The following is a 49,064-nucleotide window of genomic DNA, read 5'->3' as shown; positions in this document are numbered from 1 at the left end:
TCTCCGCCCAGTCCTCCACGTTCAGCACCCTCCTACCTCAGAGGGGGTCAACTTTCGGAAGACTCCTGGGGGTCAGTTTTCACGAAGCGACGACAACTGCCTAGAACTGCGTTACACGACCTGGATCGCCCGGCGACCGCCAGCACGCTCTTCGGCATGAGAGTGCGAGGCGTCGATGGAATACTCCGGTGGTGAACGATTTTCCGGCGGACGTGGAGGCGCACTGCCGCCGTCTGGCGGGGCAACGTCACTGGCCGCCGGAGACGGAGGCGGCGTTCCGGGCGACCGTCGCGTGGTACCGGGCTTTGGACGAGGGCGCCGAACCTCGTCAGTACTTCGAGTATGTCGATCACGAAGGCCGGGTCGACAAGGGAGCTCGCTGGCTGTGGGAGGCCGTGGTCGTCAACGGCGAGACAGTGGCCATCAGACAGATCGAGATGGGTTCGTCCGGGGCCGCTCACTGCTACTGGTGGCGGCACCTGGAGGATGATGTCGGCGGACTCACCGATCAGGCGCTTGACCTCACCGAACCCGGCCTCACCGCAGTGCCCCGCTCTGCGTTCCGTGCGCTGTGGAAGAGCGTGCTGAGCGCATCTCGCTGAGCATGCTCGGCGGCAGAAAGAGTGAGCCCTGCGCGAACACGCATGCAGTATCACCTGGGCCACGTGTTGTCTTGACGGTGTGTCGATTTGGCCGCTCCGGCGCGCCGGAAGGGACAGGCATGGAAGATGACGACGCGGTGACAGAGTTGATGACGGCTCGGCGCTTGTCTTTCGGCGGCCAGGGCTTTGCGGGAAACCTCGATTCGAGCACGGTCGCTTACCTGCACGTGCAACAACTCGGCGTGCACGTGTTGCCACTGCTGGAACGAGTGATCGAGGAAGGGACACCGGCAGGACGCGCCTACGCGGCGACTTTGGTCGGACAGCTGGATGAACAGATGGGCCGTACGGTGTGGGGGCGGCTGATCGACGAACCCGGCCGGATCCGGTACTCCGTGGGCTGTGTGAGTTACGAGTTGTCGCTCGGCGAGTATGCCCGCAGCAGTCTCGAAGGCCACCCGGGAAGGGTGAGCGGCAGGCCGACGGCGCCGGACCTGAGCACCTGGACGATCGACCGGCTCGAACACTATATGGCCACACTGACAGACGGTAGGGAACTCGACCGCGCCCGGTGGGTGGCCCACGAGCACGCCTGTAGGCCGGGCGAGTACGGGGGCGACGTTCGCCGGCGATGGGCCAAGCTGGCCTCAGCCGCCGATGTGGGGCTGCCCGGCGACAATCTCTGGGATTTGGATCGGCGGGCACAGTTGGGCTTCTCTCTGCGTATGTGGATCATCGAACAGTTTGGCCCGGATGGCGATCGGTTCTGGGATACCGATGCTCTGGCGGCCGACACACTCGCGGCGCTCACCCTTGACGCCGACCAAGCCACCGCGATGGCCGCGAATTGGCGAGATCTTCAAAGGGAGCAGATCCGCGACCTTTACCGGCACCGGGATCTGACCTGCCATGTCGACCAGCTCGTTGGCCACCTGCAGGCTGGACTGGTCAGGGAACGCCTGATTGGTTGGGTCGGATTCGGCCGGCACCTCCGGTGAAGCCAGCTGCCGAGCAGCGGGCGAACACGAGCGCGCGTTGCGGCAGCGCGGTCAGCGGCACGAGAGTGCGTTGACGCACAGTGACACGGCTTGCCTGTCTGACCAGTCTCAAACGGCCGACGCCCAGTAGATGTCGGTCCCGCGGGACTCCCAGACGTCGTAGAGCGCTGCGGGGTCGTCATCGTGTTCGCGCACGAAGTCGAACTCGCTGAGGGTGCAGGGGAGCAGGGTGGCGAAACGTAGCGCGGGTTCGCTTCGATCGTCGTGGTAGAGGTCGTACGCCTCGCCGGCGATGGCCGGGAGCCGTGCCTCGGTGTCTTCGGAGATCGCGATCCCGAGCGGGGGACGCGCCAGGAGCTGCTCGAGCAGCGGCACCACTTCCAGGTCCTCTGCCAGCTTGGCGACCACGAAGAGATCGTGGATCTTGCGGCCCAGGAACTCGTCGTACCGTTTCAGATCGGTCTTGTCGACGGCCAGGCGCGCAGCCATCCGGAAGAACCGTTCGAACCGCGCCGACGAACCGAACGGCTCGAATGGATTTTGCGGACGATGTCGCGGTGGCGATCCTCGGTCGCTCGAAGTCGATCACACGGTGGGAGCCGGCTAGCAGGACAAGCCGTCACCGGCCGGCGCCCAGCGGTGCCACGACGAACCTCGTGGGACCGGTGGGGGAGGTCCCGAGATCGTCTGATCGCCTTCAAGCCAGCTTCGACGCCAGCACATCGAGCTGCGCGACGTCGGGCGGCTTCGCGAACAGTTCGTCGGCCCTCTCGCCGAGGGCTTGGCCGACCTTGCCCTGCAGATGGGCTGTGCGGCCGGCGTCGTCGGGAAAGAAGTCCACGATCGCATACGTCGTCGGTCCGAGCTTGACGGCGAACCACGGGTAAGTGGCCGGCTCGTCCTCGACCAGCGAGCGACCGGCGTTGAGGAACTCCTCGACGTCGGCCTCCTTGCCCGGCCGCGCCTCCAGTGTCACCAGCAGTCCCACCGTGACGGACATGTCTACCTCCTGCAGTTCGTTCGATCTCTGCGGAGGTCAGCATCGGGCAGTGTGAGCGGGCGGCGCATCAGCCCGCCAGGCCCGATATCGATCGTGGTTGTTGACCTGTTGGGCCAGGCCTCAGCCGAAGCTGAGGGCTCCCGCCCCGTCGACGCCGGGCACGAGGACAGGGACCGCGAAACGGTAACGGAGGGTTACACCAAGTTCGCCGGGGGCAGGTAGTACGGGTTCTCCGGCAGCACTCCGCACGTCAGCACCTGCGTGTGTCACCAACGTGCCTCAGCCCCGAGGCTCAGCGAGACGACTCCGGCCCAGGTGCGCCTGTGCTACCGGGTTCGGTGTGACGGTGTTGTTCTTGGTTTCCTTGTCAGAGGCCGGGGAGAGACACTCGTCGTCCTTCGGCGGCGGACTGGGCGATCGCGTCCAGGAGCCGGTGGCGTTTGACGGCGTGGGTGAAGTCCGGGGCGGTCGCGGTGCCGTGGGTGAGATCGTTGCGGATCGCCGCGTAGGCGTGCGCCAGGGTGTGCATCGGTGTTCCGGCCAGCTGAGGGTAGTCGTCGTAGCCGTCGGGCAAGGTCAGGTCCGACAGCCCGGCACGACCGCGCGAGCCGCGGACCGTGACGGGGCCGAGGTGCGGGTACCCGGTGGCGGCGGTGACCTCGAGGGTTCCCTCGGTGCCGTCGACGAGAAGGGAGAAGCCAGGTCCCGACAGCGTCCCGCCGCGGTGGTGGGCGGAGAGAACGGCTCCGCCCGGCAACGTGCCCGAGACGGCGATCTGGTCCTCGGCCGTCATCGGGACCGTCCGGCCGGTGCCGCTCAACGGGACGAGCGGTCGCCGGACCGCTGTCGAAGCGACTACGTCCTGCGACTCGCCGACGATCATGGACACCAGGTCGATGGCGTGCCCGAAGGCGATGGTGAGCATCGTGGCCCCGAGTGCGCGCTCGAGCGTGTACCGCATGCGCTCGGAGACGGGGGTGCCCCACTCGACCGATGCCGCCAGCACCGTCGCGGACAGCACCTTTCCCACGTATCCGCCGGCGACGAGGTCGGCCAGCCAGCGGGCGGTGGGTGAGGAACGCCCTTGGAGCCCGATGAAGGTACGCGTCCCGCGGGCGGCTCGGTGCAGTTCTTCGGCCTCGGCCAGATCGACGGCGAACGGCCACTCGCTGAGCACCGGCTCTCCCGCCGCCAGCACGGGCAAGATCAGCTCGCGATGCCTGGGCACCTGGACCGCGACGACCACCAGGTCGACGTTCTCGTCCTCGGCGAGCTGCTGGACCGATGCGTAGCCGGGCACCCCGAACGCGGCGCCGGCCGCGACCGCCGAGGCTTCGGAGCTCGTCGCCAGAGCGGTCAGTTCCAGGCCGTCGACGGCCGAAAGCGCGGGCAGGTGTGCTCCGGACGCCCATCCTCCCGACGCGCTCAGGCCCACGATCCCGACACCGGTCGGCCGTTTTCCGGGCTCTCCCATCGCCTTCCTTCGCTTCAGCTTCGCCGGCTATGACGTGCGGGGGTGCTCACCCGGCCAGGCGAGCAGTGCGGTGGCGGCGATCTCATCGAGTTCGGCGGTCCCCAGGCCGTTCGCGGCCTGGACCGCGATGCCGAAGCCCATCGTCATGACGAACCGGGCGAGACGCCTCGGATCGGCGTCCGGCCCGAGGTCGCCCTCGTCGACCGCCCGCCGGAAGCGCTCCTCGAGCCGCACGCCCGCGTCGTTGCGCCAGTCGACGAGCACATCGTGCGCCGGGCGGCCCTGCTCGCTCAGCGCCAGTGCGCCCTGAACGGACAGGCACCCGGCGGGGGCGCCGGGCGACGTCGTGGTCCGGACGGCTCCGCGAAGGAACGCCTCGGCCACCCCTCGTGCCGTGGGCTCGTGCAGGGCGCGCGTCGCGTAGGAGGCGGGGCCCTCGGCGTAGCGCTTCACTGCCTTGCGGAAGAGCTGCTCCTTGTTGCCGAACGCGGCGTACATGCTCGACTTGGTGATCCCCATGGCACCGGTCAGATCCGTCAGGCTCGTACCGTCGTAGCCCCGAGCCCAGAACACCTGCATGGCGCGCTCCAGCGCCTCGTCGATGTCGAACTCCCTGGGGCGACCGAACGCTGTGCTCCGCGAACCATTCATAGGGGCATCCTCCTCGCAGCAGACTTTAGTACCGAACGGTCCTGATGTGCTAGCGTTCTGTACCGATCGGAACTTAAAGCGGCCGACCTCACGTCAGAAAAGGACATCAGGATGAAAACCACCTCGCTCGGAGGGCTGGAGATCTCCCGCATCGGTCTCGGCGCGATGGGGATGTCGGACTTCTACACCGGAGCCGGCCGGCTGGACGATCAGTCGATCCGCACGATCCGGCACGCCCTGGACCTCGGCGTCACCCACCTCGACACCGCCGAGGTTTACGGCCCCTTCGTCAACGAAGAGCTGGTCGGCCGAGCCATCAAGGGGCGCCGGGACGAAGTCGTGCTGGCCACCAAGTTCGGCCTCGTCTCGCACACCGGGCGCCCCGGCCCGGACAGCAGCCCGGCCGGCATCCGGGTCGCCGTCGAGGGATCGCTGCGGCGCCTGGGCACCGACCACATCGACCTCTACTACCAGCACCGCGTCGATCAGGACACCCCCATCGAGGACACCGTCGGAGCCCTGGCCGAGCTGGTTGCCGAGGGCAAGGTCCGCCACATCGGCCTGTCCGAGGCGGGCACCACGACGATCCGGCGCGCGCACGCCGTGCACCCGCTCGCCGCGGTGCAGTCCGAGTACTCGCTGTGGACCCGCGACCCCGAAGCGGAGGTTCTGCCGGTCCTGCGAGAGCTCGGCGTGGGCCTGGTCCCGTACTCGCCGCTCGGCCACGGGTTCCTCACCGGCAACATCCGCTCCCTGGACGGCCTCGACGCCGACGATTGGCGCCGCACCAACCCGCGATTCACCGGCGGCAACCTCGAATTCAACCTGCGCATCGTCGACGAGGTCACCGCCGTCGCCGCCGAAGCCGGGGCCACCCCCGCACAGGTCGCCCTCGCCTGGCTGCTCGCCCAGGGCGACGACATCGCCCCCATCCCCGGCACCACACGCATCGACCGGCTGGAGGAAAACACCGCCGCCGACGGCATCGAACTCACCGAGGCCCAGGTCGCCCGGCTGAACGACCTGGAGTCGGCCGCCGGTGACCGCTACGACGAAGCCAACATGGCCGCCGTCAACCGCTGACCGACGATCACACTTTCAGGGGAACACATGAGAAAGAAAATGACGGTCCTGACCAGAACAGTCGTCGCCGCCATCACTGTGGCCACCGCTGTCGTGGGGACCGGCCTGGTCTCGGCCGATGCCGCCGTGACCGCAAGGCCGGAGTCGGCTGCCGTGTCGAGCGCCGCCACCCGGACCACCGAACCGTCGCACCGGCCGCCGATCGGTTACCAGTCGAACTACGCGTGGGTGAACGGTTTCCGGATGCACTACCTCCGTGGAGGCAGCGGCTCACCTGTCGTTCTCCTGCACGGTTTTCCGCAGACGTCCGCCGAGTGGGAGCCGCAACTTCAGGCCCTCGCCAAGAACCACACCGTGATCGCTGTCGACCTTCGTGGAACCGGTGACTCCTCGGTTCCGGAGACCGGCTACGACACGACACAATTGGCTGACGACGTCCACACGCTGCTCGCCCACCTCGACCTCGACAAGGGCATCCAGATCGTGGCCCACGACATCGGCGCGTGGATTGCCTACCCGTACGCCGCGATGTGGCCCACCGAGGTCAGCAGGATGGTGGTGATGGAGGGGCCCATCCCCGACCGGTCCCTCTACACGTTTCCCGCGTTCCCTGCCGAGGGTGAGCTTTCGACGTGGCACCTGGGATTCTTCCAGAAGGACTTCGCCCAGGATCTGGTCCGTGGGCACGAGCTCGACCTGGTCAAGGGGTTCATCGAGCAGTACCTGGCCGTGGACGGTGCGTTTGGCGCCGGCGACTACGAGTTCTACGCCCGATACCTTCGCGAGCCCGGCCGGTTCAAGGCGTGGATGGACATGTACCAAGCGCTGCACACCGACATCGCCCAGAACGAGAAGTTCCGTGGGGCGGGGCTGCTGAAGATGCCGGTCCTGGCCGTCGGTGGCGAAAAGGCGTTGAGCGGTGCCGTCGGTACGCAGTGGAAGGGCTACGCCTCGAACGTCGAGACCCGGGTAATGGCCGACACCGGCCACTGGCTCACCGAAGAACGACCGCGGGAGCTCACTGCGCTGCTGCTCGAGTTCCTGCGCTGACGGCTGGAAACGCTGATACCAACCGTCTTCGCTTCGATGAACCGCTGACACCAGCGGCCGAGTGAGTCCCGGTGACCCGACACCGGGACTCACTCACCTCGGCATGACCCCGCGCGTCCGCCCGTGACAGAGTTGCTGCCGTGCCATCCGGGCTGACGCAAGGACACGAGGTTGTGCTCGAGACAAGCCGCCTGCTGCTCCGGCCGTGGCGGTGGCCGAGGCTGTCATCCAGCGCGAGCTTTGGGCCGAACGCGATCCACGGGTGCCGCCGCACCGCCGGATCGACGCCGACGGACACCCCACGGTCGAGGAACTCGAGAAATGGATCCGCACCGACCAGCCATCGTCCCTCGGTTTGCTGGCGGTCGAGCGGAAGGCCGTTGGTGACGTCATCGGCCACTGCGGCCTGGTCAACGGCGGACGAGTGCCTGATGGAGAGCCAGAACTGGCGTTCGAGCTGCTACGCCGGGTCTGGCGTCAGGGATACGCGACGGAAGCCTCATCGGCAGTCCTGGACTGGGCGAGATCGTCCGGCCACCGGCGGCTGTGGGCCACGGTCTGGGACTGGAACACCGCTTCTCGCCGTGTGCTGGCCAAGCTCGGGTTCACCGAGACCGAGCGGACGGAAGTGGATCCGGTCCGCGGGACCACCCTGTTCACCGCGAGATGGCTCTGACACGGGCCCTCGCCATTTGTCGCCGACCCGGTGAGCGAGCCCGGCCGGGAGGGGCCGCGCGCTGCTGGTCACTGCGGCTCGCCGAACCAGTGGCCGAGCGCCGGTTCGAGGTCGTCCGGGTTGCCTGCCCAGCACACGTAGCCGTCCGGCCGGATGAGCATCGGTTCGGCGTCAGCGCCCTGACCCGCGCGGTTCACGCGGTCCGGCCAGAGGGCGGCGACCTTGGCGAACCGGTCGGCCGGGTCGATCAGGACGCCGCGTCCGCGCCGCAGCAGCTCGTGCGACCGGATGGGGCCGAGCGCCAGGTCCGGCGCGGGCAGGCCGACCAGCGGCTCGCCCTCGGTGCCCGGCATGGGGTAGCGGATGCCCATCCCGGACAACGTGTCGTCGAGGTGGTACTGCACCGCACGCAGTCGCGTCAGGTCCGCGAACAGCTCCTTGGCCGCGGCCAGGTCCGGGTTGCCGGTGCTTTCCTGGTCCATCAGCAGGCTCTGCGCCTGAACGTTGCGCAGCACGGCGGCCGCGACGGGGTGGCGTTCGGTGTGGTAGGTGTCGAGCAGGTGTTCCGGGGCCCAGCCGTGCACGGCGGCACCGAGTTTCCACCCGAGGTTGAGCGCGTCCTGGATCCCGGTGTTCATGCCCTGCGCGCCGATCGGGAGGTGGACGTGCGCGGCGTCGCCGGCCAGGAACACCCGCCCGTGCCGGTACCGGGCGGCCTGCCGGGCCGCGTTGGTGATGCGGCGGGCGTAACGCAGTTCGAGCAGTTCCACCCGGGAGCCGAAGACCGCACGCAGCCCCTCGCGGATCTCGTCTTCGGTGACGGGGACCTCGCGGGGCAGCGACCGGCCGGGTCCGCCCAGCGAGAGCCGGCGCAGCGGCCTGCCCTGCGGATCGGTGCCGAGCGGGAACACCGCCGCCCAGTGCCCGGCTTCGCTGCGGGCGTGCGTCATCGCCTGGACGTCGCCGCCCAGCCGCACGTCGGCGGCGACGGTGGTCACCGTGCCCGGCCTGCCGGGGAACTCGGCCCCCAGCAACGACCGCACCGTGCTGCGGCCGCCGTCGGCGGCGACCAGGTACCGGGAGCGGAGAACACCGCCGCCGGCGAACGTCGCGGTGACGCCGTTCTCGTCCTGGGTGAGGCCGGTCAGCTCGTGGTCGCGCCGGACGCGGATGCCTTGGGCCGCAAGGTGCTCCTCGAGGAATCCCTCGATCACCACCTGCGGGATGGACCGCCAGGGGTGGCGGTGCCGGCCGCGGGTGAGCGGGAGCGTGATGCCGGCGAAGTGGGCGATGCCGTCCGGGTGGTTCCCGGTGGCCAGCAACGGTTCCAGCAGCCCGCGCTGGTCGAATGCCTCCTGCGTGCGGGATTGCACGCCACCTGCCTTCGACAACGTGCTGCGCTGCGGCAGCTTGTCGACGAGCACGGCCGGCACCCCCGCCAGCCGCAGCTCGTTGGCCAGCGTCAGGCCGGTCGGTCCGGCGCCGACGACGAGCACATCGGTGTCCATGGTTTCTCCCCTGGTCGTGTCGATCGGGACGAGAGCAACGCTCCGCCCACCGACGCTGCCGCGCCAGAAAAGGGATCGAGTCCGTCGATATCCGACGCCAACTAGACTAGGACGGTGGAATCCGACTACGACGAGCTGGATCGCCGGCTCGCGCACGCTCTGCAGGTCAACGGCCGGGCCCCGTTCAGTACGATCGCCGAGGTGCTCGGCGTGTCGGATCGCACCATCGCCCGCCGGTACGCCCGGTTGCGGTCGGCGGGGGCGGTGCGGGTGCTCGGTGGGGTCGACCCGACGGCGCTGGGGGCGGTGCTGTGGTTCCTGCGGGTGCGGTGCGCGCCCGCCGCGTCGGTCCCGGTCGCCGAGGCGCTGGCCCGCCGCCCCGACACGTCCTGGGTGAGCATCACCTCCGGAGGCACGGAGATCACCTGCACGGTCCGCACCGAGAGCGAAGCCGACAGCGAGGCGCTGCTGCTGACCAAGCTTCCCCGCACCCCACGCGTGGAGGGGGTGACCGCCCACTCCGTGCTGCACGCGTACTACGGCGGCCCGGACAGCCTGATCGCCAAGCTCGGCGCGCTGGGCGAAGAGGCGATCGAGCGGCTGCGCCCGCCCCCGGTGCCACACCGACCGGGGCCGGTGCGGCTCGATGACGGCGACCGCAAGCTTCTCGCCGCGCTGGCCACCGACGGCCGGGCCGAGCTGGAGCAGCTCGCCGCGCTGACCGGCTGGTCACCGACGACGGTCCGGCGCCGGATGACCGAGCTGCGCGAACGCGGCGTGCTGTACCTGGACATCGACGTGGACGGAAACCTGTTCGGTGTCGGCCCGCGAACCATGCTCTGGCTCTCGGTCGCCCCCGCACACCTGGAGGAGGCCGGCACGGCACTGGCCGGGCACCCGGAGATCGCGTTCGCCGCCGCCACAACCGGGCCGACGAACCTGTACGCGAGTGTGGTGTGCGCGAACCAGCAGGAGCTGTACCGCTACCTGACCACCCGGGTGGCCGCGCTGCCCGCCATCACCCACATCGAGACCGCACCGGTGATCAAGACCGTCAAGCGGGCCGCCACCCGGACCTGAGGACTCGTCTTCGTCGAGGTCGCGAGGACGTCACCGCCGGCGAGTCAGCCGCCCCAAGCACACATCGAGCGGCGGCCGCCACTTCCGCATCGTCCAACTCACCCGCCCGGCTCGGCATCTTCGATCACCCTCGCTGGACAAGGTCACCTCGCCGACAGCGAGCGGGCACCAGGCCCTGGCCGACGGTGGCGCGAACAGCCGCTCATCGGCATGAGCGTGCGCGGTTACGCGGTCAGGTTGCTGACGGTGAGGGCGGCGATCTTCTTCGCGGCGCCGCAAGGGTCGTGCTGCCAAGGGCCGGCTTCGGACTCGTCAGCGGTGGCGGCGTTGATGTAGACAAGGGTGGTGTCGTCAGCGGCGAGTGCGAGAGTGCAACCGAGCGGGCCCTCGGCCTGCTTACTGGGGACGTTCTCCTCGATGGCGACGATAACCGCGGGGTAGATGGTCTCGACAGTGATCGGCTCCCAGTGATTACCGGTGTCGTGGCCCAATGCATGCTCCTGAAACAGGATGCGCAGGCTGTCACCTCGGTTCGAGGTGCTGACTCTGGCGACGGCACCGAACGTCGTGACGCATCGGTTCCCGTCGCGGCGGCGTTCACCGCCGGCGAAGCCGATGGCGGTGAGCTGCTCGACGGTGACCGCTGCGCACGGATCGGCGCGGAACCGCCCAGCCCCGCTCATCCCGACCCCGGGGATCGGCGGGACTGACACCGACGGCTCTGCCGGAGCCGGGGACCGACCGGGCGAGCAGCCGGCACCCAGGCCTAGACCCAGCACGGCGACGACAATGCAGAGAGTCCGGCGACCTTTCATGAGTGAGTAGCTCCAGGCTTGACCCGCCAGCGACCCGGGTCGTCGATCACCTCGTTGCTGTCCCCAACGTCGGGCAGCCTGGCGAAGGTGGCTTCGATCGTGGTCAACTGGAGGCGGTTACCAATCAGGTTGCCGATGTCGGTCATCAGCCCGCCGAGCAAGGCCAGGCAGTCGTTCCAGAATGTCGCGAACGCCGAGTTGATCGCGTCGGCCACGTCTCTGAACCCGATGATGGCCAGCGGCGGCAGAGCTGCCGATTCCACGACGGCGATACCGATCTTCCCGCCGAGCTGGGCCAGGTTGATCGCGCACTTGCCGATGGTCATGAGCAGCTGCTTGTAGGTGTCGATGATCGTCCCGGCAATCGAGGACATGGTGCTGGTCAGGGTGATCATCGAGCTCTGGTTCTTGTCCAGGGCAGTCACGGCCTTGCCGGCGTAGGCGTTGAACTGGTCGGCGGCGTCGCCGTGCCAGGCCTTCGCCAGGGTCAGCTGGGCGGCGTTGAGCTGTTCAGCCGCTTTGGTCAGGGACGTTTCAGTGGCGAACGTGTCGGCGAGGTGGAGGACCTTGCCGATGTCGCCGGCGATGAAGACACGTAGCTTGTCCAGCAAGGTGATGATGCCGTGTGCACCGATGAATTCGGCCCAGTAGCGGATCTTCGCGTCGGCTTCGGTGGGGTAAGGCATTTCAGCCTGCGGCGGCGTGACCGGTGTCGGAGGGCCGGCCGACCATGACGGGGGAAAGGCGCTCACGGGAGGCCTCCTTCGAGCTTCTTGAGCCGCTCGTACTCGGCGGCGTCCTGCTGTTCGTAGTAGGAGGCAGCGGTCTGCAGAGCGTGAGCCAGTTGGTGCAGTGTCTCTGCGTTCTCGCTCGAGATCCCGCGGATGGTCTCGATGGCCCGGTTGTACTGCTCGACCGTGCCCGCGCCGTTTTTGTTGGGCATGATCATGGTCAGTGTCCCGGGCAGCCCCAGGTCGAACTCGCCGAGCAGTGTCCCGGCCAGGTCCTGCTGGGCGAACGTGGTGACGAGCTCGGCGGCGGTGGTGACGTCGTCGGCGGCTTTGCGCAGCGATTCGGGGTAGACGCGGTAGCCGCGGCCGCTGATGTCTTTGGGGTCGAAGGTCATGCCAGCCCCGTCTCGGCCACCGCGGCGGCGATGGTGTCGGTGCGGCGGCGTTCGGCTTGTGCTTCGGCGTCCTGGATGGCGCGGAGCAGGGTGCGGGACAGGGCGTCGGCGGAGTATTGGTGCAGCTCGGTGCCCTCGAGGGTGACGGCGGTGAGCTCGCCGGCGCCGGAGACGGTGATCGATCCCAGGTCACCGGGTAGCGGTACCTGCAGCGGCTGGTGCTCGGCCTGCAGGGCGGTCTGGGCGACCGCCGCCGCGGCGGCGTCGATCTCGCGCGCCAGGTTGTACAGCTCGTCGTGGTAGTTCACCAGCGCCCCCGCTCTTCGTTCTCGCTGTCGTCGTCGGTCAAGAAATCCAGCTCGGCGAAGTCTTCCTCGGCGACGTCCTCCCGCGGCCGCGGTGCGGCGGCCGAGGGCGTCGCAGCCGGCGGTGGCGAGAAGCCGGAGACCGGCTGGGGCAGGTTCGGCTGCGCCGAGGCGGGTTCGGGCTGCCAGACCTGGTCGTCGTCCAGGACGGCGCGCATCTTCGCGACGGCCGGACCGGAGGCGGCGCGGCGGGCGGCCGTCACGGCCTCCACCACGTCGGGTCCGAGAGCCTCTGGATGCGCTCCGCGCATCACCGCCGCGCTGATCGTCAGATCGATCAGCCGTCCGTGACCGCTGACGACCGCGCTGACCGCACGGTCGCGAGATTGGCCGGTGAACCGGGCCTGCTGGAGCTCGGCGTCCAGCTCACTGGCCTGGCGCCGCATCATCTCGGCGTTGAACACCACGTCGGCATCGCCTCCCCACGCTTCCGACACACACCGCGAGTGTCACTACCTGCAGCGATCACTGACTGTCGCAGTGTGTAGTCAGCCTCGAAGGGAGCGTAGCCGATCGGCTGCTGCGCCGAGTCCCACTTGGTGGTGAGGTGATCAGTGGCACGCTCGGGTCCCGTCCGCGCACGTCGAGGCGGCATTCGATTTGCCGCACCTGGCGGACATGGCATGGCACGACTGTTACGGCCCGCACGAACCGGAAATACCTTCCCAGTCTTTCGCGGATGTGTTGCAACTGGCCGAGGGCGATCTCCGGACTCCCACGTTGCTATGCGTGGTTCGTCTCCAGCGCCAGTACCGTCATGTCCAGAAGTCGTTGGTAGTACTCGCGACCATGGGCATCGAGCCCGGGGATGACCCGATTGAGTCGCTGTTCGCATTCGGTGAGGACGGCCAATCCGCGGTCGTCCACGAGACCTTGTTGTTCCAGCCAGGCGGAGAGACAACCGGCTGCGGTTGCATCAAGCATCACCATGTCGATGCCTTCCACGTCGGCACCCCGCCACCGGCTCGGGAACGGCGCTTTGCGGTGGGCCTCGAAGAGCGTTGTGACTGCTGTCCGCCTATCCGTGAGATCCACCGGCTTCCCTCTCTGCTTTACGCGAAGCAATGGTACGGGCGCACGCTCTTCGGCGTGAGCGGACATCGCAGCGAGCGCGTCATGTGCCGCCTTCCCTGGCGTAGCGGGGTAGGCGCCTGAAATGTGACAAGCTTGCACCGCAGGCCCTTGCCACCCGCGGGCAATCGGCGCCGGGACCCGGGTTGCGATCGATCGACAGTGAGGCAGGCGATGGGCGAAGGCGAATCGGCCAGGCGGAACGGAAAGTACTTCGTCGGCACTTTCGTTCTGTTCCTCATCATCTCGTTCACAGGTGTCACCTTGATCCACCAGCAGGCACTCCGGACGTGGTGGCCTCTCGTGGCCGGTGCGCTGGCCGCCATCGTCGGGCTGGCGTGCCGGCGGCTTCTCGGTGGTCGGAGTGGCGACTGAGCCTGCCGATCAATGCTCTTGGTGGCCGAGCCGTTCGGTGAGGAAGTCCAGGATCTCGTCTCTGGCGCGCAGCGTGGGGTGTCCGTGCTGGTCGACGAGGTGGGCTGTGACGACGCTGTGAGCGCAGCCGACGACGTCACGGAAGAACGGGGGCGGCGCGGGGTTGGCTGTCTCGCCCGGGATGACGCGTCCGTCGAACGCGTCGCCCAGGAGCGCCCGGTAGGCGGCGAATCTCTGGCCGGTGCACCACCTGTCGTTGTCGAAACGGTAGGCGAGGACCTTCAGTCCGTCACGCTCGATGCGCTCGCGCACCATCGCAGCGTCCTCGTCGCTGATCTCCAGCCCGGCGGGGTCGTCCAGTGGCAGCGAGGGATGGTTGACCACGGGCGCGATGACAGCCGGTTCGAGTGTCATCGTGAGCGCGAAGTTGCCGGTGAAGCACAGGCCGATCGCGCCCACACCGGGCCCGCCGCACTCGGCCATCGCGGTCCTGGCCAATCCTCGAAGCCAGACCGTGATCGGGCTGGTGCCGCCACCGGCGAACGCGCGGAACTCGGCCCTGACGCAGGCACGGCGGACGACCTTCTCCCCGTCGGCGACGGTGGGGAACGCGCCGTCGACGCCGAACAGCGACGGCAGGTAGACCGTGAACCCCGCGTCTCGAATCCAGCGCGCCAATCGGACGACGTCCGGGCTGATGCCGGGCATCTCCGGCATCAGCACGACGGCCGGCCCGGACCCGCTGACGTAGACGGTTTTGCTGACGCCCTCGATGTCGACCAGCCGCTTCGAGAAGTCCGTGAGAGCGTCGTCCGGTCGCGGTTCAGTGATCGCCATAGCGGCATCGTCGGGCCCGGGTGGCCGGTCCGGCCAGTGGCGAGATCGCCACATGTCCGGGTAATCTCGCCACCATGGCGGCTCCGCTTCGTGTCGGCGTGCTCGCGTATCCAGGCTGCTTCGCGTCGGAAGTCTTCGGAGTTCCCGACCTCCTCACGATGGCCTCGCACATCGCCGCGGCCAGCGCGACCGGGAATCCGCTGTACGACGTGTCGATCCTGTCGCCGCGGCGGCGCGTGGTTGCGGCCGGCGGCGCGGCGATCACGGTCGTGCCGGTGCGGCAGGTCGATGTCCTTGTCGTGCCTGGGTTCGAGCTGCACCCCGGGCTCGACCTGGACGCGACCCTCACGTCGCTCAGGCCGGAGATCGAAACCATTCGATCCAGTTCGCAAGCGGGAGTCGCGCTGGTTTCGATCTGTGTCGGCGCGTTCCTGCTGGCGGAGGCCGGCCTGCTCGACGGGCGGGAGTCGACGACCTCGTGGCTGTTCGCCGACCGGCTGGCGGACCGGTGCCCCGGTACCGCCGTCAGGCCGGAGAAACTCGTGGTCACCGACCGTGGGGTGACGACGACCGGCGCGTTCAGCGCGATGTACGACTTCGCCCTCGGCCTCATCCGCGAGCACAACGGCAGCCGCGTCGCCCGCGCCACCGCGCGTGTCGCGCTGGTCGACGATGCGCGGTCCAGCCAGGCTCCGTACGTCGACAGGGAACTGTTGCCGGCCACCGGAAGCCAGTTCTCGCAAGGCGTCAAACGCTGGCTGGACCAGAACATGCGCGAGCGCTACGACCTCGGGCTGCTCTCCGCGACGTTCCACGTCAGCACGCGAACGCTCCTGCGGCGGTTCCGCGCCGAGACCGGCCAGACCCCGCTCGGCTACCTGCAGGCGGAGCGGGTGCGCAAGGCGAAACACCTGCTCGAGACCACCGAGCGGACAGTCGCCGGCATCGCCGCCGATGTCGGCTATCGCGATCCTGGGGCGTTCAGCACCATCTTCACTCGCCTGGCGGGGCAACGGCCACAGGACTACCGCGCGACGTTCAAGGCGCACGCCGAACCCTGGTGACCTGACGTTCACGGAAGCGGCCCGGCGCAAGTAGATCGTCGTGGCTACATGTCATCCGGGTCATCCAGTGAGTTCGCCAAGGGGCCGGGATGGGCGACCCCGTCCCCCGTCAACCGTGGCGTTCGCCCGGCCTTCATCGTTGTCTACTCCGTGAACATGGTCAGTGACCGAACTCGGTCGAAGCGCCGGGCGGCCAGGTCTTCGTGGCGGATCAGGAAGCGGCCGACGTGGACCTGGTCCGCCAACTGGAACTGGGCCAGCGGTATCCACTCACTCATCAGCCGGGTCGTCTCCTCCTCCACGAGCCGGTCGCGGTCCGGCACGTCGTGCGCGATCGAGTCCTCCGCCATGCCGTACTCGGCGTTTTCGCCGATGCCCAGCTCCATCGAATAGCCGCCGAGGTAGAGGTCGGCGCCCGTGGTCACCTGCGGCCAGAGCTCGTTGAACAAGGTGCGGAGGTCTTCGAGGTGGGCGGTGTCGCCAACCTGCAGCTGGACGACGTCCGACTCGAACTCGAGGTTCGCGGGTTCGTCGAACCAGCCCGGCATCTCCGGCTGGACCAGAGCGACGAGGTCGGACCGCGGCCGGAGGAAACCCGATTCGAACCAGTCGTCGTCGTGGGGCGGTGGCTGTTCGATCTGTTCGGTGGCGGTGCCGGCCGGAATGTGGACGACCCGGGCGAACTCGTGCTCGTCGTGCGCGTGCAGAGCGTGCTCGTGCGCCAAGAAGAACAGGAGCGACCCGTCCGCCGGGAGCTCGAGGCCGTCGGCCCGTGGCAGCTTCGCGCAGTCGAGCGAGGCGATGAACGGAAGCGGCAACCGGCCCAGGCCGCGGATGTCCGCGTGCGGCCATTCCGTGCCGGCCGGCAGGCGGGGGAGCCCGCCGTTCTGTCCGACCACGCCACCGTGCCGCTCGGCCGAGCCGATGCCGTACCGGTTGGCGTTGCACACCCAGATCGCCACACGGAGAAAGCGGCCGATCCGGTCGGCCGCTTCGGACGGGATGCCGCGCTCGATCGCCGTACTCCGAAGCTGTTCAAGATGGTTCATGGCCGAGCACTCTCGCACATCCGCCGGTGACCATCCGGACCCCGGTTCTGGAAGACTTAGCCGCGTGTGGAGTTCCTGAGAGCGATGTTGCATCGACGCGAAAGCATGTGCGATGAGTTCTTCCCCGGCTGTGACTACCAGCAGCAGATCCGTGAGCTGGCGGACGTGTGCGACAACCTCGTGTCCGGGTTGCGGCCGAATGGTCCACGCCGTCCGCGGGACGTGTTGCAGTTCACCTGGGACAGCCGAAGTCGGCACCAACAGGACTGGATCCGGCATTGCCTCGCCGCACGCGGGGTCCGCGTCGAAGACTTGATCTCGACAGCACCTGGTCGGCGTCGGGTGATGCCCGACTGAGCAGCCCGTGCCGCGTCGGCGTCCGCTCTTCGGCATGCGCGCGCATCCCCGTGAGTCACTGGCCGCCAGCAGGAAAGCGTGCGACAAAAGGTGTCTCTTTGCGACAATGCACCTGTGCGTGCCCTGGCAGCATTCACCGATCCGCCGGTGGTGGCCTGCGCCGACGACGAGAGGCGGTGCCGGCCGTGATCATCGTGCTGAACGGCACCTCCAGCGCCGGCAAGACCACGCTGGGCAAAGCTTTGCAGGACATCTTGCCCACGCCGTACCTGCTGATCGGCATCGACACTGTGGTGTTCGCACTGCCGCGCCGGTATGTCAACGAACTGTGGACGCGGGAGCTGTGCAGGTACGAGTACGACGGCGACCGAATCGTGAAGATCGTGCCGCTGCCCCGGTACCACGCGATGGTGCGTGGTCTGCACGCATCGGTCGCCTCGCTGGCCGGCGCCGGGCTCGATGTGATCATGGATCACTGCCTGGCCGAACCGGCCTGGGCTGAGGACCTCCTGACCACCTTCGCCGGACTGGACGTGCTGCGGGTCGGTGTGACCTGCCCGCTGGCCGTGGTGGAGGAGCGGGAACGGTCCCGGGGCGACCGAACCCTCGGCTGGGCTTCCGCCCACTACGACGTGATCCACCGGTACCTGCCCTACGACCTGACCGTGGACACGTCGCTGGCCGATCCGTCCGGGTGTGCCGAGGCGGTCGCCGCCGAGCTGGCAAGGAGATCCCGTTCGTCGGCCGGACCCACCATCGAATAAGCCGGCTACCGATCTCCCCGTCCTGCCGCGGCGCCGGCCGCGATGGAGACATGAGGAACCAGCCGCGCTGCCGAAGCCAACCACCAGCAGCAGCCCACGCTGGCAGCGAATCGAAACGCACGCTCATCGGCACGAGCGTGCATTGTGGTCGGTGGTGCGGTTGGTTCGGGCGAACTCACTCGGTTGCCGGACTGCCGGTCTCCTCAAGGCTCTTCAGCGCGTGGGCGTGGGCTATGAGGTCGCGCAGGGAGGCCGAGGCGACTCGGCGTGCCCGATCGGATTGCTCGGCCGGCTCGCCGGTCGGCGGACCAGGACGACCACGGCAGTGCGGCGAGCGTGTATTCGACAGTTTCGACAGCCGGTCCAATTCGGCGAATTCGATCACCGGGAGCCTGTCTCGTCGTGCATTGGCAAACTCGGCTTTACGCTGAGTGAGTGGTTGCGGCGAGTGGAGCAGTCTGTCTAGGCCATAGGCTAAAAGAGTGACGCGGATCACTCGCATGGGTGTTGATCGACCCCATTGTGAGCTGACTGTCATTTTCTCTACAGTGTGCCGCGTGACTCTGGGAAATGAGTCACTCACTCCCACCGGGTTCGGTTCACGAACCGCTACTTTCTCTTCAAGGAGCAGGCCTTGCTTGGAACCGCCGTGAGCAGTGGCCGGGGTCGTACTCGCCGCGCCGTGCTCGGGCTCGCCCTCACCGTCGCAGCCGCCACAGCCCTGACCGGCTGCAGCGCGCTCGGCACGGACAACTCGAGCGCCTCGTCGAACGGGGGTGGCCTGGAAAAGACGAAGATCAAGGTCGCCGTCTTGCCCACCGTCGACACCGCCCCTTTGTGGCTCGCTCAGGACAGCGGCTACTTCAAGGATGAGGGCCTCGAGGTCGAAGCCGTCGTGGCCGCGAGTGGTCAGGCGGCGATGACGAAGGCGATTTCCGGCGAGACCGACATCGCGATCTCGAGCTACATGCCTTTCTTCGTCGCGAAGAACACGGGCTCGGCCGACCTGCAGCTCGTCGCGGACGCGACTTCGATCAGCCCGAAGTCCATCGCGATCGTCACGGTGCCGAACTCGCCCGTGAAGACGGTCAACGACCTGGCCAACAAGCGGATCGCGATGACCGCCCGGAACACGGCGAGCGACCTGCTGGTCAAGTCCATCATGAAGGACCACGGCCTCGACATCACCAAGGTGAACTGGGTCCAGATCCCGTTCCCGAACGTCTCCGCCGCGCTGCAGCAGGGCCAGGTCGACGCGGCCTTGCTGCCCGAGCCGTTCATCTCGCAGGCCGCCAAGACCGCCGGCGCGATCCCGCTGATCGACGTCAACACCGGCGCCACGCAGGACTTCCCGCTTTCGGGCTACGGCGCGAACAAGAAGTGGGTGCAGGCGAACCCGAAGACCCTCGCCGCCTTCCAGCGCGCGCTGCAGCGGGCCACCAGTGAGACCAACAAGGACCGCTCCAAGATCGAGCCGCTGCTGGTCAAGTACGCCAAGATCGACGAGGACACCGCCAAGCTGCTCAGCCTGCCCAGCTTCGGCGTCAAGCTGGACGCCCGGCGTCTCCAGCGGGTCCCCGACCTGATGCTCCAGATGGGCGCGATCACGTCGTCCGTCGACGCCGCGGGGATGATCGCCCCGCAGGCGACCAGCTGACGCGGCGAAACGCTCCTCGACCGGGCCGGTCCGGTCGGCTTCCCCTCACTCCGAGAGGTTGCCGACCAGACCGGCCCGGTCGGTTTTCCCTTCTAGTACAACGACTTCTCCGACGACTTGACGCGGATGTGCACCAGCGTCGGGCGGTTGTCGGCCAAGGCCGCGGTCAACGCCGGGACCAGGCCGGCCGGCTCGCTGATCGTCACGCCCTGGCAGCCCATGCTCGACGCCAGCGCCGCGAAGTCGATGCCGCCCAGCTCGGTACCGGGGAGCTTGCCGCCGCCGATCGAGTCGCCGAAGATGCGGACCGCCGCGTACTCCGTGTTGTCGAGGATCAGGATGGTGACCGGGAGCTCCTGGCGCGCGGCCGTCCACAAAGCCTGGATGCCGTACATGCTGGACCCGTCGCCGACGACGCCGACGACCTTGCGGTCCGGGCGGGCGAGCGCCGCGCCGACCGCGCCCGGGACGCCGTAGCCCAGTGTGCCGCTGGCGACCGTCAGGAAACCCGTGTCAGTCGCCTTGATCGGCAGGAGGTCGTGCAGGACGCCGCGGTGGCTGGGTGCCTCTTCGACGACGATCGCGTTGTCCGGCAACAGGTCCGCGAGCGTCGCGTAGACGAACCCGCCGGTGAGCGTCTCCCCGCTCGGCTTCGCGGGCCGCTTCAGCGGCGCCGGCGCGGGCCGCTCACTCTCACCGACCGTGTTCAGCAGGGCGCGGACGCCGAGCTTCGGCGTGGCGCGGATGCCGGTGCCTTCGAAGGCCCGGGCGAGGAGCTGCTCGTCGTCGCTGACGATGAACAGCGGCGGCAGCGGCGCCTCCCCGCGTCCGCGGTCGACGTGGTAGGTGAAGGCGGGTGCCCCGAGCACGAGGACGAGGTCGTGCCCGGCGAGCTTGTCCGAGACGGCGCCGCGTTCAGGCTCGAGAAAGCCTTGGAACAGCGCGTGGTTCTCCGGGAAGGAGCAGCGCGACGACATCGGCGCGACGTACACGCCGGCCTTGAGGCGTTCGGCGAGCGCGACGGTTTCCGCGACCGCGGCGTCCTGGTCGACCGCGCTCCCGACGACGATCGCCGGACTCTCACTCGTTTCGAGGGCGGCGACGAGTTCGTCGATCGCCTCGGGATCCGGGGCGAACCCGCGGATGCGCGGACGGCTGATGATCGGGCGCTCGGTGGTCGCCGTCCAGTCGTCGGCCGGCACGGACACGAAGACCGGCCCGGACGGCGCCTGGGTCGCGACGTGGTAGGCCCTGGCCAGCGCGGCGGGAACGTCCTCGGCGGTGGCGGGTTCGATGGACCACTTGACGTAGGGCTTGGGGAAGTCAGGCGCGTCGATGGCGCCGAGGAAGGGGTCGTGGGGGAGGAGGTTCCGCGTCTGCTGCCCGGCGACGATGATCAGGGGCGTCCGGTTGCGGTAGGCGGTGTAGAGGCTGCCGAGGCCGTGTCCGACACCGCCGGCGGAGTGCAGGTTGACCAGCACAGCCGCGCGGGTGGCTTGCGAGTAGGCGTCGGCCATCGCGACGACGGCGGACTCCTGCAGGCCGAGGACGTAGTCGAAGTCGTCCGGCCAGTCGGTGAGGAAGGGGACTTCGGTGGTGCCGGGGTTGCCGAAAACCGTGGTGAGGCCTAGTTCGCGGAGGAGCTCGCGGGTGGCGTCCAAGACCGTGCGCTTGTTCATGACGTCAGACTAATGCTTAGTCTTGCGAAGGAAATCCCCCAAAAGGCCGCCCCGCCACAGTGGACAGAGGGGAAGCGCGACCTTCGCCGGGCCCGGGTCGGCTTGTTTCAGCGCGAACTCGTCGCCCGTTCGGTGGGGCGTGACAGGCGCCGGGCGACCGCGAAGCCGGTGCCGAGCAGGACCGCGCCACCGGAAATCCACGGCCAGAGCGGCATCGAGCTGCCGCCGGCCGAGCTCGTCGTCATCGCGGCCGCCGGCACCGCGGCACCCGATCCCGCGACCGTGAGCGCGAAGGGGACCGAACCCGAGACCGGGTGGCCGTCGGCGGAGGTGACGCGGTACCGGATCGCGTAAGTCCCGGCCGGGCCGAGCGGACGTAGCGGCGCGGAGACCCGCGCGTCCACAACGGATGCCGGCCCGGCTTCCCAGTGCGACTTGCCGTCGGGTCCGAGGATCGCGAGCTCGGTGAACGAATTCTCCACGGGCTCGTTGAAGACGAGCACCGCCTCGGCCGGGGACGTGGTGATCGCCGCGCCTGCGGCCGGTGAGCTGGAGACCAGGACGCTGTGCGCGGCCGCCGTGGGCGCGTACAGCAGGACCGCGCAGCCGGCGGCCGCGAGCACCGCGGCGATCCGGACGGGGAAAGACGAGCGGGCAGCCATGGTGTCCTCGCGTTCTCGGGAATTCGGGGAATACGCGAACCGTAGCGAGTGAGCGGCGGACGACAATCGGCGTCGTGAAACGGCTGCGTTAAGCAATTCTCACCGCCCACCCGAACCGTCGATGAAGAACCGGGCAAAACGGGCGGTTGCGCCACTGGTTCGCTGCCGCTTCCACCCGAACGGCTCAGTGAAGTCGCTGTCCGGCGTAGCAACTCACGGCGCCGGTGCGCCAGGCGGCCCAAAGACTTTACCTGGGCTTCATGTGAGGATCACGCCCGGAAACGTGCCGGCTGGTTTTCTGCTCCCCACATCCCGCTCCCGTTCCCTTGCTTGCGCATTCCGGTGGATCCCTTTTCCCGGCCCGCGAATTCCCGTTCTTTGGAGGACGAAACCGTGCGAGGACCCGCACTGCGCCGTGACCACGTCATCGCCGCGAGCCTGGCCGGCGCGGTCGTGGTCGTCGTCGGCTACGCATCCGGCATCGGCCTGCGCCCCGGCGGCTCCGCCGACGCGGCCACGCCGCCCGTGGTCGCGGACGGCGGACACCAGCCGGCCCCGGAGACCCCGGGCACGCAGCAACTCCCGTCCGCGCTGCCGCCGTCGGACGTCCCGGTTCCCCCGCTGCCCGCGGTCCCGGTCGGCGACCAGCCGGTCATGACGGCGCCGTCGATGCCCCCCGACGTGGTCGTGACGCCGACCTCGGATCCCGGGCCTCCCGAACCGACCTCCCCGCCGGAGCCGACGACGACCCCGCCGCTGCCGCCGCCCGGGGCCGAGGTCCCCGCCTGTCAACCCGGTGCGGCGCAACAGGTCCTGGACACCGTCGGCGGGCTGCCGCTCCTCGGCGCCGTGACCACCGGCCTCGGCGTCACCGGCCCGGACGGGGTCGGCGCGCTCGTCCTCGGCTACTGCCGCACCGCCGGCGGCGGCCTCGAACCCGCGATGGTCCCCGCCCGTTCCGTCGGGGTCGCGCCCGCCACCGTCGCGAGTGGACGGTGACGCGTGGACGAAGTCAAGGCGTGGTACGTGTTCGCGCGCACCGTCGACTACACCGGCCTGACCCTCTTTGCCGGCGGACTGCTGTTCGTGGCCGTGTTCTGGCCCGCGGGCGTCGGCCACCGCGGCGCCCGGTCGGTGCTGGTGACGGGCTGGCTGCTGGGCCTGCTCGGCACGCTCGCCGGGCTCGGCCTGCAGGCGGCGTGGGCCGCGCAACGGCCCGCCGGTGACTTCCTGGCCTGGGACCTGCTCGGCCAGGCTCTGGACAGCCAGTTCGGCCGGATCTGGTTCGCCCGGGCGCTGTTGTGGCTGCTCGGCGGCGTGGTGCTGGCCTGGGTGCTGCAACGCGGCCACGCCGCCGCGACGGCGTTGCCCTGGCGCGTCGGCGCCGGCGCCATCCTGCTCGGGTTGCTGCGCACGACCGGCCTCACCGGCCACGCCGTCGAGAGCACCTCGCCGTGGCTGACGCAGATCGCGGACTTCGCCCACCTCGCCGGAGCCTCCGCGTGGATCGGCGGCCTGGCTGTGCTGCTCTTCGGCGTCCTGGCCCGCCGCGACCCCGGCGAACTCGCCACGGTGATCCCGCGGTACTCGAAGCTCGCCATGAGCTCGGTCGCCGTGGTCGTCGCCGCGGGTGTCGTGCTCGCCTGGCAGACCGTCGGCAGCGTCGACCGGATCTTCGGCACCGCCTACGGCCGGACGCTGCTGGTCAAGCTCGGCGTGCTCGCCGTCGTGCTCCTCGCCGCCCAAGCCAGCCGCAGCTGGGTCGGCCGCCGCCTCGACTTCGCCGTCGTCCTGCGCGGGGACGCCGGCACCGTCCGCCCGTTCGTCTACTCCGTCGCCGCGGAGACCACCCTCGTCATCGTGGTCCTCCTCGCGGCGAGCTTCCTCGTCACGGCCAGCCCCGGCCGCTGATCACACCCCGCGAAAGGAGTCCTCAGTGGACAACCCCAGCCCCGCCACCCCCGAGCAGCCGGAGGCGGTGCGGCAACGACGGAACTGGCCCGTCGCCGTCGCGATCGTCGCCCTGGCGGCCGCCTTGTTCAGCATCGCCACGCTTCGCGGCGGGCAGAGCGAGCAGGCCGCACCGGCGGCGGCCACGAACGTCGACCTCGCCGCGCTGGCCAAGCAGAGCCCGCTGGCCGTCCCGCTCTACCAAGGCCTGTCCCAGGAACAGGCGGGAGGCGCCGCGGCCGCCGCGGCGCCGTCGACGAAGTCCGTCGAGGCGATGGGCTACAAGTTCAGCCCGGCGAGCCTGACCATCTCGGTCGGCGACACGGTCACCTGGACCAACCACGACACCGCGCCGCACAACATCGTCGTCACCGACGGCCCGGAGAAGTTCACGTCCCCGACGCTGCAGACCGGGCAGACCTTCAGCCACACCTTCACCCAGGCCGGGACCTACTCCTACTACTGCGCCATCCACCCGGACATGAAGGCCACCGTCACCGTCACCGGCGCGGCCCCGACCAGCGCCCCGCCGACGACGGCCCCGACGTCCGCGCCGACGTCGGAACCGACCCACTCGATGCCGATGCCCTCCACCCCGGCCGGGGGCGGCTCGTGCGTGCCGAAGGCGGTCCTGCAGCCGATCTTCGACCACATCAAGAGCGCGCACCTGGAAACCTCGCCGGGGCAGCAGGTGCAGGACATCCTCAACCTCGACCAGTACATCAAGACGCACACGGTGTGGCTGGAAACGGTGCTCGCCCCGGCGTTCGACGGGTCGGCGGACAAGGTCGTCACCGACACGCTCGCGCCGATCATCGCGCACATCAAGAGCGCGCACCTCGAGACGTCGCTGGGGCAGCAGGTGACCGACCTGCTCAACCTCGACCAGTACATCAAGACGCACACGGTGTGGCTCGAAACCGTGCTCACGCCGCTGCTGAACCAAGCCAGCTGCTGACCGACGCGGTGGCCCGCCCGACCGGGCGGGCCACCGCACCCCGGACGGAGACCCCATGCCCGACACCGAAGTCCTGCCCGCCGTCGGCGAGTCCCCGCCCGGCGCCGTGGCCTACACACTGCGTCGCGACCGCTGCGTCGTCGAGCCCTCGATCCGGCTGGCGCGCCTTCCCGTGCTCCGCGGCCGTCTCACCGCGACCGGCGGTTACCTCGACGTCGACGGTCGGCAGTTCGTACTCGTCCTCGACGCGACTTCGTTGCGGCCCAGCGCCAAGCTGCTGCGTCGCGCGCTCACCAGGGCCCTGCGCGCCGGCGACCACCCGGACATCACCTTCACCAGTGAGGACATCGAGATCGACCCCGCCATCGACATCACCGGCAAGCTCGACGTCGCCGGCGTCACCCGCGAACTGCATCTGCGAGGCGACCTGCGTCACGTCGACGACGACCGGATCGTGCTGTGGGCCAAGGGAATCCTTCCCGCGCCGCGCCGCAAGCCCCGCGGCCTCGGACCCGTCGCGCGGCTGCTCGCGGCCCGCCGGATCCACCTCGAGATCGCCGCCGAGCTCGTCCGATGAGGCGCGCCGTTTCGCTGGCCGCGGCCGGGCTGGTCGTCCTGCTCCACGGAGTGTTCGCCGCGCCACCGGCCCAGGCCGCCGCGCAGCAGGTGATGATGGCGGGTTACGCGTTCTCCCCGGCCGCGCTCACCGTCCACGTCGGCGACACGGTCACCTGGACGCAGCACGACCAGGCCCCGCACGACGCGACGACCACCAGCGCGCCGGTCTCGTTCCGCAGCCCGCAGCTGTCCCAGGGGCAGAGCTGGAGCTACACGTTCCGCACGCCCGGCACCTACGCGTACTACTGCTCGGTCCACCCCGACATGCGGGCTACGGTGACGGTGTTGGCCGCCGCGACGTCCGCTCCCGCTCCGAAACCCACGGCTGCGCAGAATCCGGTAAAGCAAAAACCGGCCCCGGCGACCAGGGGTAGTTCGACGGCGCCGACCACGTCGGCGGCGGCCGCACCGCCCAGCGTCGCCGAATCGTCGCCGGCGCCACCGGCGGTCGCCCAGCAGGCCGTCGCGGCGACCGGCCCCACGTTGGACCCGATGCTCCTCGTCGCCGGGCTGGTGACGGGAGTCGCGATCCTGTGCCTGCTGCTCCTCAGCTCCCGGCGCGCGTCATGACCGGGCCGCCGGGGGATGTTGTGGTTGAAGCGGAACACGCGGCTCGCGGTCGAACGCGCCGCCCAGTGCGCGGATCTCCACGCCCGGGAACGGGCAGTCCGGGCCCGTCAGCCGGACCGGGGCCGCGACAGTGCCGGTCGGCAGCTCGGCCAACTCGCCGTCGGCGGTGACGATCTCGATGCTCCGCACGTGGTCGGCCGCGTAGCCGTGCGCCCCGCCCAGCACCGGGCTCAGACCGGCGCCGTCCGGCGTCGCGGGTTCACCACCTGGTGCGAGGTGGTCTTCACGGCGATCGGCAGGGAGTTTCCCGGGCGAAGTCCGCCGCGACGACGACCGCGGGCGCCAGCGGCTCCCGGTTCGCGGCGCATTCCACAAAGGACTTCGGCACCACCGTTCCAGCGCGGCGTATACAGCCGATATACGCGCAGCGACGGCCCGGGACCCGGGCCCGGGACCGACCAGGGTGTCTCCCTGGGGCGAGCGGGGCCCGCCGGGGGCCACTCTGAACTCAGCGCGGCGAACCCCGCCGCCGGACACCGAGGAGTTCAGATCATGGACATGAAGCTCGAGGTCGTCGTCCTGCCCGTCACCGACGTCGACCGGACCAAGCACTTCTACAAGGCACTCGGCTGGCGCGAAGACGCCGACATCACCTTCGGCACCTCCCGCATCGTCCAGCTCACCCCACCGGGATCACCGACCTCGATCCACTTCGGCACCGGCATCACCGACGCCACCCCGGGCTCGGTACGCAACACCTACCTCGTCGTCGACGACATCGAAGCCGCCCGCAAAGAACTCACCGGCCACGGCGCCGACGTCAGCGAAGTCTTCCACCGCGACGGCACCGGCGCCTTCGCCCCCGGCGTGCACCCCGACCGCGGCACCTACTCCTCGTTCGCGTCCTTCAGCGACCCCGACGGCAACACCTGGCAGCTGCAGGAGGTCACGACCCGGCTGCCCGGACGCGTCGACGGCGTGACCTACGGCTCCACCCAGCGGCTCGAAGACGCGCTGCGCGAGGCCGCCACCGCGCACGGCGAACACGAAAAGGAAACCGGGAAGTACGACGAGCAGTGGCCGTCCTGGTACGCGAAGTACATGGCCGACCACCAGGACGCCTGAAACCACCGAGGAGAACGAAGAAGATGTCCACGATCCACCTCAGCCAGCTGACCACCGCGTCTCCCGAGCAGTTCCTCGCCGGGCTGACGGACTTCGGCCCGGAGCGCGCGAAGCTCTTCGGCCGCAGCGCGAACGAGTACCTGCGGGTGCACGACCAGGGCCCCGGCCACGCCGACGTCACCGAAGGCTCGGGCGGCGTCTGGGAGCGCCTGAGCTACGACTGGTCCGACCCGGCCCGCGTCGTGATGAAGACCACCGACTCCAACACCTGGGGCGGCGCTTCGGGCCACACCTACACCTTCACGCGGCTGGCGGACGGGACGACCCGGATCGACGCCGTGGTCGTGCGGGAAGGCAAGAACCTCAAAGGACGGCTGCTCGGGGGCCTGCTGGGGCTCGTGGGCAAGCGGGTCCTCGGCGGTGAACTGGCCAAGACCGCCAAGGCCGTCGAGGCGCGGCACGCGGGAGTCCGCGACGACGGGTGATCGCCCCGCGCTGCGCTATCGTTCGGGCAAAGGGCACGGTCGTCCCGCCGTCGCCGGGTCGGCCGTGGGAGGTTCGCATGCCGGGGCCCGGGCCGGCGCTGATCGGCCGGCACACCGAGCGCGCCACGCTCGACCGCCTCCTGGCCGACGCCCGGTCCGAGCAGGGCCGGGTGCTGGTCCTGCGGGGCGAGGCCGGGATCGGCAAGACCGCGCTCCTCGAGTACGCGCAGGCGCAGGCGAAGGGGTTCCGGGTCGCGCGCGCCGCGGGCGTCGAATCGGAGCAGGTGATGGCCTACGCCGGGCTGCACCAGCTGTGCGCGCCCTTCCTCGACCGGCTCGACCGCCTCCCCGAACCCCAGCGCGACGCGCTCGGCACGGCGTTCGGGCTGAGCTCCGGCGCCCGGCCGACCCGCTTCCTGGTCGGGCTGGCGGTGCTGACCCTGCTCGCCGACGTGGCCGAGGACCAGCTGCTGCTCTGCCTGATCGACGACACCCAGTGGCTCGACCGGATGTCCGAGGTGGTCCTCGCCTTCGTCGCCCGCCGGCTGCTCGCCGAGCGGATCGTGGTGGTCTTCGCGCTGCGCGAGACCGGCCGCGACCTCGACCTGGCCGGGCTGCCGGAGCTCCCGGTCGGCGGCCTGGGGGAGACCGAGTCGGAGGCACTGCTGGCCTCGGTGCTGAAGGGACCGGTGGACGGCCGCGTCCGCGACCGGATCATCGCCGAAACCCACGGCAACCCGCTGGCCCTGCTGGAGCTGCCCCGCGCGTGGACGGCCGCCGAGCTGGCCGACGGGGTCGGGCCGCCCGGCGCGGTGCCGCTCGCCGGGCGCATCGAGCAGTCGTTCGTCAAGCAGCTGGAGCCGCTGCCCGCCGACACGCGGCTGTTGCTGCTCATCGCCGCCGCCGAGCCGCTCGGCGACGCCACCCTGCTCTGGGGCGCGGCGGGCCGGCTCGGGCTCGGCGCCGACCCCGCGACCGCGGCCGAGGCGACCGGGCTGATCGAGTTCGGCCGCCGGATCCGGTTCCGCCACCCGCTGGTGCGGTCGGCGGTCTACCGGTCGGCGCCGGCGAAGGACCGGCAGGACGTGCACCGCGCCCTGGCGGACGTGACCGACCCGGACCGCGACCCCGACCGCCGGGCCTGGCACCGCGCGCAGGCGACCGTCTCCCCGGACGAGGACGTCGCGGCCGACCTCGAACGCTCGGCGGGACGGGCCCAGGCGCGCGGTGGCCTGGTCGCCGCGGCCGCGTTCTTCGAACAGGCGGCCCTTCTGACGCCGGACGCCGCCCGGCGCGCGGACCGCGAGCTCGCGGCGGCCGCGGTCAAACGCGACGCCGGCGCGCTCGACGAGGCACTCGGCCTCCTCGACTCGGTGGCCGCCGGGCCGTCGGACGCCGGGCGCGCCGCCGAAGCCGAGCACCTGCGCGGACAGATCGCGTTCGACCAGCGACGCGGCGGCGAGGCGGCCCGGCTCCTGCTGCGCGCGGCCGAGCGGCTCGGCCCGTTCGACGCGAACCGGGCGCGGGAAACGTACTTGGAAGCGCTGGCGGCAGCCCTGTGGGCCGGCGCGGACCGGACCGAGCTCGCCGCGGCGGCCGAGGCCGGCCGCGCCGCGCCCCCGGCACCCGTGCCGCCCCGCGCCGTAGACCTCGTCCTGGACGCCCTCGCCACCCGGGTCACCGACGGCTACCGGGCCGCGGCCCCGCTGCTGTCCGAGGCCTTGGCGGCCGTCCGCGGCCTGGACGTCGGCGCCGAAGACACCGGGCGCGTGCTCTGGCTGCTGGGCAACCGGGCCGGCGGCCTGATCGCCACGGAAGCGGCGGACTTCGCGGCGGCGCGGGCGTTCGCCGCGCGCCAGGTCCAGCTCGCCCGCGACGCCGGCGCCCTCGTGCAGCTGCAGTTCGCGCTCAACTTCCTTGCGGTCAACGAGCTGCTTGCGGGCGAGCTCACCGCGGCGGCGGCGTCGGCCGAAGAGGACCGCGCGATCGCCGACGTGACCGGCAACGCGCCGGTCGGCTACGCCGCGATGCTGCTCGAGGCGTTCCGCGGCCGGGAGGCTCAGGCGGTCGAGCTCTTCGACGACACCGCGCGCCAGGCGTCAGCGCGCGGCCAGCTCCGGCTGGTCACCTTCGCCGACTACGGGCGGGCGGTGCTGTACAACGGCCTCGGCCGCCACGACGCCGCGCTGGCCGCCGCCCGCCGCGTGTTCGACCACGACGTGGTGGGGTTCCAGGGCCTCGCCACCGCCGAACTGGCCGAGGCGGCTTCGCGCACCGGGGACGAGGAGCAGCTCCGGGCCGCGGCGGCCCGGTCGTCCGAGCGGGCGGAGGCGGCCGGCACCGCGGAAGCGCGGGGGATGGACGCCCGCGTGCGCGCGCTGGGCGGCAGCGGATCCGGCGCCGACCGGCTCTTCCGCGAGTCGATCGCGTTGCTCGAGGAGACGACGCTGCGGGTGGACCTCGCCCGCGGCCACCTGCTGTACGGCGAATGGCTGCGTCGCGAAGGCCGCCGCGTGGACGCCCGTGCGCACCTGCACACGGCCCACGAGCAGCTGGCCGGAATGGGGTTGACGGCGTTCGCCGACCGGGCCCGGCGGGAGCTGCTGGCCACGGGGGAGACCGCGCGGAAACGCACGGCGGAGCCGGCCGGCGAGCTGACCGCCCAGGAGTTCCAGATCGCCCGGCTGGCGGCCGAGGGCTATTCGAACCCCGAGATCGGCACCCGGTTGTTCCTCAGCCCGCGCACGGTCGAATGGCACCTGCGCAAGATCTTCACCAAGCTCGGGATCAGCTCACGCCGTCAGCTGCGCGACGCCTCGCTCGTCAGCGCGTGAGCCGCGCCGGGCGCCTGACGCGGGCCGTTTCTGCTTCACGCGTGAACTGACGTAGGGGTCGGTCTCGGTGAACCCATCAGCCGGCGGCGCTGACGAGGTGTCGAGCCCGCAGCTCTGCGGGGTGCTGGTGCCGACGCCGCGCGGGTCGAAGCCGATCAGGTCGTAGCCGTCCAGGACGGACTTGGGCAGCGCCGGACCGCCCGGGTTCAGCACCAGGACGCCGTGGCGCTTAGCCGGGTCGGTGGCGGCCAGTTTCGAGATCACCACCTCGATCGGCTTGCCGTCCGGCCGGCCGTAGTCGAGGGCGACCTTCACCTTCGCGCAGGTGACCCGGGGATCCCGGGCCGTGCCCGGCGCTGCGGCCGGTGGCGCGCTCGATGCGGGGTCTTCGTCGTCCGCGCTGTCGCAGGCGGCCACGCCGAGGACAGTCTCGGTCGTGACCGCCAAGGCTGCGGCGAACCAGTGGCCTCGTGGCTGGTGCATGGGTGCTCGCCCTCCGATTTCCGGCGCCGGCGGGCATTTCCGATCTCCGGCGCGTTACGGCTCATTCGTCCTCAGTGGACGGATCCTTACGGCCGGCGGTAGAGGGTGATGGAGTGGCCGACCTCGTCGATCGGGGTGCTGCCGGAGAGCAGCGCCGTCAGCCGGTCGTCCGCCTTGGCGACGGCGGAATCCGACACGGCGAGCAGTTCGTGCACCTCGTCCGGGGGCACCTCGCGCGGGTCGGCGGCGTCGATGCCGTAGGCGGACGGTACGCCACTTCCCTTGTAGACGAGCCAAACCCGCTCGCCGGGGTGGTGCCGCTCCAGCCGGTCGGCCAGGCGGCCCAGGTCCTGGCCCCAGTCGACGTTCGAGTCGTGCAGGAGCAGGTGGGTCCGCGTCGGACCGCCGAACGCCTCGTTCGAGTACGGCAGGTAGTAGGGGAACGTGCGCAGCGAACTGACCGCCGCGAAGACGACCAGGGCCGCCACCGCGGCGTGCGCCCACCGCGCGCGGACGACGACCAGGCCGGCCGCCGCGACCGCCAGGAACATCGGCACGAAGATCGCGTACCGGACGCCGAGGTCGCGGGTGCTGGTCATCGCCGCGGCCAACAGCACGACCGCGGGGACGAGCACGTAGGGCGCCGCCGGGCGCAGCCGGCGGACCGCCACCAGCGCGACCGCGCCGGCCGATCCCAGGGCCAGCGCGCCCAGTGGCAACTTCACCAGCAGCGCGACCGGGAGGTAGTACCACACCGCACCCGCGTGGTAGCTGCCGAGCAGGAAGGTGCTCCAGGCCTGGTCCTCGAAGCCGAACTGGACGCGCATCCCGTCGAGGTACGGCCGGGGCAGCGGCAGCAGATCGGCGAGTGCGCGCAGGCCGTGCGAGGCCGGCAGGCCCGCCGGCGCCGCCCAGCGCAGCCGCGGATCCACGGCGAGGTAGGCGGCCCACACCACGGCGATCGCGATCAGGGCCACGGCGACCGCCGCCGCCACCGCGAAGCCGAGCCGCCGGATCGTCCTTTGTGGACTACCGCTACCGCGGGCGTGCCACGCGGACAGCACGACCAGGAGCAGCAGCACCGGAACCGCGGCCAGCGCACTCATCTTCGTGGCCACGGCCGCGCCCAGGGCGAGCCCCGCCAGCGGGAGGTACCGGCCCGGGCGGCCCCGGGCCCGCCACAGCAGCCAGGCCGACGTCAGCACGAAGCCGGCCACCGGGACGTCGAGGGTGGCCAGGGACCCGTGCGCGATGAGATCAGGGGAGAACGCGTAGAGGGCGAGTGCCGTCACCCCGCCGAGCGGGCCGGTCAGGTCGCGCGCGAAGAGGAAGACGACCAGGCCGAAGAGCAGCGTCAGCACGATCACCGGCAAGCGCGCCAGGAGCAGCAGCCGGCTCGGGTCGTTGCCCGACTCGTACAGCACGTGCCGGCCCAGCTGCGTCTGGTCGCCGGTGAAGCCGGGGTCGAGGTGGACGTCGGCGAACGCCAGGCCGGTCGCGATGAGCAGCTTGCCCAGCGGCGGGTGTTCCGGGTTGTACCGCAGGCTGTGCTGCTCCAGGTAGACCACGGCGGTGCCCACGTAGACCGGCTCGTCGATCGTCGGCGACTGCGCGACGGCCGTGGTGATCATCGCGACCGCCATCTCCGCGAGCAGCGCGACCACGACGAGCGCGAGCGACCATCGGCGCAGGCGGTCCCGCGGGCGCCCGCGGAGTTCCGGCGGCACGTCCTCCGTGGTCACCGCGCTCGTGGTCGGCGGCGGGCTCGTGGAGAGGGACAACCCGCGGTTCCTTCCGGCCGGGGAGCGGGGTCACCTCATGGACGTCCGGCGGGCGCTCCGGTTCCCGCGTCCGGTCGTACCGCGTCGCCGTCCGGAGTGGACGGCGCGGCGGCGGGGGTGCGCAGCATCCGGGCCGCCAGCTCGGCGTAGGACTCGCCGAGGGCTTCGGGGGAGTCCGCGCCGTCGAGCCGGTACCAGCGCACCAGGTCGATGCCGAGCGACAGGATCGCGCGCACCGACCGGTCGATGTCGGGCACGTCGAACACGCCCTCGCGGGCTCCGCTCTCCACCGTAGTCCGCACCACCGCGGAAAACTGCTGCCGGAGTTCGAGGATCTCCTCGAGGTGCGCCGGCTCGAGCGCGGCCAACTCGTACTGGCACACCCTCGCCACGGTGTGGTGGCGCGCGTGCCACGACACGTGCGCGGCCACCAGCCGCCGGATGCGCCGCGCGGGGTCGCCGTCGTCGGGCTCGGCCGTCAACGCCGCGAGGGCGCGCTCGTGCCCGGTCCGCGCGATGTGGAACAGGACGGCCTCTTTGGAGGCGAAGTGCACGTACAGCGAGCCGGGGCTGAGGCCGACGACGGTGGTGATGTCGCGGGTGGTGGTCGCGTGGAAACCCTTGCGGGCGAAGCACTGCACGGCCGAGGACAGCAACGCGCGCGCCACCGGGGAGATGTGCTCTCCCCAGAACTCGTCCGGGACGGCTTCGGGGCCGAGCTCGGTCTTGAGCCGCGCCGCCGGGTGCGGTCCGCCGCCGCGCCGGCGCTCTTTCCCTGGCATCGCGAGCTCCCCTCGACTTGACACTTCCCGGTGCCGGAGTCATGGTAACTGGGCGCTCAGTCAGTCGACGAAGACCTGAGGAGAGCCGCGATGGGACAGAGCACGCCGACCGTCGTCCTCGACGGCTTCTCCTACCTCGAGTGCCCGAGGTGGCACGACGGCCGGTTGTGGGTCTCGGACTTCTACACCGAAAAGGTCGTGGCGATCGACGCCCGCGGTGGCGTCGAGGTCGTCGCCGAGGTCCCCGGGCAGCCGTCGGGCCTCGGGTTCCTGCCCGACGGGCGCCTGCTCGTCGTGTCGATGCGCGACCACCGCCTCCTCGTGCGCGACGAACCGGGGCGGCTGACCGAGCACGCCGACCTGTCCGGGGTGGTGTCCGGGGTGCTCAACGACATGGTCGTCGACGACGGTGGCCGCGCCTGGGTCGGCAACTTCGGCTTCGATCTCATGGGCGGCGCGCCCCTGCGCTACACCACGCTGACGCGCGTCGACCCGGACGGGAGCGTGGCCGTCGCCGCCGAGGACCTCGGGTTCCCCAACGGCATGGTGATCCTGCCCGGCGGCGTGCTGGTCGTCGCCGAGACCTTCGCCGGGCGGCTGACCGCCTTCGACATCGGCGAGGACGGCGAGCTGAGCGGGCGGCGCGTCTGGGCGCAGTTCGGGGAGACGCCGCGGACCGAAGACGTCGGCGAAGCGGTGGCAGCACTCGAAGTGGCGCCCGACGGCATCTGCGCCGACGCCGAGGGCGCGATCTGGGTGGCGGACGCCGTCCACAACCGCGTCCTGCGCGTCCGGGAGGGCGGCCGGATCGTCGACGAGATCGACGCCGGCACCGGGGTCTTCGCCTGCATGCTCGGCGGCGACGACGGGCGGACGCTGTACCTCTGCGCGGCGCCGTCCTTCGCCGAGCACGAACGGCGCCCGGTCCGCGAGGCCCAGTTGCTCGCGGTCGGGGTCGACGTCCCGCACGCCGGCCTCCCCTGAACCGACCGCCGAACCGGAGGGCCCGCATGGACGTCTCCTGCGCTTTCCCCACCGCACTGAACTCCCCGGACCACATCGCCGTGGCCGAAGAGCTGGGCTACGCGCGGGCGTGGGTCTACGACACCCCGCAGCAGAGCCCCGACGTGTGGATGACGCTCGCGCTGGCCGCCGAGCGGACCGAACGGATCGGCCTCGGCCCCGGCGTGCTGGTGCCCAGCCTGCGGCACCCGATGGTCAACGCCGCGGCGACCGCCACCCTTGCCGCGCTGGCGCCCGGCCGCGTCGCGGTCTCCTTCGGCACCGGCTTCACCGGCCGCCGCGCCATGGGCTACCGCGCGGTCACCTGGTCGTTCATGGACTCCTACATCCGGGCCTACCGCGGTCTGCTGCGGGGTGAGGTCGTCGAATGGGAGGGGGCCCGGATGCGGATGCTGCACCCCGGCGGCCACGCCCCCGCCCGGCCCGTCGACGTCCCCGTGCTGATCGGAGCGCTGGGACCGAAGGGACACCGGGTGGCCAGGGAACTCGGCGACGGGCTGTACGTGACGCTGCAGCTGCCCGAGTTCGCGACGGAGTACTCGTGGGTGCCCTACCTCGTCTGGGGCACGGTGCTCGACGAGGGGGAGGCCACCGACACCGAGCACGCGCGTCTCGCCGCCGGACCGGGCTGGGCACTGGCCTACCACGGCGCCTACGAGTTCGGTGGCCCCGCGGCCGTGGGCGAACTGCCGGGCGGCGCGGAGTGGCTGGCGGTGGTGGAGCGGACCCCGCCGGAGGAACGGCACCTCGCCGTCCACAGTGGACACTGTGTCGAACTCGGGGAGGCCGACCGAGCGGCCTGGCGGGCCGGCGGCCACAAGATGCTGCGGGACGTCACGATGACCGGCACGCGCGAACAGATCGGGGAGCGGCTGGCCGAGGCCGCCGCGAAGGGCGTCACCGAGATCGTGTTCCAGCCGACCGGGCCCGACGTCCGGGGCGAGCTGGAGCGGTTCCTCGACGCCGCGACCGCCGGACGCTAGCGCGGGCCGGCGGCGTGCTCGGCCAGCCCGGTCGCCATGTCCCGCATGAAGCGCTGGAGGTAGCGCTTGAGGAACCGGTGCATGCCGAAGCGCGCCGAATACGTGCCGTGCCAGCGGATCCGGGTCCCGCCGCCGGGCAGTTCCCGCAGCTCGACCGCCGCCCGGTAGCCGGTCAGCTGCGGGTTCTCGGCTCCCTCGTAGGCGAACCGTCGTTCCGGTTCAAGCGCGTCGCCTCCAAGGCGTCGACGCGATTCGGCGGTGACGTCGTAGGACTGCTGGATCATGACCGCAGGCTATGACCGGTGAGGGGCGCGGCCCAGGCGTGGAATTGCGGTGTGCCGGTCAGGAATTGCGGTAAGCCGACGGGCGGGCGCCGACGTACCGGACGAACGCGCGGTCGCGGCCCGGAACACCCGGACCAGGTGGTAGACCGACAGGTGCACCTCGCCAGCGAGATCGGCCAGCGTGACCGGCTCGGCCAGCCGCTCGCGCAGGAACGCCACCGCCGCGCGCATCCGGGCGTCCTCCCGTCCGGGAGAGCCGCAGCCGCCCGTGCCGGGTCAGCAGGTGCGTGGCCAGGAAGGCGGCCGCGGACTCGGCGTACCGCTCGTCCGCGCCGCCCGGCGACCCCAGCGCCCGGACGGCGGCTTCGAGCAGCGGGTTGCCGACGGCGACGGACGCGGCCATGGCCTCGAAGTCCGGTACGTCGCCACCCAGCCGCGTCACCGCCGAATCGACGGTGTCGCGCGGGATGTGCACCTGGACGCTGCGCATGTCCGCGTCCCCGCGGTAGCGGCGGACCACGGCCTGGTGCGGGAGGCCCAGCCGGACCCGGCCGGGCAGCCGGCGATCGCGGACGGCCCGGCCGCCGGCCCGCATCTCCAGCTCGGCCCGGCCCGACACCGGCAGCACCAGGTGCAGGTCGGCGGCCGCGGGCAGCGCCAGCTCCTCGGCGACCGGGACGTGCTCGAACCGCTGCACGAGCAACGACCGCCAGCCCGCGTCTTCCCAGCTGCAGAACGTCCGCCGCACGAAGCGATCCGTCTCGAAACCGGTGTACGGCTGCAGGTCGAACCGGGCCGAGTCGAAGACCATGGCGCCGAGGCTACCTACCCGGCCCCGCCGCGCACCCCGGCCGCGAGCCGGGCGGTGAGCCGCACGAGCTCGGTCTCGTCGGCGTTCAGCAGCGTGTTCACCAGGGCCGACCCGACGATCACGCCGTCGGCGAACCCCGCGACCTCGGCGGCCTGGCCGGCGTCCGAGATCCCCATGCCGACGCACACCGGCAGGTCGGTGACCGCGCGCAGCCGGCGGGTCAGGACGGCGGCGGCCTCGTCCACCGAGTCGCGCGTCCCGGTGACGCCCATCAGCGCCGACGCGTAGACGAACCCGGTGCCGGCCGCGGCGGTTTCCGCCAGCTGCGCGTCCGTGCTGCTCGGCGCGACCACGAACACCGTGGCCAGGTCGTGCGCCGCCGCGTGGCGCCGCCACTGGGCGGACTCGGCCACCGGCAGGTCCGGCAGCACGCAGCCCGAGCCGCCCGCGTCGGCCAGCTCGCGCGCGAACCGCTCGACGCCGTAGCGCGACACCGGGTTCCAGTAGGACATCACCAGCACCGGCTTGCCCGTGGCCGCGTGGACTTCGCGGACCGTGCGCAGGACGTCGGCGATCCGGACGCCGCCGCGCAACGCGATGTCGTCGGCCGTCTGGATGACCGGGCCGTCCAGCACCGGGTCGCTGTGGGGCAGGCCGACTTCGACGATGTCCGCGCCGGCGTCGAGGGTCGCCCGCAGGGCCGCGATCCCGCCGTCGACGGTGGGGAAGCCGGCGGGCAGGTACGCGATGAGCGCGGCCCGGCCGGCCTCCTTCGCCCGGGCGAGCGCGTCGGTGAGCAGCCGCCGGCTCATCGGGCACTCTCCAGTCCGAAGTGGACGGACGCGGTGTCCATGTCCTTGTCGCCGCGGCCGGAGAGGTTCACCAGCAGGAGGGCGTCCGGGCCGAGCTCGGCCCCGACCTGCAGGGTCCCGGCCAGGGCGTGCGCGCTTTCGATCGCGGGGACGATCCCCTCGGTCGAGGCGAGCAGCCGGAACGCGTGCATGGCTTCGTCATCGGTGACCGGGCGGTACGCGGCGCGGCCGGAGTCGTGCAGGTGCGCGTGTTCCGGGCCGACACCGGGGTAGTCGAGCCCGGCCGAGATCGACCAGGCTTCCCGGACCTGGCCTTCGTCGTCCTGCAGGACGTAGGAGCGGGAGCCGTGCAGGACACCGGGTTCGCCCGCCGACAGCGACGCCGCGTGCTCCCCGCTGTCCACGCCGTGCCCGGCCGCTTCGCAGCCGATCAGGCGCACCCCGGGGTCGTCGAGGAACGCGTGGAACAGCCCGATCGCGTTCGATCCGCCGCCCACGCACGCGATGGCGGCGTCGGGCAGCCGGCCGGTCCGCTCGAGGAGCTGGCGCCGGGCCTCGACGCCGATGACGCGCTGGAAGTCCCGGATCATCGCCGGGAACGGGTGCGGCCCGGCGACCGTGCCGAACAGGTAGTGCGTGTCCTCGACGTTGGCGACCCAGTCGCGGAACGTCTCGTTGATGGCGTCCTTGAGGGTGCGCGAGCCCGACGTCACCGGCACGACCCGGGCGCCGAGCAGTTCCATCCGTGCCACGTTGACCGCCTGGCGGCGGATGTCGGTCTCTCCCATGTAGACGGTGCAGGCGAGGCCGGTCAGCGCGCAGGCGGTGGCGGTCGCGACGCCGTGCGAGCCCGCGCCGGTCTCGGCGATCACGCGCGTCTTGCCCATCCGCTGGGCCAGCAACGCCTGGCCGAGCGCGTTGTTCACCTTGTGCGAGCCGGTGTGGTTGAGGTCTTCGCGTTTGAGGAATACCCGCGCGCCCCCGGCGTGCGCGGCGAAGCGCGGCACCTCGGTGAGGGCGCTCGGGCGCCCGACGTAGTGCGCGAGCAGGTCCTCGAACCGGGCGACGAAGGCGGGATCCGCTTTCGCCCGTTCGTATTCGGCGGCGACCTGGTCGACGGCGGCGACGAGCGCCTGCGGGACGAACTGGCCGCCGAAGGCACCGAAGTAGCCCTGGGCGTCGGGAAAGGTCCCCGGCGCGGCCGGGAAGAAGAAGTCCATGGTGGAGGTGCTCCTGACCCGGGAGGTCCCGGGTGGTTCGTGGCTGGTCGGGGATCACTGGAGCGCACGAACGCGCGGGCTCACGAAGTCGTCAGTGAGCCCGGGCGACGCGCGGCACGCGGTGCCATCGCATCCCGTCGACCTGGCCCGCCTCGGAGCCGATCGCGTACCGCACCCGGCGTCCGCGCACGCGCCGCGCGGGCGCCTGGCAGCCATGCTGCCGGCGGCCTCGGGCGAAGCGGACGGTGAGGGGCACGACCGCAGCTTAGCCCGCCGGAGCGCGGTTCCGGAAAGCGTTTTGCCGTGGGGCCGGTCACGACGCGAGGATCGCCACCAGCGCCGCGGTGAAGGGGGCGGGGTCGAGGTCGCCGCGGACGGCGAGCTGCTGGGTGTAGCCGTGGCAGAGGGCCAAGAAGGCTTCGGCGATCCGGGCCGCGTCCGCCGGCTCGCGCTCGGGCAGGAGCGCGGCGACCTCGGCGCGCAGGTCTTCGAGCTGCCGGTCGACGAGGGCCGCGAGGGGCGGGGAGACGGCGGCTTCGGCGTAGATCTGCGCGACCAGCCGGGCGTGGTCCTCCTCGCGGGCCAGGGTGCGGAGGTGCTCGAGGAACCCGCGCACGGACTCGGCCGTCAGCTCGGCGGGGAGCGCCTGGCTCGACTGCTCGCAGATCGCGGCGACGATCTCGTCCTTGCCCTTGAAGTACCGGTAGATCGCGCCGACCGACAGGCCGGACGCTTCGACGAGGTCGGTCATGGACGTCCGGGCGAAGCCGTGCGTGGCGAAGCGGGCGCGGGCGGCGTCGACGATCTGCCGGCGGCGGGCGTCGAGGTGGGCTTGGGTGACTCTCGGCATAAAAGAATGACCATTCGTTTTTTGTGCTAACGTCGCCACCATACCGGCTCGAGGAGGCTTGGGGTGCGTTACCGGACTTTCGGACGGCAGACCGGGTTGCGGGTTTCGGAGTACGTGCTGGGCACGGCCAACTTCGGCTCGGCGCCCACCGCGGCGGGCATCGACGGCGCGAAGGCGATCTTCGGCGCGTTCGTCGCGGCCGGCGGCACCACTTTCGACGTCTCGAACATCTACCAGGACGGCGAGGCCGAGACCGTCCTCGGCGAGCTCCTCGGCCGCGAGCGCGACGACTTCGTGCTGATCACCAAGTACGGCGGCAGCAGGCAGGCGGCCGTCCGTCCGGGCACCACCGGCAACAGCCGCAAGACGATGATCCGTTCCCTGGAGGAAAGCCTGCGCCGCCTGAAGACCGACTACGTCGACGTCTTCATGCCGCACTTCCCCGACGGCGTCACGCCGGTGCCGGAGATTCTGGCCGGCTTCGAGGACCTGGTCCGGGCGGGCAAGATCCGCTACGGCGGGCTGTCGAACTTCCCGGCCTGGCGGGTCGCCGGCGCCGCGGTCCGGGGCGGGCCGCTGGCCGGGATCCAGACCGAGTACAGCCTGGCCGAACGGTCCGCGGAGCGGGAGCTCCTGCCGATGGCGCAGGCCCACGGGCTCGGCGTCGTCGCGTACTCACCGCTGGCGGGCGGCCTGCTGACGGGGAAGTACCGGCGCGGCGAGCGAGGACGGCTCAGCGCCCGGCCGGCGGTCACGGGGCAGCGCGCCGACGTGCTCGACGCGGTCCTCGCCGTCGCCGAGGAGGCGGGGGCGGGCCCGGTCCAGGTCGCGCTGGCGTGGCTGCGGCAGCGCGCCGCGCGGACCTCGATGATCCCCATCGTCGGGCCCCGCACCCCAGCCCACCTGGACGGCTACCTCGCCGCGCTGGACGTCGAGCTGAGCGCGGAACACCACCGCCGGCTGGACGAGGTGAGCGCGATCCGCCTCGGCACCCCGCACGAGGACGTGGCGGCCGCGCTGGCCTCCGGCGCCGACGGTGACCGGAGCCTCCTCGACGCCCCGCCCGTCCCCGTGCCGTGAGTCAGTCGACCCGGACGACGTACTTCCCCCGCACGCCACCGGCTTCCAGGGCGCGGTGCGCTGCCGCCGTCTCCGCCAGGGGGAACACCCGGTCGACCGCCGGGGCGAGTTGCCCTTCGGTCACGTGCCGGGCCAGGTCGTCGAAGTCCGTCCGCTGGGGATTTCCGCTGAACGCGCGGACGCGACCGCGTCCGTGGCGGGCGCTCACGGCGAGGTAGCCCAGCGAGCGGACCGGCCGGGTGAGGTCGAAGGCGATCGTGACCATGCGGCCGCCGGGGGCCAGCAGCCGCCGGAAGTCCGGCAGTCCGGTGCCCGCGGTGTCCAGCACGACGTCGAACCGGCCCAGCTCCGGGAGCCGGACGCTCCGGTGGTCCAGCGCCGTCGTGGCGCCGAGCCCGCGGACGAAGCCGAGGTTGGCGGCGCGGGCCAAGGCCGTGACTTCGGCGCCGTACGCGCGTCCGAGTTGGACGGCGGCGTTGCCGACGCCGCCCGCCGCACCCCGGACGAGCAGCCGTTCGCCGGGGCGCAGCGCGACCTTGTCCCGCAGTGCGGTCACCGCCGTGGTGGCGACCGGCAGGGCCGCGGCGGCCACCAGGTCCAGACCTTCGGGGACCGGACCGAGCCGGTCGGCCGGCACCGTCACGTATTCGGCGGCACTGCCGAACCCGGCGGTGCGCGCCAGCACGCCCCAGACGCGGTCGCCGATCGCGAACGCCGTCGTCCCGGTGCCGAGCGCCGCCACCTCGCCGGTGAAGTCGAGCCCGACGCGCTTTGGGAACTTCCGGCCGGTGAGGAGGCGGATCTTCCCGGAGCGGGCGGCGAGTTCGCCGCCGTTGACGCTGAAGGCGCGCACCCGCACCAGGACTTCGCCCAGGGCCGGCTCGGGGCGCGGCACCCGGCCGACGTAGAGCACGTCCGGGTCGCCGTAGCGGTCGAAGAGCACTGCTTTCATCGTGCGGTCGGTCATGATGGCGAGCGTAGGCTCGCAAGTGGACGAGATCATCCGGTTCGGTCGAGGTGAGAGACAATGCCCGCGGCACCTTCTCGGATACCGGCCCGGCCCGACCTGCGGGCGGACGCGCGGCGCAACCAGGAGCGCCTCCTGGTCGCCGCCCGCGCGGTCTTCGCCGAGCGCGGGATCGACGCGCCCATGGCGACCGTGGCCCGGCGCGCCGGCGTCGGCGTGGCGACGCTGTACCGGCGTTTCCCGAACCGCGACGCCCTGGTGCGGGCTGCGTTCGCGCAGCAGATGGCGACCTGCACGCGGGTTTTCGTCGAGGCACTGGCCGATCCCGATCCGTGGCGCGGGTTCCGGCGGCTGGTCGAGGCGGTTTGCGAGCTGCAGCGCGAGGAGCGGGGCTTCCCGGCCGCGTTTTTGGCCGCCTTCCCGGACGACGCGGCGGCCCACGTGGAGCTGCGGGGCAGCGCCGACCGCGGGCTGGCGGAGCTGGTCCGCCGGGCGCAGGCGGCGGGGGCGCTGCGGCCCGACTTCCGCCCTTCCGACCTCGCGGTGGTCTTCCTGGCGCACGGCGGGCTCGTGACGGCGGTGCCGGCCGACGGCGCGGCGTCCCGGCGGTTGGTCGCGTACCTGCTGCAGTCCTTCCGCGCCGGCGCGGCGAACGAGCCGTTGCCGGCGCCGTCGGCGTTGTCCCTGCGGGGTTTCCCGCCGACGGCGTGACGGGGTTCAGATCTGGTTTTCCCCGCCGTCGACGTACACGTTGGCGCCCAACATGAAACTGCTGTCGGCGGACGCGAGGAAGGCCACCGCGGCCGCGACCTCGTCCACACGTCCGATCCGGCCGAGCGCGATCCGGGCGCCTTCGGCCGCCTTGAACGCCGCCGAGTTCTCCTCGCCCACCAGCTCGGTGATGCCAGAGGTGTCGGTCGGGCCGGGGGAGATGGCGTTGACCCGGATGCCGCGGTCCTTGAGCTCGTTCGCCCAGGCGCGCGTGAACGTCCGCAAGGCCGCCTTGGACGCGGCGTAGGCGCCGAATCCCGCGGTGCCGCGGTCGGCCGCGGTGGAGGCGTTGATGATCACCGAGGCGCCTTCGTTCAGCAGCGGAAGTGCTTTCTGGACCGTGAAAACGGTGCCTTTGACGTTGACGCCGAAGACCTGGTCGAGGTCTTCGGGGGTGATCGTCTCGATGGTCGCGAACGAAGCGGTGGCCGCGTTGGCGAAGAGCACGTCCAAGCCCTGGCCGCGGGCCGCGACCGCGTCGTAGAGGCGGTCGAGGTCGGCCGGGTCCGTGATGTCGCCGGGCACCGCGGTCACGTTCCGGCCGATCGTTTCGGCCGCCTCCTTCAACTCGGTCTCGCGCCGTCCGGTGATGAACACGTGCGCGCCTTCGGCCACCAGCCGGGCGGCGGTGGCCCGGCCGATCCCTCGTGTGCCGCCGCCGGTGACCACCGCGGTTTTGCCTTCGAGCCTGAGCATTTCCGACCTCCGAAGTATTCGGCACCGATCGGTGCCGAATTCGACCGTAGCACTTCTGCACCGATCGGTGCACAAGCGGTACGATCAGGTGGTGACGAAGGCGCAGGCGGGCCGGCCGCGGTCGTTCGATGCCGAGGCAGCGCTGCAGAAGGCCATGGTGGTCTTCTGGGAGCAGGGCTACGAGGGAGCCAGTCTCGCCGACCTGACCGAGGCGATGGGCATCTCCCGCAAGAGCATGTACGCGGCCTACGGCAACAAAGAAGACCTGTTCCGCCTGGCGTTGCAGCGCTACACGGAAGGCCCCGGTGCCTACATCCTCGACGCGCTGCGGGCAGCCACGGCCCGCGAGGTGGCGACGTCGTTCCTCGACGGCTCGGTCCGGGCCAACACCCGGCCCGGGTTTCCTGCCGGGTGCCTGGGGGTGCAGGGCGCGCTGGCCGTCGGCGCGACTGGGCAGGTCGCGCACGACACCCTGGCCGCGTGGCGCGCGCTGGGCCAGGAACACCTGCGCGAACGGTTCCAGCGGGCCGTCGACGAAGGCGATCTGCCCGCCGACGCCGAGCCGGAGCTGCTCGCCCGCTACCTCATGACGATCGCGAACGGCTTGGCCGTACAGGCGGCGGGCGGCGCGACCCGGGAGGACCTCCGGCGGGTGGCCGAGGTCGCGCTGCGGAACTGGCCGCCGGCCTGAGGTGAGCGGCGTCATCTGGACTGTTCGTCCAGGCTCTGTACAGTCTGTCTGGTGAGTAGCGAACACCCCTATGCCGCGTCGCTGCCCTACGGCGGTGTCGTCGAAGTCGAAGCGCTCGCCCGGGTGCGCGATGTCTGAGCGGGACGCCATCCTCGCCGCGCTGGCTCCGGTGGCCGACGGCATCGCCGCGACCCTGGGCTCGTTCTGCGAAGTCGTCGTCCACGACTTCCGCCGTCCGGAGGCGTCGGTCGTGGCGATCGCCGGCTCGGTCACCGAACGCAGCGTCGGCGGGGCGATGAGCGAGATCGGCATGGGCCTGCTGGCGCAAGGGGACGACGCCGAGGACCGGCTGAACTACGTCACCCGCACCGTGTCGGGGAAGCTCGTTAAGTCCTCGACCATGCTGGTGCGCGACAGCGGCGGCGCGGTCTTCGGCGCGCTGTGCGTCAACCTCGACGTCACCGCGCTCGGGCAGCTGCGGACCCTCGTCGGCGAGCTCGCCGACGTCGGGACGGCCGCGGAAGCGCCGACGACGACGTTCGGCGACGACGTCGACGCCGTCGTGGACGCGATCGTCGACGAACACCAGCTGCGCCTCGCCAAGCCGTGGGCCGCACTCAGCCGCGAAGAACGCCTCGAGCTCTTCCGCAGCCTGAACCGGCGCGGCGTCTTCGCCGTCCGGCGCGCGGTGCCCCAGGTCGCCGCCCGGATCGGCATCTCCCGCGCCTCCGCCTACGCCTACCTCGCCGAAGTCCGCGCCGAAGGAGCACCATGACCCCGCCCGTGACCCTCGACGACATCCGCGACGCCGCCGCCCGGCTGGCCGGCGTCGCCCACCGGACCCCGGTCGTGCGCTCGCGCACCCTCGACGACCTCGTTGGCGCCGAAGTCCTGCTCAAGTGCGAAAACCTCCAGCGCATCGGGGCCTTCAAGTTCCGCGGCGCGTACAACGCCGCCTCGCGGCTCTCGCCGGAGCAGCTAGCCAAGGGGATCGCCGCGTACTCGTCGGGCAACCACGCCCAGGCCGTCGCGCTCGCCGCCCGGGAGCTCGGGAGCAGCGCGGTCATCCTCGTCCCCGAGGACACTCCGAAGTCCAAAGTGGACGCAACCCGCGGCTACGGTGCCGAGATCGTCACCTACGACCGGTACACGGGCGACCGCGTCGCGCTCGGCGAGGCGTTGGCGGCCGAGCGGGGGCTGGCGCTGATCCCGCCGTACGAGCACCCGCACGTCATCGCCGGCCAGGGCACCGCGGCGCTGGAACTGCTCGAAGAGGCAGGCCCGGTCGACACCTTGGTCGTCCCGGTCGGCGGCGGCGGTCTCATCGCGGGCAGTTCGACCGCCGCGAAGGCCCTGCAGCCGGGGATCCGCGTCGTCGGCGTAGAACCTGCGGAGGGGGACGACACCAAGCGCTCCCTCGATGCGGGCGAACGCGTTTCGATCCCGGTCCCGCGCACCATCGCCGACGGCCAGGCCGCTTCGATCCCGGGCGAGCTGACGTTCTCGATCAACCGCAACCTGGTCGACGACATCGCCTTGGTTTCGGACGACGCCGTGCGCGAGGCGATGAGGTTCGCGTTCGAGCGCCTGAAGCTGGTCCTGGAGCCCAGCGGCGCGACGGGGCTGGCCGCGCTGATGGACGGGCGGGTGGCCGCGTCCGGCCGGGTCGGGGTGATTATCAGCGGCGGGAACATCAGCCCGGAACGCTTCGCGGAGCTGATCGCGCGGTAGCCGGCGTGACCCCGCCGCGGCGGGGTCACCCGAGACGCTCGACCATGCGTCGGAGACCTGCCGGGTGGGGGCTCCGCACCGCGGGGATCGCAGCGGGGAGTCTGGTCACCGGGTACGGGCCGTCGGCACCGGAGCGGCTGCTTTCCCAACCGCCTGCTCCGGCCCAGACCGGCGCCCCGCTGCCGCTGACCCGGGTCGACCGTCTCCTCGATCTGGCGAAGTTCGACGCCGATCCGTGCGGCCTGCCGACCACTGAGCAGGCCGCGGCCGCGGTGGCCGATCCGCCGAACGAGATCCCGGCGGGCCGGACGACCGGCTCGTCCTCGCCCGGGTGCTCTTGGGGACTGCCGCTCGGCGGGACCGTTTCGGTCGTGAAGCCGATCTACAGCCCGAAGACGCTGGCGGAGCTGTCGGTGTCCGAGCTGAAGCAGGACGGCAAGCTGGACCCGTGGACCGAGACATCGATCGCGCGAGCGAGCTCCCGGGAAGCTACTGGGACAAGGACCGCTGCGGCGGCATGGCGAAGATGGCCGAGTTCGTGCTCGGCAACCTCCGGCGAGGCTGACCCCGCCTTCGCCGAAAGCGCCACGCGGGACGGCGTCACCGCTTACCATCGCCGCATGACGCCCCTGGTGTTGACGACCATCGAGGTCATCCCGCGCGTGCTGCTGCTCGTCGTCGGTGTGCTCGGCCTGATCTTTTCGATCAAGGGACGCGCCCGGGGTGTCTCCGGTCTGCTCGTTGCCGCCTTCGCCGTTGTGCTCGTCGCGACGGTCGCGGGTATCGCGTGGCAGTTCGTTTCGCTGAACGCGCCTTCGTGGATCCGGGCCAACCACCTGAGCGCCGCGGACATCAACGTGATCTTCCTGGCCGTGGGCGTTCCGCTCGACGGCGCCGCGGTGCTTTCCTGGCTGCTGGTCGCGATCGGGGTCGTCAAGAGCGGCCGTGCGCGAGCCGCCTTCGGGCCGTACCCGGGGCCCGTCAACTACTACCAGCAGCCGCCGAACTAACGCTCCTTCTCGGTCGCGACAGCGGAAGCCGAGACGAGCGTCGCCGCCGCGAGACTGCCCCAGAGGACGGCCGAGCCGCGGGCGGCGAGTGCGGTGATGACCGCGGGGGAGACGGCTAACCCGAAACCCGTGGAGAGCTGGAAGCGGGCGAGAGCGCGGCCCAGGACGTGGTCCGGCGCGAGAGCGGTGACGAGCGCGGTGGCGCTGCCCGCGTAGACGATCTCGCCGAGCGTGCAGACCACCGACACCACGGCGACGGCCGGGGCGCCCCACGGCGTCGCGGCGAGGAAACCGAGGTAGGACAAGGTGATCACCACGCCACCGAGGGCCAGCGCCGTCCGCCGGGCGAAGCGGGCCATCAGGACGGTGACCGGCACCTGCAGCGTGACCACCAGCACCGTGTTCGCCACGAAGACGGCCGCCGGCCACACCGGAGACGCGTGCAGCTGCGTCACCAGGATCAGCGGGAGCGCGACTTCGGGGACGTTGAGGCAGAACACGTAGACCACGTTGGCGGCGAGGAGCCCGCGCAGCCGCGGTGCGGGTCCGCCGGCGGTGGCCGGGGTGGCGGCCGGCCGGGCGCGGACGTGGACCGACCACGCCAAGGCCGCCGCGACGAGGTAGGCGAGCCCGGTGCCGACGGCCAGTGCGTGCAACGCGGTGGCGCCGCCCGCCAGGCACGCCGTGGCGAGCAGCCCACCCACCCCGAGCCCGGCGTTGCGCAGCGCGCGGCCTCCCGCGAGCGCCGCGTCGCGGTCGCGTCCGTGGGCGACCGTGGCCACGAGCGCCGCGTGGGCGGCCGGCCACGCCTGGTTGCCGATGCCGAGGAAGAGCGCCGCCGTCGCGAACAGCCCGACGTCGCCCGCGGGGGTGGCGAGCAGCAGCGCGACCCCCACCACGCGCACGAGCATCGACGCGGCCACGGCCGTGCTGCGCACGCCGCGGTCCAGCAGGCGGCCGACCGCGGGCATGCACCCGAGGCCCACGACGACCCCGGCCGTCATGGCGACGCCGGTGGCCGGCGCGGACAGCCCCAGCACCAGCACGCCGTAGAGCAGCAGGAAAGGCCGCAGCAGGCCGGTGCCGAGCGCGTCCACGGCCAGCGCGACGGCGTAGCGGGGGCCGCCGGAAGCCCGGACGAGGGCACGCGGCCGGATCTGGGTCGTCATGGCGTCCACAGTGCGTTCGTCCACCGGTTCCGCCACGCCGGTTGACGAACTCCGTCAACCGACGTCGTCGTCCGCCGCGCGGCCAGCGAGAATGCGGGCATGACCGTGCGGATCGACATCAGCGCCCTGCCGGCCGGGCGGCTGCGGTTCGCGGCGTCGCCGCTGGCCGAGCTGACGGCGATGCTGCACGTCCTGGCCGAGCCCGGGCACCACCCGCAGCTCGCCGGCTGGGCCGCGGACGTCTGGGCGGGGCTGCGGCCGGAACTGGCCGAGCGGCTGCGGGAGGCGGAGTTCCTGTGGCGCTCTTCGCGAGCCGACTTCCTGGTGCCCGCCCGGCCCCGGCCGACGCTGGCCGAAGAACTGGACGACGTGGACCGGATCGACGACGAAACCTACGTGACCGCCGCGCTCACCACGACGTGCGGCAGCAACCGCGTCCACTTCGGAGCGCCGTCGCCACTCGCGGACGCGACGGCCCGCGAGCGGGCCCTGGACCTGGCCCAGGCCCGCGGGGCGCTGCAAGAGGCGTTCGCGGAACGGCTGCTCGCGGACCCGGCCGCCGTGCGGACGCGGGTGCGGGACACCCTCGAACAGTGCGCCGAAGCGTTCTTCGACGCGGCCTGGCAAGGCGTCTCCGGACACCTTGCCACCGACGTGCGCCGGAAGACCGACCTGTTGCGGCGCCAGGGCATCGGAGCGGCGCTCACGTCGGTTTCCGGCGCGGTCATGCTGTCCCCGGACGGCACCGGCATCCTCGTGGACAAGCTGCAGGACAACGCGATCGTGGCCGACGGCGCCGGCGTCACGTTCCTTCCCAGTGTCTTCGGCCACCCGCACCTCGTGGCGGTGCACGCGCCCGGGTGGCAGCCGGTGGTGCAGTACCCGGTGGCGGCGCCGGAGCCGGTCCCGCTGGAGACGGTCACGTTGCGGCTGGAGGCGCTGGCGCACCCGGTCCGGCTGCGGCTGCTGCGCACCTTGGCCCGCGGCCCGCACACGACCGGCGAGCTGGCCCGCGCGTGGGCCCTGTCGGCGCCGGAGGTTTCCCGCCACCTGGCGGTTCTGCGGCGCGCGGGCCTGGTCACGCCCCGGCGGCAGGGGCGGTACGTCCGGTACACCGTCAACGTGCCCGACTTGACGGCGCTGGGGTCCGACCTGCTCGCGGCCGTGCTGCGCTGAGCGCGGGACACGGGACGTCGCCGGAAGTTCACCGGTTCGGCAGGTTCCCGGTTCCCTTCCGGCGATGCGCGTCGGCCAGCATTCCCGTGCCCGTACGAGACGAGGAGGTTCCGTGCCCGCCTTGACGCTTTCCCGGACCGTGAAACGGCTCGCCGTCACCGTCACCGCGGTGGCCGCCGTGCTCGGTGTCGCCGCCCCCGCCGCCGACGCCACCGTATACAGCTCCTGCACGCAGTCCCGGTGCACCGACGCGCGCTCCGC

Annotated in this window: 55 protein-coding genes and 1 pseudogene (1 of these 56 running past the window's edge); 28 read left to right on the top strand and 28 right to left on the bottom strand. The window is 71.2% G+C overall.

The features are described from left to right. The first annotated feature begins 191 nt into the window (after positions 1 to 191). Positions 192 to 602 (top strand): hypothetical protein, encoded by a 411-nt coding sequence (locus ACZ7OH_RS42620; protein ID WP_470286115.1) that lies wholly within the window; start codon positions 192 to 194, stop codon positions 600 to 602. 119 nt (positions 603 to 721) lie between these two features. Further along, entirely contained in the window at positions 722 to 1,600 is an 879-nt protein-coding gene (locus tag ACZ7OH_RS42615) for a hypothetical protein (RefSeq protein ID WP_470286114.1), read from the top strand. Between the two features lie 108 nt (positions 1,601 to 1,708). On the opposite strand, the pseudogene ACZ7OH_RS42610 reads toward ACZ7OH_RS42615, so the two are convergent. From ACZ7OH_RS42610 to ACZ7OH_RS42595, 4 genes and pseudogenes are all read right to left on the bottom strand, one after another. Continuing rightward, positions 1,709 to 2,095, bottom strand: a pseudogene (locus tag ACZ7OH_RS42610) (DUF1931 family protein); the annotation flags it as partial. A gap of 202 nt (positions 2,096 to 2,297) precedes the next feature. Beyond that, positions 2,298 to 2,600 (bottom strand): putative quinol monooxygenase, encoded by a 303-nt coding sequence (locus ACZ7OH_RS42605; RefSeq protein ID WP_470286113.1) that lies wholly within the window; start codon positions 2,598 to 2,600, stop codon positions 2,298 to 2,300. Between the two features lie 367 nt (positions 2,601 to 2,967). Beyond that, positions 2,968 to 4,074: a Gfo/Idh/MocA family protein gene (locus ACZ7OH_RS42600; protein ID WP_470286112.1), complete on the bottom strand. Its 1,107-nt coding sequence runs from the start codon at positions 4,072 to 4,074 to the stop codon at positions 2,968 to 2,970. 27 nt (positions 4,075 to 4,101) lie between these two features. Continuing rightward, positions 4,102 to 4,725 carry a TetR/AcrR family transcriptional regulator gene (locus ACZ7OH_RS42595; protein WP_470286111.1) on the bottom strand — a complete coding sequence of 208 codons (624 nt, stop codon included), beginning with the start codon at positions 4,723 to 4,725 and terminating at the stop codon, positions 4,102 to 4,104. 111 nt (positions 4,726 to 4,836) lie between these two features. Here ACZ7OH_RS42595 and ACZ7OH_RS42590 point away from each other — a divergent pair, with 111 nt between their 5' ends. The 3 genes from ACZ7OH_RS42590 to ACZ7OH_RS42580 all read left to right on the top strand — a co-directional run bounded on the left by ACZ7OH_RS42590 (position 4,837) and on the right by ACZ7OH_RS42580 (position 7,534). Beyond that, positions 4,837 to 5,808, top strand: a complete 972-nt coding sequence (locus ACZ7OH_RS42590) for an aldo/keto reductase (protein ID WP_470286110.1) — start codon at positions 4,837 to 4,839, stop codon at positions 5,806 to 5,808. Between the two features lie 27 nt (positions 5,809 to 5,835). Continuing rightward, a complete protein-coding gene (locus tag ACZ7OH_RS42585) occupies positions 5,836 to 6,858 on the top strand; it encodes an alpha/beta fold hydrolase (protein WP_470286109.1) in 1,023 nt (340 codons plus the stop codon). 205 nt (positions 6,859 to 7,063) lie between these two features. Then, on the top strand, positions 7,064 to 7,534 hold the full coding sequence (locus ACZ7OH_RS42580; protein ID WP_470286108.1) for a GNAT family N-acetyltransferase: 471 nt from the start codon (positions 7,064 to 7,066) through the stop codon (positions 7,532 to 7,534). A gap of 68 nt (positions 7,535 to 7,602) precedes the next feature. Here the strand turns inward: ACZ7OH_RS42580 and ACZ7OH_RS42575 are convergent, their stop codons facing one another. Next, positions 7,603 to 9,042, bottom strand: coding sequence for an FAD-dependent monooxygenase (locus tag ACZ7OH_RS42575; RefSeq protein WP_470286107.1), 1,440 nt, complete (start codon positions 9,040 to 9,042; stop codon positions 7,603 to 7,605). Between the two features lie 114 nt (positions 9,043 to 9,156). Here ACZ7OH_RS42575 and ACZ7OH_RS42570 point away from each other — a divergent pair, with 114 nt between their 5' ends. Then, on the top strand, positions 9,157 to 10,122 hold the full coding sequence (locus tag ACZ7OH_RS42570) for an Lrp/AsnC family transcriptional regulator (protein WP_470286106.1): 966 nt from the start codon (positions 9,157 to 9,159) through the stop codon (positions 10,120 to 10,122). A 224-nt stretch (positions 10,123 to 10,346) separates the two neighbouring features. On the opposite strand, the gene ACZ7OH_RS42565 is transcribed toward ACZ7OH_RS42570, so the two are convergent. The 6 genes from ACZ7OH_RS42565 to ACZ7OH_RS42540 all read right to left on the bottom strand — a co-directional run bounded on the left by ACZ7OH_RS42565 (position 10,347) and on the right by ACZ7OH_RS42540 (position 13,373). Then, positions 10,347 to 10,937 (bottom strand): DUF3558 family protein, encoded by a 591-nt coding sequence (locus ACZ7OH_RS42565; protein WP_470286105.1) that lies wholly within the window; start codon positions 10,935 to 10,937, stop codon positions 10,347 to 10,349. Further along, positions 10,934 to 11,689: a WXG100 family type VII secretion target gene (locus ACZ7OH_RS42560; protein WP_470286104.1), complete on the bottom strand. Its 756-nt coding sequence runs from the start codon at positions 11,687 to 11,689 to the stop codon at positions 10,934 to 10,936. The genes ACZ7OH_RS42565 and ACZ7OH_RS42560 overlap by 4 nt, the downstream gene beginning before the upstream one ends. Further along, complete coding sequence (locus ACZ7OH_RS42555) at positions 11,686 to 12,063, bottom strand: hypothetical protein (RefSeq protein ID WP_470286103.1); 378 nt, start codon at positions 12,061 to 12,063, stop codon at positions 11,686 to 11,688. The genes ACZ7OH_RS42560 and ACZ7OH_RS42555 overlap by 4 nt, the downstream gene beginning before the upstream one ends. After that, on the bottom strand, positions 12,060 to 12,371 hold the full coding sequence (locus ACZ7OH_RS42550; RefSeq protein ID WP_470286102.1) for a hypothetical protein: 312 nt from the start codon (positions 12,369 to 12,371) through the stop codon (positions 12,060 to 12,062). The genes ACZ7OH_RS42555 and ACZ7OH_RS42550 overlap by 4 nt, the downstream gene beginning before the upstream one ends. Beyond that, the gene (locus ACZ7OH_RS42545) at positions 12,368 to 12,865 is read right to left on the bottom strand and encodes a YbaB/EbfC family nucleoid-associated protein (protein ID WP_470286101.1); all 498 of its coding nucleotides are present in this window, start codon (positions 12,863 to 12,865) and stop codon (positions 12,368 to 12,370) included. The genes ACZ7OH_RS42550 and ACZ7OH_RS42545 overlap by 4 nt, the downstream gene beginning before the upstream one ends. A gap of 286 nt (positions 12,866 to 13,151) precedes the next feature. Then, positions 13,152 to 13,373, bottom strand: coding sequence for a hypothetical protein (locus ACZ7OH_RS42540; protein ID WP_470286100.1), 222 nt, complete (start codon positions 13,371 to 13,373; stop codon positions 13,152 to 13,154). Between the two features lie 300 nt (positions 13,374 to 13,673). On the opposite strand from ACZ7OH_RS42540, the gene ACZ7OH_RS42535 reads away from it, so the two are divergent. Next, on the top strand, positions 13,674 to 13,874 hold the full coding sequence (locus ACZ7OH_RS42535) for a hypothetical protein (protein ID WP_470286099.1): 201 nt from the start codon (positions 13,674 to 13,676) through the stop codon (positions 13,872 to 13,874). A gap of 9 nt (positions 13,875 to 13,883) precedes the next feature. Here ACZ7OH_RS42535 and ACZ7OH_RS42530 read toward each other — a convergent pair whose 3' ends face one another. Then, a complete protein-coding gene (locus ACZ7OH_RS42530) occupies positions 13,884 to 14,711 on the bottom strand; it encodes a dienelactone hydrolase family protein (protein ID WP_470286098.1) in 828 nt (275 codons plus the stop codon). Positions 14,712 to 14,731: 20 nt separating this feature from the next. Between ACZ7OH_RS42530 and ACZ7OH_RS42525 the strand changes: the two genes are divergently transcribed. Then, the gene (locus ACZ7OH_RS42525) at positions 14,732 to 15,775 is read left to right on the top strand and encodes a GlxA family transcriptional regulator (protein ID WP_470286097.1); all 1,044 of its coding nucleotides are present in this window, start codon (positions 14,732 to 14,734) and stop codon (positions 15,773 to 15,775) included. Between the two features lie 143 nt (positions 15,776 to 15,918). Here the strand turns inward: ACZ7OH_RS42525 and ACZ7OH_RS42520 are convergent, their stop codons facing one another. Continuing rightward, a complete protein-coding gene (locus ACZ7OH_RS42520) occupies positions 15,919 to 16,824 on the bottom strand; it encodes a DUF1963 domain-containing protein (protein ID WP_470286096.1) in 906 nt (301 codons plus the stop codon). A gap of 542 nt (positions 16,825 to 17,366) precedes the next feature. Here ACZ7OH_RS42520 and ACZ7OH_RS42515 point away from each other — a divergent pair. Together ACZ7OH_RS42515 and ACZ7OH_RS42510 are read left to right on the top strand one after the other, a co-directional pair. Next, the gene (locus ACZ7OH_RS42515) at positions 17,367 to 17,945 is read left to right on the top strand and encodes a chloramphenicol phosphotransferase CPT family protein (RefSeq protein WP_470286095.1); all 579 of its coding nucleotides are present in this window, start codon (positions 17,367 to 17,369) and stop codon (positions 17,943 to 17,945) included. A 649-nt stretch (positions 17,946 to 18,594) separates the two neighbouring features. Then, positions 18,595 to 19,602 (top strand): ABC transporter substrate-binding protein, encoded by a 1,008-nt coding sequence (locus ACZ7OH_RS42510; protein WP_470286094.1) that lies wholly within the window; start codon positions 18,595 to 18,597, stop codon positions 19,600 to 19,602. A 92-nt stretch (positions 19,603 to 19,694) separates the two neighbouring features. Here ACZ7OH_RS42510 and mdlC read toward each other — a convergent pair whose 3' ends face one another. Together mdlC and ACZ7OH_RS42500 are read right to left on the bottom strand one after the other, a co-directional pair. Next, entirely contained in the window at positions 19,695 to 21,281 is a 1,587-nt protein-coding gene (gene mdlC, locus ACZ7OH_RS42505; protein WP_470286093.1) for a benzoylformate decarboxylase, read from the bottom strand. Positions 21,282 to 21,388: 107 nt separating this feature from the next. Next, positions 21,389 to 21,943: a copper resistance CopC family protein gene (locus ACZ7OH_RS42500; protein ID WP_470286092.1), complete on the bottom strand. Its 555-nt coding sequence runs from the start codon at positions 21,941 to 21,943 to the stop codon at positions 21,389 to 21,391. A gap of 393 nt (positions 21,944 to 22,336) precedes the next feature. On the opposite strand from ACZ7OH_RS42500, the gene ACZ7OH_RS42495 reads away from it, so the two are divergent. Genes ACZ7OH_RS42495 through ACZ7OH_RS42475 form a run of 5 tightly spaced genes read left to right on the top strand, consistent with a single transcriptional unit; the run spans position 22,337 to position 26,039 of the window. Then, a complete protein-coding gene (locus tag ACZ7OH_RS42495; RefSeq protein WP_470286091.1) occupies positions 22,337 to 22,942 on the top strand; it encodes a hypothetical protein in 606 nt (201 codons plus the stop codon). 3 nt (positions 22,943 to 22,945) lie between these two features. After that, the gene (locus ACZ7OH_RS42490) at positions 22,946 to 23,854 is read left to right on the top strand and encodes a copper resistance D family protein (RefSeq protein WP_470286090.1); all 909 of its coding nucleotides are present in this window, start codon (positions 22,946 to 22,948) and stop codon (positions 23,852 to 23,854) included. A gap of 25 nt (positions 23,855 to 23,879) precedes the next feature. Next, the gene (locus ACZ7OH_RS42485; protein ID WP_470286089.1) at positions 23,880 to 24,851 is read left to right on the top strand and encodes a cupredoxin domain-containing protein; all 972 of its coding nucleotides are present in this window, start codon (positions 23,880 to 23,882) and stop codon (positions 24,849 to 24,851) included. A gap of 55 nt (positions 24,852 to 24,906) precedes the next feature. Continuing rightward, on the top strand, positions 24,907 to 25,428 hold the full coding sequence (locus tag ACZ7OH_RS42480) for a YceI family protein (protein WP_470286088.1): 522 nt from the start codon (positions 24,907 to 24,909) through the stop codon (positions 25,426 to 25,428). Continuing rightward, a complete protein-coding gene (locus ACZ7OH_RS42475) occupies positions 25,425 to 26,039 on the top strand; it encodes a cupredoxin domain-containing protein (protein WP_470286087.1) in 615 nt (204 codons plus the stop codon). The genes ACZ7OH_RS42480 and ACZ7OH_RS42475 overlap by 4 nt, the downstream gene beginning before the upstream one ends. Here ACZ7OH_RS42475 and ACZ7OH_RS42470 read toward each other — a convergent pair. After that, positions 26,034 to 26,264: a hypothetical protein gene (locus tag ACZ7OH_RS42470; protein WP_470286086.1), complete on the bottom strand. Its 231-nt coding sequence runs from the start codon at positions 26,262 to 26,264 to the stop codon at positions 26,034 to 26,036. The two genes, ACZ7OH_RS42475 and ACZ7OH_RS42470, sit on opposite strands and share 6 nt — an antisense overlap. A 327-nt stretch (positions 26,265 to 26,591) precedes the next feature. Here ACZ7OH_RS42470 and ACZ7OH_RS42465 point away from each other — a divergent pair, with 327 nt between their 5' ends. The 3 genes from ACZ7OH_RS42465 (at position 26,592) to ACZ7OH_RS42455 (ending at position 30,483) form a co-directional block, all read left to right on the top strand. Then, entirely contained in the window at positions 26,592 to 27,164 is a 573-nt protein-coding gene (locus ACZ7OH_RS42465) for a VOC family protein (RefSeq protein WP_470286085.1), read from the top strand. A gap of 23 nt (positions 27,165 to 27,187) precedes the next feature. After that, the gene (locus ACZ7OH_RS42460; RefSeq protein ID WP_470286084.1) at positions 27,188 to 27,649 is read left to right on the top strand and encodes a hypothetical protein; all 462 of its coding nucleotides are present in this window, start codon (positions 27,188 to 27,190) and stop codon (positions 27,647 to 27,649) included. A gap of 77 nt (positions 27,650 to 27,726) precedes the next feature. Beyond that, positions 27,727 to 30,483: a helix-turn-helix transcriptional regulator gene (locus tag ACZ7OH_RS42455; RefSeq protein WP_470286083.1), complete on the top strand. Its 2,757-nt coding sequence runs from the start codon at positions 27,727 to 27,729 to the stop codon at positions 30,481 to 30,483. On the opposite strand, the gene ACZ7OH_RS42450 is transcribed toward ACZ7OH_RS42455, so the two are convergent. From ACZ7OH_RS42450 to ACZ7OH_RS42440, 3 genes are all read right to left on the bottom strand, one after another. Continuing rightward, the gene (locus ACZ7OH_RS42450; RefSeq protein ID WP_470286082.1) at positions 30,442 to 30,966 is read right to left on the bottom strand and encodes a hypothetical protein; all 525 of its coding nucleotides are present in this window, start codon (positions 30,964 to 30,966) and stop codon (positions 30,442 to 30,444) included. The genes ACZ7OH_RS42455 and ACZ7OH_RS42450 overlap by 42 nt on opposite strands. A gap of 86 nt (positions 30,967 to 31,052) precedes the next feature. Further along, positions 31,053 to 32,747, bottom strand: coding sequence for a phospholipid carrier-dependent glycosyltransferase (locus ACZ7OH_RS42445; RefSeq protein WP_470286081.1), 1,695 nt, complete (start codon positions 32,745 to 32,747; stop codon positions 31,053 to 31,055). Positions 32,748 to 32,782: 35 nt separating this feature from the next. After that, entirely contained in the window at positions 32,783 to 33,529 is a 747-nt protein-coding gene (locus ACZ7OH_RS42440) for a TetR/AcrR family transcriptional regulator (RefSeq protein ID WP_470286080.1), read from the bottom strand. Positions 33,530 to 33,619: 90 nt separating this feature from the next. Here ACZ7OH_RS42440 and ACZ7OH_RS42435 point away from each other — a divergent pair, with 90 nt between their 5' ends. Together ACZ7OH_RS42435 and ACZ7OH_RS42430 are read left to right on the top strand one after the other, a co-directional pair. Then, a complete protein-coding gene (locus ACZ7OH_RS42435) occupies positions 33,620 to 34,513 on the top strand; it encodes an SMP-30/gluconolactonase/LRE family protein (protein WP_470286079.1) in 894 nt (297 codons plus the stop codon). Positions 34,514 to 34,539: 26 nt separating this feature from the next. Continuing rightward, the gene (locus ACZ7OH_RS42430; protein ID WP_470286078.1) at positions 34,540 to 35,535 is read left to right on the top strand and encodes an LLM class flavin-dependent oxidoreductase; all 996 of its coding nucleotides are present in this window, start codon (positions 34,540 to 34,542) and stop codon (positions 35,533 to 35,535) included. On the opposite strand, the gene ACZ7OH_RS42425 is transcribed toward ACZ7OH_RS42430, so the two are convergent. The 6 genes from ACZ7OH_RS42425 to ACZ7OH_RS42400 all read right to left on the bottom strand — a co-directional run bounded on the left by ACZ7OH_RS42425 (position 35,532) and on the right by ACZ7OH_RS42400 (position 39,512). Continuing rightward, entirely contained in the window at positions 35,532 to 35,819 is a 288-nt protein-coding gene (locus ACZ7OH_RS42425; protein ID WP_470286077.1) for an SRPBCC family protein, read from the bottom strand. The genes ACZ7OH_RS42430 and ACZ7OH_RS42425 overlap by 4 nt on opposite strands. A 58-nt stretch (positions 35,820 to 35,877) precedes the next feature. Then, on the bottom strand, positions 35,878 to 36,630 hold the full coding sequence (locus tag ACZ7OH_RS42420; protein ID WP_470286076.1) for an AraC family transcriptional regulator: 753 nt from the start codon (positions 36,628 to 36,630) through the stop codon (positions 35,878 to 35,880). Positions 36,631 to 36,644: 14 nt separating this feature from the next. Continuing rightward, complete coding sequence (trpA, locus tag ACZ7OH_RS42415) at positions 36,645 to 37,442, bottom strand: tryptophan synthase subunit alpha (protein ID WP_470286075.1); 798 nt, start codon at positions 37,440 to 37,442, stop codon at positions 36,645 to 36,647. Further along, positions 37,439 to 38,662: a tryptophan synthase subunit beta gene (trpB, locus tag ACZ7OH_RS42410; RefSeq protein ID WP_470286074.1), complete on the bottom strand. Its 1,224-nt coding sequence runs from the start codon at positions 38,660 to 38,662 to the stop codon at positions 37,439 to 37,441. Before trpB ends, trpA begins: the two co-directional genes overlap by 4 nt. Before the next feature lie 91 nt (positions 38,663 to 38,753). Continuing rightward, positions 38,754 to 38,918: a tryptophan biosynthesis modulator TrpM gene (gene trpM, locus ACZ7OH_RS42405; RefSeq protein ID WP_470286073.1), complete on the bottom strand. Its 165-nt coding sequence runs from the start codon at positions 38,916 to 38,918 to the stop codon at positions 38,754 to 38,756. Positions 38,919 to 38,975: 57 nt separating this feature from the next. Next, the gene (locus ACZ7OH_RS42400; protein ID WP_400890372.1) at positions 38,976 to 39,512 is read right to left on the bottom strand and encodes a TetR/AcrR family transcriptional regulator; all 537 of its coding nucleotides are present in this window, start codon (positions 39,510 to 39,512) and stop codon (positions 38,976 to 38,978) included. 63 nt (positions 39,513 to 39,575) lie between these two features. On the opposite strand from ACZ7OH_RS42400, the gene ACZ7OH_RS42395 reads away from it, so the two are divergent. Next, complete coding sequence (locus ACZ7OH_RS42395; protein ID WP_470286072.1) at positions 39,576 to 40,592, top strand: aldo/keto reductase; 1,017 nt, start codon at positions 39,576 to 39,578, stop codon at positions 40,590 to 40,592. A gap of 1 nt (position 40,593) precedes the next feature. Here the strand turns inward: ACZ7OH_RS42395 and ACZ7OH_RS42390 are convergent, their stop codons facing one another. Further along, positions 40,594 to 41,559, bottom strand: a complete 966-nt coding sequence (locus ACZ7OH_RS42390; protein WP_470286071.1) for an NAD(P)-dependent alcohol dehydrogenase — start codon at positions 41,557 to 41,559, stop codon at positions 40,594 to 40,596. A gap of 60 nt (positions 41,560 to 41,619) precedes the next feature. On the opposite strand from ACZ7OH_RS42390, the gene ACZ7OH_RS42385 reads away from it, so the two are divergent. Further along, positions 41,620 to 42,270, top strand: coding sequence for a TetR/AcrR family transcriptional regulator (locus ACZ7OH_RS42385; protein ID WP_470286070.1), 651 nt, complete (start codon positions 41,620 to 41,622; stop codon positions 42,268 to 42,270). A 6-nt stretch (positions 42,271 to 42,276) separates the two neighbouring features. Here the strand turns inward: ACZ7OH_RS42385 and ACZ7OH_RS42380 are convergent, their stop codons facing one another. Further along, positions 42,277 to 43,026 carry an SDR family NAD(P)-dependent oxidoreductase gene (locus ACZ7OH_RS42380; RefSeq protein WP_470286069.1) on the bottom strand — a complete coding sequence of 250 codons (750 nt, stop codon included), beginning with the start codon at positions 43,024 to 43,026 and terminating at the stop codon, positions 42,277 to 42,279. A 91-nt stretch (positions 43,027 to 43,117) separates the two neighbouring features. Here ACZ7OH_RS42380 and ACZ7OH_RS42375 point away from each other — a divergent pair, with 91 nt between their 5' ends. From ACZ7OH_RS42375 to ACZ7OH_RS42360, 4 genes are all read left to right on the top strand, one after another. Next, a complete protein-coding gene (locus tag ACZ7OH_RS42375) occupies positions 43,118 to 43,717 on the top strand; it encodes a TetR/AcrR family transcriptional regulator (RefSeq protein ID WP_470286068.1) in 600 nt (199 codons plus the stop codon). Between the two features lie 130 nt (positions 43,718 to 43,847). Beyond that, entirely contained in the window at positions 43,848 to 44,492 is a 645-nt protein-coding gene (locus ACZ7OH_RS42370) for a helix-turn-helix transcriptional regulator (protein ID WP_470286067.1), read from the top strand. Then, the gene (locus ACZ7OH_RS42365; protein WP_470286066.1) at positions 44,489 to 45,448 is read left to right on the top strand and encodes a pyridoxal-phosphate dependent enzyme; all 960 of its coding nucleotides are present in this window, start codon (positions 44,489 to 44,491) and stop codon (positions 45,446 to 45,448) included. Before ACZ7OH_RS42370 ends, ACZ7OH_RS42365 begins: the two co-directional genes overlap by 4 nt. A gap of 620 nt (positions 45,449 to 46,068) precedes the next feature. Continuing rightward, positions 46,069 to 46,458: a hypothetical protein gene (locus ACZ7OH_RS42360; RefSeq protein WP_470286065.1), complete on the top strand. Its 390-nt coding sequence runs from the start codon at positions 46,069 to 46,071 to the stop codon at positions 46,456 to 46,458. On the opposite strand, the gene ACZ7OH_RS42355 is transcribed toward ACZ7OH_RS42360, so the two are convergent. After that, complete coding sequence (locus tag ACZ7OH_RS42355; protein WP_470286064.1) at positions 46,455 to 47,627, bottom strand: MFS transporter; 1,173 nt, start codon at positions 47,625 to 47,627, stop codon at positions 46,455 to 46,457. The two genes, ACZ7OH_RS42360 and ACZ7OH_RS42355, sit on opposite strands and share 4 nt — an antisense overlap. Before the next feature lie 99 nt (positions 47,628 to 47,726). On the opposite strand from ACZ7OH_RS42355, the gene ACZ7OH_RS42350 reads away from it, so the two are divergent. Together ACZ7OH_RS42350 and ACZ7OH_RS42345 are read left to right on the top strand one after the other, a co-directional pair. Beyond that, a complete protein-coding gene (locus ACZ7OH_RS42350; RefSeq protein ID WP_470286063.1) occupies positions 47,727 to 48,803 on the top strand; it encodes a DUF5937 family protein in 1,077 nt (358 codons plus the stop codon). A gap of 112 nt (positions 48,804 to 48,915) precedes the next feature. Then, positions 48,916 to 49,064: the 5' end (the start) of a ribonuclease domain-containing protein gene (locus ACZ7OH_RS42345; RefSeq protein ID WP_400890394.1), read on the top strand. Its footprint extends 256 nt past the window's final position; only the first 149 of its 405 coding nucleotides appear in the window; it begins with the start codon at positions 48,916 to 48,918; its stop codon lies beyond the right edge, outside the window.

It is taken from the genome of Amycolatopsis sp. NPDC114478 (genome assembly GCF_055633805.1).
Note: the sequence above shows the minus strand (reverse complement) of the source record. Positions and strands in the feature narration are given on the sequence as shown.

Bases quoted from the DNA above. Each gene is read 5' to 3' on its own strand.
- ACZ7OH_RS42500 (WP_470286092.1), bottom strand. From the start codon at position 21,943: ATGGCTGCCCGCTCGTCTTTCCCCGTCCGGATCGCCGCGGTGCTCGCG.
- mdlC (WP_470286093.1), bottom strand. From the start codon at position 21,281: ATGAACAAGCGCACGGTCTTGGACGCCACCCGCGAGCTCCTCCGCGAA.
- ACZ7OH_RS42435 (WP_470286079.1), top strand. From the start codon at position 33,620: ATGGGACAGAGCACGCCGACCGTCGTCCTCGACGGCTTCTCCTACCTC.
- ACZ7OH_RS42440 (WP_470286080.1), bottom strand. From the start codon at position 33,529: ATGCCAGGGAAAGAGCGCCGGCGCGGCGGCGGACCGCACCCGGCGGCG.
- ACZ7OH_RS42365 (WP_470286066.1), top strand. From the start codon at position 44,489: ATGACCCCGCCCGTGACCCTCGACGACATCCGCGACGCCGCCGCCCGG.
- ACZ7OH_RS42360 (WP_470286065.1), top strand. From the start codon at position 46,069: ATGACGCCCCTGGTGTTGACGACCATCGAGGTCATCCCGCGCGTGCTG.
- ACZ7OH_RS42585 (WP_470286109.1), top strand. From the start codon at position 5,836: ATGAGAAAGAAAATGACGGTCCTGACCAGAACAGTCGTCGCCGCCATC.
- ACZ7OH_RS42450 (WP_470286082.1), bottom strand. From the start codon at position 30,966: ATGCACCAGCCACGAGGCCACTGGTTCGCCGCAGCCTTGGCGGTCACG.
- ACZ7OH_RS42390 (WP_470286071.1), bottom strand. From the start codon at position 41,559: ATGACCGACCGCACGATGAAAGCAGTGCTCTTCGACCGCTACGGCGAC.
- ACZ7OH_RS42480 (WP_470286088.1), top strand. From the start codon at position 24,907: ATGCCCGACACCGAAGTCCTGCCCGCCGTCGGCGAGTCCCCGCCCGGC.
- ACZ7OH_RS42385 (WP_470286070.1), top strand. From the start codon at position 41,620: ATGCCCGCGGCACCTTCTCGGATACCGGCCCGGCCCGACCTGCGGGCG.
- ACZ7OH_RS42465 (WP_470286085.1), top strand. From the start codon at position 26,592: ATGGACATGAAGCTCGAGGTCGTCGTCCTGCCCGTCACCGACGTCGAC.
- ACZ7OH_RS42455 (WP_470286083.1), top strand. From the start codon at position 27,727: ATGCCGGGGCCCGGGCCGGCGCTGATCGGCCGGCACACCGAGCGCGCC.
- ACZ7OH_RS42430 (WP_470286078.1), top strand. From the start codon at position 34,540: ATGGACGTCTCCTGCGCTTTCCCCACCGCACTGAACTCCCCGGACCAC.
- ACZ7OH_RS42535 (WP_470286099.1), top strand. From the start codon at position 13,674: ATGGGCGAAGGCGAATCGGCCAGGCGGAACGGAAAGTACTTCGTCGGC.
- ACZ7OH_RS42370 (WP_470286067.1), top strand. From the start codon at position 43,848: ATGTCTGAGCGGGACGCCATCCTCGCCGCGCTGGCTCCGGTGGCCGAC.
- ACZ7OH_RS42600 (WP_470286112.1), bottom strand. From the start codon at position 4,074: ATGGGAGAGCCCGGAAAACGGCCGACCGGTGTCGGGATCGTGGGCCTG.
- trpA (WP_470286075.1), bottom strand. From the start codon at position 37,442: ATGAGCCGGCGGCTGCTCACCGACGCGCTCGCCCGGGCGAAGGAGGCC.
- ACZ7OH_RS42460 (WP_470286084.1), top strand. From the start codon at position 27,188: ATGTCCACGATCCACCTCAGCCAGCTGACCACCGCGTCTCCCGAGCAG.
- ACZ7OH_RS42400 (WP_400890372.1), bottom strand. From the start codon at position 39,512: ATGCCGAGAGTCACCCAAGCCCACCTCGACGCCCGCCGCCGGCAGATC.
- ACZ7OH_RS42590 (WP_470286110.1), top strand. From the start codon at position 4,837: ATGAAAACCACCTCGCTCGGAGGGCTGGAGATCTCCCGCATCGGTCTC.
- ACZ7OH_RS42520 (WP_470286096.1), bottom strand. From the start codon at position 16,824: ATGAACCATCTTGAACAGCTTCGGAGTACGGCGATCGAGCGCGGCATC.
- ACZ7OH_RS42615 (WP_470286114.1), top strand. From the start codon at position 722: ATGGAAGATGACGACGCGGTGACAGAGTTGATGACGGCTCGGCGCTTG.
- ACZ7OH_RS42355 (WP_470286064.1), bottom strand. From the start codon at position 47,627: ATGACGACCCAGATCCGGCCGCGTGCCCTCGTCCGGGCTTCCGGCGGC.
- ACZ7OH_RS42380 (WP_470286069.1), bottom strand. From the start codon at position 43,026: ATGCTCAGGCTCGAAGGCAAAACCGCGGTGGTCACCGGCGGCGGCACA.
- ACZ7OH_RS42530 (WP_470286098.1), bottom strand. From the start codon at position 14,711: ATGGCGATCACTGAACCGCGACCGGACGACGCTCTCACGGACTTCTCG.
- trpB (WP_470286074.1), bottom strand. From the start codon at position 38,662: ATGGACTTCTTCTTCCCGGCCGCGCCGGGGACCTTTCCCGACGCCCAG.
- ACZ7OH_RS42575 (WP_470286107.1), bottom strand. From the start codon at position 9,042: ATGGACACCGATGTGCTCGTCGTCGGCGCCGGACCGACCGGCCTGACG.
- ACZ7OH_RS42350 (WP_470286063.1), top strand. From the start codon at position 47,727: ATGACCGTGCGGATCGACATCAGCGCCCTGCCGGCCGGGCGGCTGCGG.
- ACZ7OH_RS42475 (WP_470286087.1), top strand. From the start codon at position 25,425: ATGAGGCGCGCCGTTTCGCTGGCCGCGGCCGGGCTGGTCGTCCTGCTC.
- ACZ7OH_RS42420 (WP_470286076.1), bottom strand. From the start codon at position 36,630: ATGGTCTTCGACTCGGCCCGGTTCGACCTGCAGCCGTACACCGGTTTC.
- ACZ7OH_RS42565 (WP_470286105.1), bottom strand. From the start codon at position 10,937: ATGAAAGGTCGCCGGACTCTCTGCATTGTCGTCGCCGTGCTGGGTCTA.
- ACZ7OH_RS42595 (WP_470286111.1), bottom strand. From the start codon at position 4,725: ATGAATGGTTCGCGGAGCACAGCGTTCGGTCGCCCCAGGGAGTTCGAC.
- ACZ7OH_RS42555 (WP_470286103.1), bottom strand. From the start codon at position 12,063: ATGACCTTCGACCCCAAAGACATCAGCGGCCGCGGCTACCGCGTCTAC.
- ACZ7OH_RS42425 (WP_470286077.1), bottom strand. From the start codon at position 35,819: ATGATCCAGCAGTCCTACGACGTCACCGCCGAATCGCGTCGACGCCTT.
- ACZ7OH_RS42605 (WP_470286113.1), bottom strand. From the start codon at position 2,600: ATGTCCGTCACGGTGGGACTGCTGGTGACACTGGAGGCGCGGCCGGGC.